Origin of the sequence: Pseudoalteromonas sp. OANN1 (assembly GCF_024124685.1) — a bacterium.
GTDB lineage: Bacteria > Pseudomonadota > Gammaproteobacteria > Enterobacterales > Alteromonadaceae > Pseudoalteromonas > Pseudoalteromonas piscicida.
Genome location: NZ_JAMXSE010000022.1, coordinates 57672 through 102054 on the forward strand (window position 1 = coordinate 57672; position 44383 = coordinate 102054).

General features: G+C 43.1%; 33 protein-coding genes (1 of these 33 running past the window's edge). 13 read left to right on the top strand and 20 right to left on the bottom strand.

From position 1 onward, the window contains the following. Positions 1 to 1781: the 5' portion of an NADPH-dependent 2,4-dienoyl-CoA reductase gene (locus NH462_RS17180; protein ID WP_253106818.1), read on the bottom strand. Its footprint begins 181 nt before the window's first position; the window shows 1781 of its 1962 coding nt (coding positions 1–1781); the start codon lies at positions 1779 to 1781; the stop codon falls past the left edge of the window. 212 nt (positions 1782 to 1993) lie between these two features. On the opposite strand from NH462_RS17180, the gene sppA reads away from it, so the two are divergent. Together sppA and ansA are read left to right on the top strand one after the other, a co-directional pair. Further along, a complete protein-coding gene (gene sppA, locus NH462_RS17185; RefSeq protein WP_253106819.1) occupies positions 1994 to 3874 on the top strand; it encodes a signal peptide peptidase SppA in 1881 nt (626 codons plus the stop codon). A gap of 71 nt (positions 3875 to 3945) precedes the next feature. Next, positions 3946 to 4956, top strand: coding sequence for an asparaginase (gene ansA / locus NH462_RS17190; protein WP_010376991.1), 1011 nt, complete (start codon positions 3946 to 3948; stop codon positions 4954 to 4956). An 89-nt stretch (positions 4957 to 5045) separates the two neighbouring features. On the opposite strand, the gene gndA is transcribed toward ansA, so the two are convergent. Beyond that, the gene (gene gndA, locus NH462_RS17195; RefSeq protein ID WP_010376989.1) at positions 5046 to 6419 is read right to left on the bottom strand and encodes an NADP-dependent phosphogluconate dehydrogenase; all 1374 of its coding nucleotides are present in this window, start codon (positions 6417 to 6419) and stop codon (positions 5046 to 5048) included. 442 nt (positions 6420 to 6861) lie between these two features. Between gndA and pyk the strand changes: the two genes are divergently transcribed. Beyond that, the gene (gene pyk / locus NH462_RS17200) at positions 6862 to 8295 is read left to right on the top strand and encodes a pyruvate kinase (RefSeq protein ID WP_010376985.1); all 1434 of its coding nucleotides are present in this window, start codon (positions 6862 to 6864) and stop codon (positions 8293 to 8295) included. Positions 8296 to 8426: 131 nt separating this feature from the next. On the opposite strand, the gene NH462_RS17205 is transcribed toward pyk, so the two are convergent. The 6 genes from NH462_RS17205 to NH462_RS17230 all read right to left on the bottom strand — a co-directional run bounded on the left by NH462_RS17205 (position 8427) and on the right by NH462_RS17230 (position 15257). Beyond that, on the bottom strand, positions 8427 to 9251 hold the full coding sequence (locus tag NH462_RS17205) for a LytTR family DNA-binding domain-containing protein (RefSeq protein WP_010376983.1): 825 nt from the start codon (positions 9249 to 9251) through the stop codon (positions 8427 to 8429). Further along, the gene (locus NH462_RS17210) at positions 9251 to 10321 is read right to left on the bottom strand and encodes a histidine kinase (protein WP_010376981.1); all 1071 of its coding nucleotides are present in this window, start codon (positions 10319 to 10321) and stop codon (positions 9251 to 9253) included. The genes NH462_RS17205 and NH462_RS17210 overlap by 1 nt, the downstream gene beginning before the upstream one ends. Before the next feature lie 173 nt (positions 10322 to 10494). Then, the gene (locus tag NH462_RS17215) at positions 10495 to 12051 is read right to left on the bottom strand and encodes a SulP family inorganic anion transporter (RefSeq protein WP_010376980.1); all 1557 of its coding nucleotides are present in this window, start codon (positions 12049 to 12051) and stop codon (positions 10495 to 10497) included. A gap of 204 nt (positions 12052 to 12255) precedes the next feature. Beyond that, entirely contained in the window at positions 12256 to 12714 is a 459-nt protein-coding gene (locus NH462_RS17220) for an Lrp/AsnC family transcriptional regulator (protein ID WP_010376979.1), read from the bottom strand. Between the two features lie 111 nt (positions 12715 to 12825). Beyond that, positions 12826 to 13467, bottom strand: coding sequence for an MBL fold metallo-hydrolase (locus tag NH462_RS17225; RefSeq protein WP_253106821.1), 642 nt, complete (start codon positions 13465 to 13467; stop codon positions 12826 to 12828). Positions 13468 to 13469: 2 nt separating this feature from the next. After that, positions 13470 to 15257 (bottom strand): M14 family metallopeptidase, encoded by a 1788-nt coding sequence (locus tag NH462_RS17230; protein WP_253106836.1) that lies wholly within the window; start codon positions 15255 to 15257, stop codon positions 13470 to 13472. 126 nt (positions 15258 to 15383) lie between these two features. On the opposite strand from NH462_RS17230, the gene NH462_RS17235 reads away from it, so the two are divergent. Next, positions 15384 to 16217 carry an SDR family oxidoreductase gene (locus NH462_RS17235; RefSeq protein WP_253106822.1) on the top strand — a complete coding sequence of 278 codons (834 nt, stop codon included), beginning with the start codon at positions 15384 to 15386 and terminating at the stop codon, positions 16215 to 16217. A 95-nt stretch (positions 16218 to 16312) separates the two neighbouring features. Here the strand turns inward: NH462_RS17235 and rplT are convergent, their stop codons facing one another. The 4 genes from rplT to thrS all read right to left on the bottom strand — a co-directional run bounded on the left by rplT (position 16313) and on the right by thrS (position 19600). Continuing rightward, complete coding sequence (gene rplT, locus NH462_RS17240) at positions 16313 to 16672, bottom strand: 50S ribosomal protein L20 (RefSeq protein WP_010376973.1); 360 nt, start codon at positions 16670 to 16672, stop codon at positions 16313 to 16315. Positions 16673 to 16687: 15 nt separating this feature from the next. Further along, positions 16688 to 16888 carry a 50S ribosomal protein L35 gene (gene rpmI, locus NH462_RS17245; RefSeq protein WP_010604868.1) on the bottom strand — a complete coding sequence of 67 codons (201 nt, stop codon included), beginning with the start codon at positions 16886 to 16888 and terminating at the stop codon, positions 16688 to 16690. A 181-nt stretch (positions 16889 to 17069) separates the two neighbouring features. Further along, positions 17070 to 17633, bottom strand: a complete 564-nt coding sequence (infC, locus tag NH462_RS17250; protein ID WP_017217300.1) for a translation initiation factor IF-3 — start codon at positions 17631 to 17633, stop codon at positions 17070 to 17072. Positions 17634 to 17689: 56 nt separating this feature from the next. After that, on the bottom strand, positions 17690 to 19600 hold the full coding sequence (thrS, locus tag NH462_RS17255) for a threonine--tRNA ligase (protein WP_017217299.1): 1911 nt from the start codon (positions 19598 to 19600) through the stop codon (positions 17690 to 17692). 229 nt (positions 19601 to 19829) lie between these two features. Here thrS and NH462_RS17260 point away from each other — a divergent pair, with 229 nt between their 5' ends. The 4 genes from NH462_RS17260 to NH462_RS17275 all read left to right on the top strand — a co-directional run bounded on the left by NH462_RS17260 (position 19830) and on the right by NH462_RS17275 (position 24603). After that, entirely contained in the window at positions 19830 to 20822 is a 993-nt protein-coding gene (locus NH462_RS17260) for an endonuclease/exonuclease/phosphatase family protein (protein ID WP_010604870.1), read from the top strand. A 34-nt stretch (positions 20823 to 20856) separates the two neighbouring features. After that, positions 20857 to 21303, top strand: a complete 447-nt coding sequence (locus NH462_RS17265) for a DUF3010 family protein (RefSeq protein WP_010376968.1) — start codon at positions 20857 to 20859, stop codon at positions 21301 to 21303. A gap of 178 nt (positions 21304 to 21481) precedes the next feature. Continuing rightward, positions 21482 to 22669, top strand: a complete 1188-nt coding sequence (locus tag NH462_RS17270) for a hypothetical protein (RefSeq protein ID WP_253106823.1) — start codon at positions 21482 to 21484, stop codon at positions 22667 to 22669. An 89-nt stretch (positions 22670 to 22758) separates the two neighbouring features. Continuing rightward, positions 22759 to 24603 carry an ABC transporter ATP-binding protein gene (locus tag NH462_RS17275; protein ID WP_253106824.1) on the top strand — a complete coding sequence of 615 codons (1845 nt, stop codon included), beginning with the start codon at positions 22759 to 22761 and terminating at the stop codon, positions 24601 to 24603. Here NH462_RS17275 and NH462_RS17280 read toward each other — a convergent pair. Next, complete coding sequence (locus tag NH462_RS17280; protein ID WP_039495771.1) at positions 24587 to 25189, bottom strand: TetR/AcrR family transcriptional regulator; 603 nt, start codon at positions 25187 to 25189, stop codon at positions 24587 to 24589. The two genes, NH462_RS17275 and NH462_RS17280, sit on opposite strands and share 17 nt — an antisense overlap. Positions 25190 to 25607: 418 nt before the next feature. Here NH462_RS17280 and NH462_RS17285 point away from each other — a divergent pair, with 418 nt between their 5' ends. From NH462_RS17285 to NH462_RS17305, 5 genes are all read left to right on the top strand, one after another. Next, positions 25608 to 26780 (top strand): efflux RND transporter periplasmic adaptor subunit, encoded by a 1173-nt coding sequence (locus NH462_RS17285; protein WP_039495769.1) that lies wholly within the window; start codon positions 25608 to 25610, stop codon positions 26778 to 26780. Between the two features lie 4 nt (positions 26781 to 26784). Continuing rightward, on the top strand, positions 26785 to 29958 hold the full coding sequence (locus tag NH462_RS17290; RefSeq protein WP_253106825.1) for a multidrug efflux RND transporter permease subunit: 3174 nt from the start codon (positions 26785 to 26787) through the stop codon (positions 29956 to 29958). Between the two features lie 229 nt (positions 29959 to 30187). Beyond that, a complete protein-coding gene (locus tag NH462_RS17295; protein ID WP_253106826.1) occupies positions 30188 to 31897 on the top strand; it encodes an AMP-binding protein in 1710 nt (569 codons plus the stop codon). Positions 31898 to 32131: 234 nt separating this feature from the next. Continuing rightward, positions 32132 to 34063, top strand: coding sequence for a S41 family peptidase (locus NH462_RS17300; protein ID WP_253106827.1), 1932 nt, complete (start codon positions 32132 to 32134; stop codon positions 34061 to 34063). Between the two features lie 218 nt (positions 34064 to 34281). Beyond that, positions 34282 to 35724 (top strand): catalase, encoded by a 1443-nt coding sequence (locus NH462_RS17305; RefSeq protein ID WP_253106828.1) that lies wholly within the window; start codon positions 34282 to 34284, stop codon positions 35722 to 35724. A gap of 57 nt (positions 35725 to 35781) precedes the next feature. On the opposite strand, the gene NH462_RS17310 is transcribed toward NH462_RS17305, so the two are convergent. The 7 genes from NH462_RS17310 to NH462_RS17340 all read right to left on the bottom strand — a co-directional run bounded on the left by NH462_RS17310 (position 35782) and on the right by NH462_RS17340 (position 44030). After that, positions 35782 to 36228 carry a hypothetical protein gene (locus tag NH462_RS17310; protein WP_253106829.1) on the bottom strand — a complete coding sequence of 149 codons (447 nt, stop codon included), beginning with the start codon at positions 36226 to 36228 and terminating at the stop codon, positions 35782 to 35784. Between the two features lie 488 nt (positions 36229 to 36716). Then, entirely contained in the window at positions 36717 to 38054 is a 1338-nt protein-coding gene (locus NH462_RS17315) for an ATP-binding protein (protein WP_253106831.1), read from the bottom strand. Next, the gene (locus NH462_RS17320; RefSeq protein ID WP_010376946.1) at positions 38051 to 39370 is read right to left on the bottom strand and encodes a sigma-54 dependent transcriptional regulator; all 1320 of its coding nucleotides are present in this window, start codon (positions 39368 to 39370) and stop codon (positions 38051 to 38053) included. Before NH462_RS17320 ends, NH462_RS17315 begins: the two co-directional genes overlap by 4 nt. A gap of 60 nt (positions 39371 to 39430) precedes the next feature. Then, on the bottom strand, positions 39431 to 40651 hold the full coding sequence (locus NH462_RS17325) for an FtsX-like permease family protein (protein ID WP_253106833.1): 1221 nt from the start codon (positions 40649 to 40651) through the stop codon (positions 39431 to 39433). Positions 40652 to 40653: 2 nt separating this feature from the next. Further along, a complete protein-coding gene (locus NH462_RS17330; RefSeq protein ID WP_017217286.1) occupies positions 40654 to 42015 on the bottom strand; it encodes an ABC transporter permease in 1362 nt (453 codons plus the stop codon). A 9-nt stretch (positions 42016 to 42024) separates the two neighbouring features. Further along, complete coding sequence (locus NH462_RS17335; protein ID WP_010376940.1) at positions 42025 to 42720, bottom strand: ABC transporter ATP-binding protein; 696 nt, start codon at positions 42718 to 42720, stop codon at positions 42025 to 42027. A gap of 41 nt (positions 42721 to 42761) precedes the next feature. After that, positions 42762 to 44030, bottom strand: coding sequence for an efflux RND transporter periplasmic adaptor subunit (locus tag NH462_RS17340; protein ID WP_253106835.1), 1269 nt, complete (start codon positions 44028 to 44030; stop codon positions 42762 to 42764). Between the last annotated feature and the right edge of the window lie 353 nt (positions 44031 to 44383).

Here is a 44383-nt window from a genome sequence, read left to right on the forward strand (position 1 = left end):
TCACCTGCTACTCTTACAGTCAAACCTTGATTATCAAAGCTGATATATTCGCATTCTGCAATTTGCTGAACATTGTGATGTTTTGCAACAGCTCTGTGGATCCAGCCAGTGGTCTTACCTAAGTCTTTACCAAAACGTCCTTCAGAGCGTTTTAACATATAAATAGGTCTTTGCTCTTGTGATGGTTGCGCTTCACATTCTATCCCCCACTGTGATTTAAAATCAGGAATAGTTTGTTCTCGCTCTTCAGTTAAAAACGCTACCATGTCAAAGCCAATACCACCTGCACCTAAAATAGCGATTTTATTGCCTAATTCTACTTCACCTTTAATAACTTCGTCATAGGCAAACACACGTTTCCCATCTGCACATTCTATTTTCGACATACGTGGGCTTACACCCGTTGCAAATACCACATCATCAAACGCGTTTGCCATTGTTTCTTCGTATGGTGTATTTAGACAAAGCTCAACACCTAAGCGATTTATTTCGCTAACATAGTATTTAAGCGTATGTTGGAAATCTTCTTTACCTGGTATTCGCATCGCTAAATTAAACTGACCACCAAGCTCACTACCTTTATCAATCAACTTAACTTGGTGGCCTTTTTTAGCGAGATAATAACTTACAGACAGTCCAGCTGGTCCTGCCCCAACAACGAGTACTTGTTTTTTCCTTTGGGCACTTTGAAGTGGATAATCCAATTCAAATCCCGCTTGTGGATTCACCAAACATGTTGCTCGTTTGCCTTTAAATACATGGTCTAAACAACCCTGATTACAACCGATGCAAATATTGATTTGCGCCGAGCGCTGCTCTTGATATTTGTTAAAGAATTCAGGATCAGCGAGTAACGGACGCGCCATAGAAATAAGATCGGCATCTCCTTTAGCTAAGATGTCATTAGCAAGATCTGGGGTGTTAATCCTATTTACTGCTACAACAGGTATATCAACGGCTTGTTTTAATCTATGTGACGCTTCACGATAGGCACCAGGAGGCACCATCGAAGCAATTGTTGGAACACGCGCTTCGTGCCAACCAATACCGGTGTTAAGAATATCCACACCTGCCGCGACCAACGCTTTGGCTTGAAGCACAACTTCTTCTGGTGTTGAGCCATTTGGGATTAAGTCCATGACCGACAGACGAAAAACGATTATGAACTTATCGCTCACTTTTGCTCTAACCGCTTTTACAATATCTGTTGCCAATCGCATTCTGTTTTCTAAGCTACCACCATACTCATCGGTGCGTTTATTGGTATGACCCGCCATAAACTCATTGATTAAATAACCCTCTGAGCCCATGATCTCCACACCATCGTAGCCTGCTTTTTCGGCCAATTTAGCTGAGTGAGCAAAGTCTTTAATCGTACCTTTGATTGCGCTTACGCTCATTGCTTTTGGTTTATATGGATTAATCGGTGCTTTTATCGCACTAGGTGCAGTGTTGAATGGATGATAAGCATAGCGCCCTGCATGTAGTAACTGTAGACAAATTTTGCCACCATGCTTATGTACTACATCAGTGTATGCTTTGTGTTTAATTACATCGTATAACGAGTTAAAAGAAGAAGAAATTGGTGTCAACTTACCGCGTAGGTTTGGACTGTAGCCACCGGTTACTATCAGACCCACTCCACCTTTTGCTCGTTCCTCATAAAACGCAGCCAGTCGCTTTCGGTTGTGCCACCCTTCTTCAAGCCCGGTATGCATTGATCCCATTACCAAGCGATTTCGCAAACTGGTATGTTTAAGTTGTAGTTCTTGTTCTAACATTTGCCGCCCCACAAAACTGGTCTTACCTGTGAACATTAACGTTTTTTTATTATTTGGCAAGTCTTAAGGAGAAAGAAATTAACGAATTTGGCAGCATTGGCGATATTTCAATCATGAAAATACTTCGTTACGTTTTTCTATTATTCATGAAACTCGCTCTGATATATGATAAATGTATAGAGTTGTATTGAAGTTAAGCATAAGGGATCATTTTGAAACTGATAGCGAATATTTTTAAAGGCATTTGGGCCACACTGAACTTTTCCAGGCGATTAATTTTAAATCTGCTGTTTTTATTCATTCTTATCGCCATCGTGATAAGTATTGTATCGGGTGAGGATCAGGTTAAGGTCGAAAATAAAAGCGTACTACGTTTAAACCTGAACGGTATCATAGTTGAGCAATTGACCTATGTTGACCCTGTTGAGGCGGCAATGAGTGATGCTTTTGGTGACTCAGAAGAGCCAAGCGAAATTTTATTAGATGATGTCATCGATGTTATCAATAAAGCAGCTCAAGATGACCGCATTACAGTGATGTATCTTGATTTACAGCGTCTTCATAGCGCCCATCTCGACAAATTACGAGATATTAAAGACGCGCTCGCGAATTTCAAAACGGCGGGCAAAAAAATCTATGCCCACGGCGCCTATTACACTCAAGCTCAATATTATCTCGCCTCAGTAGCCGATGAAATTTCTCTACATCCTTACGGTGGAGTTAATATCACCGGATTTGGCATGTATCCGCTGTATTTTAAAGAAGCCCTTGATAAGCTAAAAGTTACGCAGCATATTTTCCGCGTTGGTACATATAAGTCGGCCGTTGAGCCTTATATTCGCAGCGATATGTCACCTGAAGCAAAAGAGTCGAATCTTGGATGGATCACCCCGCTTTGGACACAATATAAAACAGAAGTAGCCGAGAACCGCGGTTTCGATGTGGCTAATTTTGATGAAACCTTCGCTGCATTAACAGACAAAATGGAAGCGGCACAAGGCGATTCCGCCAAATACGCTATCGACAACCAATGGGTCGATGCGTTAACGACCAATCAAGCTTTTGCACAGAAACTGATCGATGAAGTTGGTCTCGATGCAAAAGGAAAATCTTTTAAACAGGTCTCGTTCAATCAATATCTATCGACGTTGCCGCCTAAAGAGTTTGCAGAAAATCCATTTACCGAAAAAGTCGCAGTGGTTGTTGCTAAAGGTCAAATCTCTGATGGCAAGCGTAAAGCGGGTGCTATTGGTGGCGATTCAACAGCTGCACTACTTAAAAAGGCCCGCCTTAACGACAAAGTGAAAGCCGTTGTACTAAGAATTGACTCTGGCGGTGGTAGCATGTTTGCTTCTGAAACCATTCGTAATGAAGTTATTGCACTAAAAGCCGCTGGAAAACCCGTGATAGCATCAATGGGTTCAGTTGCAGCTTCTGGTGGTTATTGGATTGCAGCGTCAGCTAATGAAATTTGGGCATCACCAAGCACGATCACGGGTTCTATTGGTGTATTTGGCATGATCATGACCTTTGAAAATGCAGCAAACTCATTAGGCATATACTCTGATGGTGTTGCAACAACCGAATTAAAAGGCCAATCTCCATTCAGAGGGATAGATGGTGGCTATAAAAACCTTATCCAGATGGGGGTTGAAGATGCCTATGATAAGTTTATCTCTATGGTTGCAACCGAGCGAAACCTTGATAAGTCAGCGGTTAACGAAGTTGCGCAAGGACGTGTCTGGCTAGCAACTCAGGCGCTTGATTTTGGCCTAGTTGATAAGTTAGGTAACAAGAACGATGCCATTGAAGCGGCAGCAAGTCTTGCCAATTTAGAGATGTATGATGTTATCACTATTGAACAAACACTCACCGAGCAAGAAAAGCTGATGCAGCAATTATTCGGTGCATCTATGGTGCAAAGCGCCATTAGTGCCCTTGTACCTGAGCAATCGATATTCGCAAAAACTGCATTAAATACCCTAGACAGTGTTAGCAATACAATAGCACTACAAACTCAGATGTTAGGCCAGCTTAACGATCCTAACCATGTCTATACGCTTTGCTTAGTGTGTAACGTTTCACCTGAGTAAAATCGATTAAGCACTGCAATTGTGGTGCTGTAATTGTTATACTGAGCCCAGATTTTATTCTGGGCTTTTTTATGAAAAGAAAAAAAATATATATCGCCTATACCGGTGGTACCATTGGTATGAAGCAATCCAGTCGCGGTTACGTTCCGGTTGCAGGATATCTAACAGATACGGTAAAAAATAACGCTGAGTTTACTCGCGATGAAATGCCGCTTTTTGATATTCATGAATATTGCCCGTTAATTGATTCGTCAGATATGTCACCGCATCACTGGCAACTTATCGCGGATGACATTCAATCAAAATATCACGACTACGACGGCTTTGTGGTGCTACATGGCACAGATACAATGGCCTACACTGCCTCTGCACTATCCTTCATGTTTGAGAACTTAACAAAACCTGTGATAGTGACCGGCTCTCAAATTCCGTTGTCACAACTGCGCTCTGATGGTCAAGTAAATCTATTAAACGCGATGTATTTGGCTGCCAACTACCCTATCGCCGAAGTAAGTTTGTTTTTCAACAATAAACTTTACCGCGGTAATAGAGCAATCAAAGCTCATGCTGATGGCTTCGATGCATTCGCTTCTCCAAACCTTTCGCCGCTGGCACAAGCTGGGATCAATATTCAGCTGATCGAAGGGAAGCTAAGCCCTTACGTTGAGCAAAGCTTGCAAGTCACCAAGATTTCACCTCAACCTATCGCGGTAATGCATTTGTATCCAGGGATTTCAACTGAAATCCTTAAGAACCTAATGCGTGGCGAGATGAAAGCGTTAATCTTATTGAGCTTCGGTGTTGGTAACGCGCCACAAGACGAGCATTTTTTAACTGAGCTTAAAGCAATCAGCGACCGCGGAGTGGTGATTATCAACCTCACCCAATGTATTCAAGGAAAAGTGAATATGGGCGGCTACGCGACAGGAAATGCGTTATTAAACTGTGGTGTGATCAGTGGCTACGATATGACACTAGAAGCGTGCTTAACAAAGCTACACTATTTATTTAGCCAGCAGCTAGAGCTTGAAACGATCCGCCATTTGATGCAAGACAATCTGCGCGGTGAGCTAACTCGATAGCAGTAAAGCGAAAAAGTAACACAACAAAAAAGCCGTGGTATCGTTACCACGGCTTTTAAATCAGCTCGAAATGCTCCGAACGTCGATTATTATCTAACTTTTGCTTCGATATCGACAAGATCAGTAAGGTGACAAGTTTCACCACTGTGTGTCTTTATGCCGTGCTCACCAAAGTAATCACGCTGTGCTTGCACCAAGTGTCCGTTGCTTGGCGTGCTCAGTGTTGCAATATAAGTTTGCGTCGCAGCAAGCACTGGGAAAGACAAACCAGTCGCCACCGCTTTACCTGTAATACTACGTAGTGCAAGTGCAGGCTTCTCAAGTGAATCGATAAATTCAACACCTTCAGCGATATCGTCTAAGTAATCAGCTCGGATAATACAGCCCGCACGCCAGGTTTGTAGCGTTTTATTGAGATCCACTTTCCATTGGTGTGCACGAGACGCCCCCTTAATCAGTGCAAGACCTTGGCGGTAACATAGTAAACTGGCAAAATAGAATGCGTCTTTTAACTCGTCTAAATCAACCTCAATTGTTTGCGTTGATTTATTCGCATACGTCATTTCTTTCGCAGCTGGAGTATCAATAGTGTTGGTGAGATGGCGAGCTTGTACCGCAGCCACAAGCGAAGGTACGGCAATACCAAGCTCCAGTGCGTTTTGCGCCGTCCAAAGGCCAGTGCCCTTAGCTCCTACCTTATTGTCGATGAGGTCGACTAAAGACTCGCTCTGCTCTGTTTCTAGACTTAAAATGTGGCTAGAAATTGCAAGTAGATAACTATTTAATTTACCTTCAGACCAAGATTCAAAAATCTCAGCAACTTCTTTAGGAGAGCGACCGGTACCCAGACGAAGCAATTGATAAAGCTCCGCAATGAGCTGCATCAACGCATACTCAATACCGTTGTGCACCATTTTAACAAAGTGACCGCTGGCCGATTGCCCCACACGCGCGAAACATGACTCGTTGTTGTAGCTCGCAGCAACCTTTTCGAACCAAGGCTCGATACGCTCCCAACCACCTTCTGACCCACTTGCCATCATTGCAGGACCATGACGTGCACCTTCGGCACCGCCTGAAATTCCCATAGTGGCAAACTCAAATTTATTCTGATATTTCAATTTACGTGCGATACCATCTTTGTAATTACTGTTACCACAGTCAACGATGATATCGTCTTTTTCAACTCCAGCTTCAACCAAATCGCTACAAACTTTATCTACTAGTTCACCCGCTGGAACGAGTAATAAAATCGAGCGAGGAGTCTCTAATCTTCTGATCATATCACCGAGATCAGACACTATGTGTAAGCGCTCCGCCATACCTAACGACTGTGCGCAACTCAATAATTCCGCACCTACTTCGGGGTTCTTGTCGTAAGCGACTAAGGTCATCCCCTTCTCAATTAGATTTAGCGCGAGGTTTTTACCCATCACACCCAAACCAACTAATGCAACCTGCATTTAGTTTCCTCCTCGGTAACATCAAAACTTTATGCGTTCGTGTATGTGCATTATACCTGAGCGACCATGATTGACCAGCGAGACACACAATTCACTGATATCATATCGGTCCCCAAAATATGACAGCTAACACAATTCACTGTATAGCAATATAGTGACAGCAGCACGAATTCACCAATTTTGTGATAAATCTCAAATAGTCCTCTAAGCTGTAAGGTAAAATATTCGAGATTGACGGCCACTGACACCGGTGTCATAATGATGACATATAGATCATATAACTTAATTCGAGTGTTAAAAAGGGTTTTGCATAATTCTTTATGCTCTAATTAGTTAAATCGTGATTTTACAATGTGACATGTGTAAAAAAACAGCAATTTTGATTTACTTTTAACACATTCATAAGTTTTTGCTTACCTTGATAAGCTAACAGGAGAATCTGATGCTTAGACGCACAAAAATCGTCGCAACACTGGGGCCAGCGACGGATAGAGATAACAACTTAGAAAAAATCATTCGTGCCGGTACCAACGTAGTCAGACTAAACTTTTCACACGGTGTCGCTCAAGATCACAAAAATAGAGCCGAAGCCGTTCGCGAAATTGCTAAACGCTTGGGTGTAAATGTAGCGATCCTTGCAGATTTACAAGGTCCTAAAATCCGCGTTTCAACATTTAAAGAAGGCAAAGTGTTCCTAGAAGTGGGTGCAAAATTCACTCTCGACGCAAAAATGGAACCTGGCCAAGGTCACGTTGAAGCTGTGGGTATCGACTATAAAGAATTACCGAATGACGTAAAACAAGGTGATTTACTGTTATTGAACGATGGACTTATTCAGCTTGTTGTTGAAGAAGTACAAGGTCACTTGGTTCATACCAATGTTAAAGTTGGCGGCGTATTGTCGAATAATAAAGGGATCAACCGTTTAGGTGGCGGCTTAACAGCACCTGCATTTACTGACAAAGACAAAGAAGACTTGCTCACAGCAACAGAAATTGGTGTGGACTATATCGCGGTTTCGTTCCCTCGCAGTGGTGACGACATGCGTTACGTTAGAGGACTGGCGGAGAAAGCAGGTTCTAATGCACAATTACTTGCAAAAATTGAACGTGCAGAAGCGGTTGAAACCGTAGAAGCGATTGACGACATCGTACTGGCTTCTGATGCGGTGATGGTTGCCCGTGGTGATCTAGGTGTAGAAATTGGCGATGCAGCTCTTGTTGGTAAACAGAAGCAAATTATCAGCCGTGCTCGCTCACTAAACCGTACGGTGATCACTGCCACACAAATGATGGAGTCAATGATTGACAACCCAATGCCAACTCGTGCTGAAGTTATGGATGTCGCAAACGCAGTGCTTGATGGCACTGATGCGGTAATGCTTTCAGCGGAAACAGCTGCTGGTGATTACCCAGAACAAACGGTCGCGGCAATGGCACGTGTGTGTTTAGGTGCAGAATCCCAACCGCAGATCCATATCTCTAAACATCGTTTAGACAGCCGTTTTGCTGATACCTGTGAAACTATCGCTCTGTCGGCAATGTACGCTGCAAACCATTTAGACTCAGTAAAGGCAATTGTTGCACTAACTGAATCGGGTAATACCGCAAAATTGATGTCTCGTATCAGTTCTGGATTGCCTATTTACGCACTGTCTCGCCATCAATCAACACTTGGGCAGGCATCACTCTATCGTGGTGTATATCCGGTAAGATTTGACTCGACGCAATGCTCAGATGATTCAACTGTTCGTGAAGCGCTTGATACGCTAGTAGCTGCAGGCTCATTGGAAAAAGGCGACACAGTGATCATCACACACGGTGATAAGATGGAAACTATCGGCGCCAGTAACACGCTGAAAATCGTCACAGTGTAAAAGCGTTGAACTAGGTAGCCTTGCTGCCTAGTTCATCTTTCCTTAGAATACTCTAAAGTGTACAAGCACATAAAATACACTACGTCACCGTAGGCTAAACACGGTGCAAATCACTTTAGCTCGCTATCGTATCAGCTTGCGAGTGCGGCCTTTACTTTATCACGGTAACTACGGCTGACTTTAAGCTCTTGACCATTCTCAAGTACCAATAAATATTCGCCACTGCTTTGCGTGACCAGTTTACTGATCTGCTTAGTGTTAACAATTGCAGAGCGATGTACGCGTACAAATAACGTTGGATCTAACTCTTGTTCTAGATCTTTCATTGTTTTACGTAAAATATGAGTCTGACCATCGCTACAGTGTAAGCACATGTAGTCACCGGCTGCATCAATCCACTGAATTGACGATGTAGATACTCGAATGATTTCACCCTGCTCTTTTACCGCGAGCGACTCCGGGAATTTTTTATCTTCAATTGTATCTCCTGTTGCAAGTTTTTTAAGGATTTCTTCACAGTTATTACCAGTGATCCCTGCAACAAAGCTGGCTAGCTTTTTCTTATGCGCATTGTCTTGTTGTGTTTTTAAATAGCTTTGCACTTTCTCCACCGCCTGTTTTAATCTGTTGTCATCAACGGGTTTTAAGATGTAATCCAGCGCATGGATCTCAAATGCCTTTACAGCATATTGATCAAACGCAGTTACAAATACGATAGCAGGCAATGGTTTAACACTTTCACTCAACGCTCTCGCCACTTCAAAACCGTTCATGTTCGGCATTTGAATATCGAGAAAGACCAGATCTATGTCCTCAGATTTGCATAGATCGATTGCTTGTTGACCACTGCCACACAATTCTACAACTTCGATTTCAGAAAAATCTCTTAACCTTACCGCTAACCCTTTTCTCGCTAGCGGCTCGTCATCTACGATTAGTGTTCTAATTTTGCTCATTACTTCTTCGCCCTTTCATATGGAACGCGAATGTTTACCTTCAAACCAGTTGGCTCATTATCCGAGAGCACAAATGAATAATTATTTTCGTACAAGGTTTTTAAACGGTCTTTGGTATTCGCTAAACCCACTCCCTGTGCACTTTTCAGTTGCCCACCTTCCAATTCTGCGCCAGGACCATTGTCTCCTACTTCCAAGAGTAGTTCATTGGCAAACACCTGCGCTTTTATTTCAATTTTGCCGCCATGCTCCATATGGGCAATTGCGTATTTAATGCTATTTTCAATGAGTGGTTGTAGGATCAAGCTTGGTACTAGTGCCTGTTCAGCTTCTTCTGTCACATCAAGCTCAATAGATAAGCGCTCATCAAATCGCACCTTCTCAATTTCTAAGTACAGCTTTAATGCATGTAGTTCTTGCTCAAGCGGTACCTTTTTTATTGGATCTGTGTTCAATGTATGCCGCAAGAAATCACTGAGCCTTGAGACCATTTGATTCGCATCTTTGTTTTCTTCAACCAATATAAGCGTTGAAATTGCATTAAGCGTATTGAATAGAAAATGCGGATTCAATTGATATCTCAGCATTTTCAATTGCGCTTCATGGGCCATAGTATTGGCTTTCAAAGCTTTTTGACGCTCACTCTGTAGCAACTGGTAATACTTAATACCAAAGTACAGTCCACTCCAACAGAGTATGATATAGACAGAGTCTAGTCCCTGCTGTAAGTAATAAAACCACTCATCCGGTCGATATCCGTGGCGATATATTTCCCAATGATTAAACTTCTGAACGACCGCCCATAGTGTTCCAGTTACATATGACGCCGTAAACACAACGAATATCAGCACCAACGGTGTTGCATTCCAAATTTTACGATAGAGGTATCGTAGCGGTACGGTCATCAAGCAACCAGCATAGGCATTTAATGCGATGACAAACACATAAATATCACGCATTTCAAAGACTTTTGAGCCAATATAGTTAACTAGCGCGTAGCCCAGCCAACCGGCTATTTGTAATACCCAGAAAAATCTCTGCCTGTTATCAACCAGTGATTGCCACTTCAAAATGATTATACCTCTTCTATCTTAACTGGATTATATCTCAGCATGTCGTCTCTATTCACTGCTGGTGGTCTCAGTTTTTACACACCTTGCCGCAAATAAAAAAGGCACCTTAGTGCCTTTTTTTGAAATAAATTAACCAGTTAATTTATATTCATCTATTCAAACTGTCGCTCTTAAGCAAGCTTGTCAGATGCCACTTTATAAGTAGGATCTGCTTGGCCGTCTAGCTCAACGAGATCTTTAGCTTTACTTAGCAATACTTTACAGTCTTGGCTTAAGTGGCGAAGATGCAGCGTTTTACCAGCCTTTTTATAACGTTCAGCTAACGCATCTATCGCTTCAATTGCACTGTGGTCAGCAACACGGCTATGTTTAAATTCAACAATGATATCATCAGGGTCATTGTTAACATCAAACAGCTCAGCAAAGTTTTTCACCGACCCAAAAAACAGAGGTCCGTGTAATTCATATACCTTGGAGCCTTGCTCATCAATATAATTATTGGTGTAAATATGTTTCGCATGCTCCCACGCGAATACGAGTGCCGAAACAATGACACCAACGCAAACTGCGATGGCCAAATCCGTAATCACTGTAACCCCCGACACCAAGACGATTACAAATGCATCTGATTTAGGGATCTTTCTTATTAATCTAAAACTTGACCATTCAAAAGTCCCTAATACCACCATAAACATTACACCAACTAACGCCGCAAGCGGGATCATCTCGATAAGGCTTGCCGCAAACAGAATAAATACAAGTAGTAATAATGCCGCTGTGATACCTGACAAACGACTACGTCCACCAGAATTAATATTGATCATTGATTGCCCAATCATCGCACAGCCCCCCATCGCACCAAACACACCACAAGTAACGTTAGCCGCACCTTGACCGATACATTCGCGGTTACTGTGACCACGTGTTTCGGTGATTTCGTCGATTAACGTGAGCGTTAGTAGAGATTCAATCAAACCAATCGCTGCTAGGATAAGTGCGTATGGGAAGATGATTTTAAATGTTTCAAATGTCCATGGTACTTCGGGGATATGGAAAGCAGGAAAACCACCGGCTATCGTTGCATCTACGTTACCTGACATATCTTTCAGATAATCAAGCACATTACGAGCATCTAAATCTAAACCAATAACAATACCGGTTACCACTAAAATCGCCGCTAGACTCGAAGGCACAGCGGTTGTTAGCTTTGGTAAAAAGTGAATAATGGCCATAGTCAATGCTACCAAGCCAGCCATAATATATAGCGCCTCACCTTGCATCCACGTAAGATTACCCTGTTCGTCAAGTACTTTGAATTGTCCAAGCTGGGCGAGGAAGATAACGATAGCTAAGCCATTTACAAAGCCTAGCATTACAGGATGCGGTACCATACGTATAAACTTGCCGAGCTTAAATATACCCGCGAGTATTTGTAAAAGGCCCATGAGTAATACGGTTGCAAAGAGATACTCTACACCATGCTCAACAACGAGGCTCACCATTACTACGGCAAGAGCCCCTGTTGCACCCGAGATCATACCCGGCCTACCACCAAAGATTGAAGTCACAAGACCGACAATAAATGCTGCGTATAAACCGACTAATGGGTCCACTTGTGCAACAAAAGCGAAAGCCACAGCCTCAGGCACAAGTGCCAAAGCGACCGTAAGCCCAGACAGTACATCGTTTTTAGCAGAGCTAGGCGCTTTGCTGATAAGATTAAACATCAATATCCTCTGGTGTGAATTGACTATGAACACAAAGGCGGCGGATTTTAGCAAAAAGCAGCGCCTTTAACAAATAAGATACAAGCGTGTATCGCAAACTCGTTTGCAATACATAGCTCAATAAAGCAGTTTATATTGTAGTATAGAACAATGGTGAAAAGATGACGGGAAGCCCTACCCAACGAAGCAGGGCAACAAATTGTATTAAAGTGGTAAGGAAGTGCTGCGCTTAACGCAAGTCATTGTAACGTTTGAGTGTACTTCTTGGACGAATTCTAAATTAAGTAAGTTATCACGAACAAATTGCTCATAGCCTTCAATGCCTTTCGAAATGATACGCAGCATAAAGTCCATGGTACCTGCCATAGAGTAGCACTCTGTCACTTCGTCATAACTTAAGATCAATTTTTCAAACTCGGCAAGGTTGTTGCGGCCATGGTTTGAAAGCCTAACATGCGCATAAACCAACATATCAAATCCGAGTTTTTTCTCATCCAGCAATGCAACTTTGCCTTTGATATAACCGTCTTGCTCTAATTTAGCGATGCGACGCCAACAAGGTGACTGAGATAGTCCCACTTTATCAGCGATTTCAGCGGTAGAAAGACTTGCGTCTTGCTGTAACAATGCCAGTATCTGGCGATCTACTTGGTTCAATGACATATCTATTCTAGTTTAATTAGCACATCAGTCTATTAACCGATGCTGATTGTTATTCCCTGAAGCATAGCAAATTAAAAAATGCACATCACTACTATGCCACTTCCACTATATTTAACCAAATCGGCCACTCACAAAAGGATTTGTCGCCTTTTCGAAGCCAATTGAGGTATTTTCACCATGGCCCGAATGCACCACGACCTCATCAGGCAAAGTAAACAGTTTATCTTGTATAGACTGTTTTAGTTGAGCTGCATCGCCTTTTGGAAAGTCAGTACGACCAACAGACCCTTTAAACAACACATCTCCTACTAAAACCTGTTTTGAGTGTGGTTCATAAAATACCACGTGCCCTGGAGTATGCCCTGGACAATGTCTGACTTCGAGAGCTAAGTTTCCCACCTTAACCTTATCACCATCATTTAACCACTTTGATGGTAAAAAAGCAGCATGATTAGGAAAACCAAACATTTGTGATTGCATTGGCAAGGCTTCCAACCAAAATTGGTCGCCCTGATGAGGCCCAATAATCTCGATATTAAAATGTTCACTTAATTCTGTACTTGCCCCCACATGATCAAGGTGCGCATGGGTAAGCAAGATCATGCTTGGCACTAACCCCTGAGTGTCCAACTGCGCGATAATTTTTTCCGCTTCACCACCTGGATCTACAATTGCAGTGGCTTGTGTTTCTGGACACACGATAACACGACAATTTTGCATAAACGGGGTAACTGGAATTGTGAACACTTGCATGGTTAGTTCGCTCCAAACGACATCAAAACAGGATATTTAAGATACGCATTATCATAAAACGGAGTTCTTGCATAAAGCCACTCCATCCTCGCTTTTGGATCGTTTGCAAATTGCTTGTCTTCACGTATTTTTTTATCGAAGGCTAGCGCCATTGCTGGATTTTGTTTTAGCATTTTTCGCGCAAAAGGTTCAAGTGCATAATTTTCAACATATTCTGTACGTTGGAAAATAGTATTGAACTCCCCCCAAGCAAAAAATGAGTCTGGCGCCTCTGGATGTAGCAAGTGAGTCACCAGCTCTCCAGATTTTTGTGCCGTTGCTACTTTATACCACCCACTGAGATCGACCTTATCTGAGAGCTCCTTAATGTCAAAAGTCGCATTTACTCTAAAGCGCCCTTCAAAAGGAGCCGTATCGAACTTGTAGTCTTTTACTGTAGCTTGGCTTACTTTTTCCACTACCGTTCCATCCGGCAGTGTAGAAACGGTTATTCCATGCAGTTTTAATTTTTCGATCACTTCCGGATATGCAGGTGGAATGTAAAACTGCTCAGGTACATTCACCGTTGTTTTTACTTCCTTCTGCCAATAAATTGGCAGCTTCTCATAGTTTTGTGGCTCGCCTAAGTACTTAGCTTCCAAATGACCAGACAATGCACTTTCAAACTGCTTGTATTGGATGCCTTTAAATTGAATAAAGTCAGGCTCTTTTGCATAGCTGCGTTCAACAACCAATTGTTTAGGTGTGAATTCAGCCTCTTTTTGAACCGCTTCTCGTAATACCTGAATATTGCTTGAAAGGCCACTGATAACGCCATCCATAAACACATAGGTGCCCAGTACACGCTGCTTATAGGGTTTCAATGAGTGATTCTCTACAAGTATGGTAGGCAGCCCCTTTAAATCTCCCCAACCATTTGAAAATCTTGGCGTTGCCACCCAACCAGCTAGCCCTTTTTTAAAATCTCGTTTATCCATCACAAATACAAGCGGACCTGGAATATGCCCTTGAGCGGCAAGCGCTGCATTAATTTGTGGCGAAATCTGATTTTCTAACACCTCAGCTATTGCCGGTGACTCACTTGCAAAAGTTGGGTTAAAACCATAAGTGACATCGTATTGGTAGTCTGCGCCATCCGTTACATGAACATCGATGTACAGATCCGGATTATATTCATTAATCACCTGCATGACCGCCTTAACTCCTGGCGTATCCAATTTAGTGTAATCACGATTCAGATTTAAGTTATTGGCATTGGTTCTAAAGCCCATAACAGTCGGGCCGCGTTGATTTATACGGTTAAACTCGCTGCGCCTTTCATGCCCATCGACGTTGAGAATAGGGATAAAGAGTAAATTCACTTTCGTCAAGATATCACGGCGCTTACCGGTTGCAACATCGCGAAGCAACATAAACATGGCATCTTTGCCGTCAATTTCTCCGGCATGAATACCAGCTTGTACTAAAATGGTTGGCTTACCATTATTAATAACATTTGACTTGTCACCGCCCTGCTCCGTTGCAACAATCATCTTAATCGCGCGATTACTATTGCTAAATCCGATCGTCTCTAGCTTAAATTGGGTCGGATTAGCAGCCACTAGGCGGTCAACAAATGCCATCGTATCGGCGTAATTAGGAGAATCTATCGCACCACTTAGTTCAAAATCAGTCGTTAATGGGCCTTGTTGTTGTAATAGTTGTTCACTTTTGCCCTGCCACTCTATCAAAGGTGGTAAATGACCGCTCATACCTAGCATTGCAGTAAGCATAATAATGCTGGAACTCATCATATTTATCTATTCCTCTGCTTTTATCTGCCAATTATATCAATATTTTAGATATCAGCTTACAATGTGCGGTGATTCAACAAAAATTTGCAGTTAATCGCAGATAACCATAACTTTAGGGATCAAATGAGCGTACAAAAATCAATTTTAATCACAGGTTGTTCTAGCGGGATTGGTTATTACTGCGCTGTGCAATTGTCAAAAGCAGGATATCAAGTTATTGCTTCGGTTAGAAATGCAAAAGACTTGAATAAATTTGAAGGCACAGACATTCAATGTATTTTGCTCGACTTAGCGTGCGAGCAAAGTATAAATGATGGCTTTAACCAAGCTTTGACAATCGCAAATGGTCAGCTAGACGCGTTGTTCAATAACGGTGCCTACGGCCAACCTGGTGCGGTAGAAGACTTGCCTACAGAGGTGTTACGGCAACAATTTGAAGTTAATTTTTTTGGCTGGCATACGCTCACCTGTCTCGCAGTTGAGCAAATGCGTAAGCAAGGCGCAGGCCGCATTATTCATAACTCATCCGTACTTGGATTAGTCGCTCTGCCATATCGTGGCGCTTATAACGCGAGTAAATTTGCACTTGAAGGACTTACCGACACCCTACGTATGGAGCTTTCAGGTAGCAATATTCAAGTTAGCCTAATAGAGCCAGGTCCAATCGTGTCTAAATTTAGAGAGAACGCGAAACACGCCTTTTTAGCGAATATCGATCACGAAAATAGTGTACATCACAATGCATATCAGGCGCAGCTTAACCGCTTAGGCTCAGAAGAAGCACCACAAAAATTTACCTTAGGACCAGAAGCTGTTTATAAAGCGTTGCAACACGCACTGAGTGCGAAGACTGCAAAGCCGAGATATTACGTTACGTTTCCAACCTATTTGATGGGATACTTAAAACGAATATTGAGCAGTAAGATGCTGGATAAAATCTTAATAAAAAACCGCTAACGCTTGCGTTGATAACGAGTATAAAACTAAAAAAGGAGCCTAAGGCTCCTTTTCAATACCAGGTTTAGTCCTAAGACTAATTCTAGTTCCGCTTATTAAGCAGCTAGACCGTCTTTTGCTTTAGCAACTAGTGCTGCGAAAGCTACTTGGTCGTATACTGCGATATCAGCTAGGATCTTACGATCGATTTCAATCGATGACTTTTTAAGGCCATTGATGAAACGGCTGTAAGAAAGACCATTTTGACGTGCAGCTGCGTTGATACGAGCAATCCATAGTTGACGGAAAGTACGTTTCTTAGCACGACGGTCACGGTAAGCATATTGACCAGCTTTAGTTACCGCTTGGAAAGCTACGCGGTAAACGCGTGAACGCGCTCCATAGTAACCTTTAGCTTGCTTTAATACTTTTTTGTGACGTGCACGTGCAACTACGCCGCGTTTAACTCTTGCCATTTCTGATATCCTCTATTAAGCGAATGGTAACATACGATCGATTAGGCCTAGGTCATTCTTATGAACCATAGACTTAGCACGAAGGTGTAATTTACGCTTTGAAGATTTCTTAGTCAGAATGTGACGAAGATGCGACTGTTTACGCTTGTAACCGCCAGAAGCAGTCTTTTTGAAGCGCTTAGCAGCACCTCTGTGTGATTTTAGCTTATAAGCCATTTGCAATAACTCCGAATGATATTGCTTTAACACAATGTAAGTAGGCGGAGATAAACTCACTTGTAGGCCTAGCTTACTACCTAAAACCGGTGAAGGATCAATACCTTACTTTAAAACCGGATAACGCAGGTGGCGTTAGCACTTGAGACCTGCGTTAAATTCGATGCGTATTATGCCGAGATTAAGACTTTTTAGCAATAGGCGCCATCATCATTATCATCTGACGACCTTCTACTTTTTTCGGGAAAGACTCAACTGATGCGATATCTTCCAATTCAGTCTTGATACGTTCTAGTAGATCAATACCAATCTCTTGGTGCGCCATTTCACGACCACGGAAGCGAATTGTGACTTTAGCTTTATCGCCCCCCTCAAGAAACTTGCGAAGGCTACGTAGCTTGACTTGGTAATCACCAACATCTGTACCAGGACGGAATTTAACTTCCTTAACCTGAATTTGCTTTTGCTTTTTCTTTTGTTCTTTTTGGATTTTTGCTTTTTCAAAAAGGAACTTACCGTAGTCCATCACTTTACAAACCGGTGGCTCAGCATTTGGACTGATCTCAACTAGATCTAGACCTGCTTCGTCCGCCATGTTTTGTGCGTCTCTTGTTGAGACAATGCCAGCTTGCTCGCCTTCAGCGTCAATTAAGCGAACCTCTTTCGCTGTAATCTCTTCGTTAATACGATTTTTCTGAGCGTTATTTTGCCCTTTTTTGCCGCCTCTAATGGTACGTTCCTCCAAAAAATTCAAAAGTAAATGCGTGCACCAGAAAAAGTAAAGTACACGCAAGTTTATATTTATAGTCGATTTTTAATCTCTTCGCTAACTTTAACGATGAAATCATCAATCGATAATTTACCTAAATCTTCACCAGTACGGGTTCTTACTGCAACTTCTTGTTGCTCGACTTCTTTGTCACCCACCACTAGTAAATAAGGTATACGTTTTAAAGTATGCTCGCGGATTTTAAAACCAATCTTCTCATTTCTCAAGTCGGCACAAGCTCTTATTCCAAGTTTATTCAACTTTTGTACAACTTCGTGGACATAATCCGCTTGTTTATCCGTGATATTCATGATCACAACTTGTTTCGGCGCAAGCCAAGTTGGGAACTGACCAGCATATTCTTCCGTTAGAATTCCAATAAAGCGCTCTAGTGAACCCAGAATTGCGCGGTGGATCATAACTGGTGTTTTACGCTCGTTACTTTCCGCAACATAAGTTGCACCTAAACGACCTGGTAGTGCGAAGTCTAATTGCACTGTACCACATTGCCACGCACGCTCTAAACAATCATACAGCGTGAATTCGATCTTAGGACCATAAAACGCCCCTTCACCCGGCAGATATTCAAACTCGATGTTGTTAACTTTTAACGCTTCAGCCAATGCAGCTTCCGCTTTGTCCCACATTTCGTCTTCACCAATGCGCTTTTCTGGACGAGTCGAAAGTTTTACAACAATCTTTTCAAAGCCAAATGTCGAGTAAGTGTCATATACCATTTTGATACAGGCAGATACTTCATCCATGATTTGCTCTTCTGTACAGAAGATATGCGCATCATCTTGAGTAAAGCCACGAACGCGCATCAAGCCATGTAGTGCGCCTGATGGTTCATTACGGTGACAACAGCCAAACTCAGCCATACGTAATGGTAAATCACGGTATGACTTTAGACCTTGGTTAAAGATCTGCACGTGACCTGGGCAGTTCATCGGCTTAATAGCATACTCACGTTTCTCTGACTCAGTCGTGAACATAGCATCTGAGTACTTGTCCCAGTGACCTGATTTTTCCCACAAGCCACGGTCCATCATCAACGGACCTTTTACTTCTTCGTACTGATATTCGCGTAGTTTTTCACGAACAAAATCTTCAAGCTCACGATAAATGCTCCAGCCATCATTATGCCAGAATACCATGCCTGGCGCTTCTTCTTGCCAATGCCACAGGTCGAGTGCTTTACCAATTTTACGGTGATCACGCTTTTCAGCTTCTTCTAAACGCTTAAGATACGCCTTTAGCTGCTTCTTGTCAGCCCAAGCTGTACCATAAATACGCTGTAACATCTTGTTTTCTGAATTGCCGCGCCAATATGCGCCCGCCACTTTCATAATCTTGAAGTGGTGACAGAACTTCATATTTGGTACGTGCGGACCACGACACATATCAACATATTCTTCGTGGTGATATAAACCTGGACGGTCATCTTTCGCGATATTCTCGTCTAGGATTTCCATCTTATAGGTTTCACCGCGTGCTGCAAATGCATCGCGCGCTTCTTGCCAGCTCACCTTTTTCTTTACTACGTCGTAGTCGGTTTTTGCCAACTCCAACATGCGCTTTTCAATCGCTTCAAGGTCTTCTTGAGTAAGCGAATGCTCTAGGTCAACATCGTAATAGAAACCGTTGTCGATGGTAGGACCAATCGCCATCTTAGCTTCTGGGAATAATTGTTTTACAGCGTGACCAATCAAGTGCGCACACGAGTGACGAATAATCTCAAGACCGTCGTCGTCTTTTGCGGTGATGATTTCAAGCGCTGAGTCATTTTCGATGAGGTCACAAGCATCAACACGAACGCCATTTACACGGCCAGCAATCGTTGCTTTTGCAAGGCCAGGACCGATGTCTTGAGCGACTTCTAGAGTAGTGACAGGGTTTTCAAAAATACGCTGACTGCCGTCAGGAAGAGTAATAACTGGCATGATAAATCCTATTTACAGTGGTGACACCTACGATGCATCACATGTATTTAATTAATTTTAAAGTGTGCCTATCAACGCTTTTACGAATAAGCATTGTCTTGCGCGAATTATCGCGGCTCATCCGAGGACTTTCGAATAAGAATCACTATTCTCGCGTGTTACTTGGCTAAGTGCAAGCCTAGAGCTAAAATTAATCTATTAATTTACAAAAACTATTTTGGGATTATTCGTGGCCAAAAAGCGCTATCGGTTTGCAACCTTTAATCTACTAAATTTTGCAGCGCCGCCTTATTCGTTTTATCAACTTCATGAGCACTATAATGAAACACAGTGGCAAACCAAAACTCAGTTTATTACGGGACTCATTCAGCATATAAATCCCGATGTCATTGTATTTCAAGAAGTCTTCTCACCCGATAGCTTACAGATGCTGTGCGAAGACTTGGGTCTTGTTCACTTTGCCACAGTCGATGCGCCTAGTCCTGATCACGTATACCCATCGGTATTGTTTAAACCCGTGGTCGCTATTGCATCAAAACTACCATTTAAATCCTTTGCGCCGTTAGAGCCCTGCCCCGAGTTACTTGAATACCTTAATAATCAACATCAATTTAAATTCAATCGCACCCCAATAAAATGTAAGTTCGACATTCCAGGCTTCGGGTTACTCGCGTGTTATGCCGTGCACTTTAAGTCTCAACGCGTGCATTCAATGGCCCACATGCTGGGAGATTCCAATCAAGACGACCCGCTACTTACATTACTTCACGAAACCGTAGGTACGATGCAGTCACAGATCTCACGTTCACTCGAAGCTTCTATCATTTATTACGATGCATTAAAAACACAAAGAGAGAAACAGGCTGCAACGTTGGTGATGGGCGACTTTAATGATGCATTGGACAGCCCAGCATTATCTTTTATGACGCAAGCCTTTCCACCCGTCCTTGCTAGTAATGGCTTTGACAGTGTCGGGTTGTTCGACAGTTTTCTTTACGCCGACAACAACCATAAAGAAAAGCCAGCCAGTCATTACTATCAAGGTGAAGGTAACGTACTTGATTACATTCTTTGTTCAAAAGAGTTCAATCCCAACCGAGAAACGCCCAGAGTGAAGTCGTTACATTACTACAGTTACGATGCTCACCTTGATCCGAAGCGTATGGACGAAGATATTTGCTATTCTGACCATGCAGCGATAGCAATAGAAATAACACTGTGAGATAATTCAATTTTTGCATAATCTGGACACGAAAATGAGAACACTTGGGGTTGAAATTTCAGGCAGCGAAGCTCTGCTTTGTATGCTAACGAAAGAAGATGATGTTTTTGATATCAGAGACATTCGTCAGCGCCGCTTTACGTTAAGTAACCAAGGGACAGAACTTGATGAAATGCGCAAGTTCCAATTCGACTTTGCAAAACTAGTAGAAGATTACGGCGTAGATTCTATCGCCATTCGTCAGCGCCCACACAAAGGTAAATTCGCAGGTAGTGCGGCTGGTTTTAAAATGGAAGCTGCAATCCAGTTAATTTCAGGTGTGGACGTGCAGTTACTATCTAGCACTGAAGTTAAAGAGCAATTAAAAAGAAACCCAATTCCTGTTGACTATGAAGACACTGGGTTGAAAAAGTTTCAAGAGCAAGCTTTCATCAATGCCTATGTTTATATTCTTCGTAAAACATACGGCAAAGAAGAATAATCATATCAAGGGCCAGCAGTTACTTAGCTACTGGCCTTTTTATTTGCTTCCACATTTATCTCCCCTGTAAATAATTCAAATATAAAATACTTATAAAAAATTTGCTTTTATTTGATTCAGCCCTCCTTACTTTTATGCTATTAATATAACCGTAATAAACCGCAAGGAGTGGATTTAGGTGTTACCTCAACAATATGGAAAAGCCGTTATTTTTTGCGCATGTTCGCTGATATCCGTACCAGCATTTGCAAATTCAAGCGCTAACCCTGCTTCTTTAATCTTTGGTGTTAACTCAGATAAGCGTGTGTTTGAAAACACACAGTCACTTGAAAGCCAAATTCCAGTCAAAGGGCATTTAGATAGTAGCTCAGCAAACATTCAATATGCAGCAACTTATCATTCTATTGTCGGCAATTATTTTGAAGCGGAAAAACTCACCTCTGGGGTGATCAATCCAGATATGTTGCTAAACGATTATCGGCTAGTTCCTGCGCTAGAAATCATAGAACAAAAGGCTGCTGACACGCGTATCACTATGGTAAACGAGGCGTATCATAATGCTAAACACCGAGCGCTAACGATTGCCCTATTGAAGCCTTTATATGAACAAGGCTATCGCTACCTTGCATTAGAAGCGCTCACTCCACAGGTAAGCGTTGAGCAGCAAATCAATAAACACGGCTATACAACATACGAGCATGGGATCTACACCATGGAAGCGACTTACGCGAGCTTGATATTTGAAGCCAAATCACTTGGCTACGAGATTATTAGTTACGATCACGATTCACAACAAGGTAGAGCCAAAGCCGCAGCTGAACACTTAAAAGAAAAGGTATTTGATAACAATCGTGATGCAAAACTACTCGTTCATCTAGGATTTTCTCAACTAGATGAGCAAAACCAACTGGCGAGTGAACTCAAACAAACATTGACAATTAATCCACTCACCGTTGATCAGGTTCGCTTATCTGAGGTTCAATCAGTGAGTGGCAATACTCCTTTGCTGCTTGCACGAGTAGCAAGCCAATCTCAGCACTACTCTTCAGATCCGCAACGATTTGATCTTTCTGTAACTTGGCCCAGAACCACGATAATCAATAATAGGCCAAGCTGGCTCTCCTCAACGTTTGATCTACAACAACAATCACTCGGTGTATGTAAAGAGGTTTTTCCATGCTATTTAGAACTGTCATTTTTTGTCGATGAAGGTAAAAAACTAGTCCCAATCGACAAAATTATAGTAGAAAAGCCACATGATCAGGTCTATTTAAAGCACTATTCTACGCCACTGACTTTGAGTAGTTATAATGCTGTCACTGGTGAGCTCATTACACAAAAACAACTCAACCAAAAACAGCTATAATTATTCGTGCAAATTGAGCACCAATCTGTGACTCGCGCATTTCATACTATCAAGGTAGACTAGCTTCTGAACAAATTTAGGGATCATCCATGTATCGAGTATTTGAACGCTTTACCAAGCCCTTTCCCGAGCAAGAAGTTGGTCAGCCACCACAAGGTTTGTTGGCTTTCTGTCGCTTCTACACTAAGGGAATGGAATTACCCTTGCTATTTATGTCGCTAAGTGCCGCGATCCTCGCAATTTTGGAAGTAACATTATTTGGCTTTATGGGTGATTTAGTTGACTGGCTCTCAACTTATACACCACAAACTCTGTTTGAAGCCAAGCAAACCGAGTTAATTCGAATGTCTGTGATCACGTTAGTGGCATTGCCACTGTTAGTCTTTTTTCACAGCGCCATTTTACATCAGAGTTTATTGGGTAATTACCCAATGGCTATTCGCTGGCAGGCACATCGCTACTTGCTAAAGCAGTCTATGACATTCTATCAAGACGAGTTTGCAGGACGTATTGCAACTAAAGTGATGCAAACCGCCCTAGCCGTGCGCGAATCAGTCATGAAACTACTCGATGTGCTGGTATATATTTTAGTGTACTTCACCGCAATGCTCGCGCTTGTTGCAAGCAGTGATATACGTTTGATGATCCCGCTGGTTATTTGGCTTGGCTGCTATATCTGTTTCCAATTTTATTTTGTTCCTAAGTTAAAACGTGTTTCTAGTGAGCAGGCTGACGCGCGCTCAGAAATGACAGGAAGAATAGTTGATAGCTACACCAATATTTCAACCGTAAAGCTTTTCTCTTATACCAAACGAGAAGAAGAATATGCTAGAGATAGCATGGATGTATTTATTCAACCTGTATATAAGCAAATGCGCTTAGCAACTAGCTTAAACGTTAGTATTCAGGCCTTAAATTATCTTTTGGTATTTTCCGTCGCGGCACTTTCCATCTATTTATGGTCTTTCAATGCGATAACCGCTGGTGCAATCGCAATTACAGTAGGCTTAGCCTTACGACTAAATGGTATGGCGCAGTGGATAATGTGGGAAATTAGCGGCCTATTCGAAAATATTGGTACAGTTGCAGACGGCATGAACACGCTCTCAAGACCGCTTGATATTGTTGACCAACAAACAGCGCCACAGTTAGATTTTAAAGCCGGAAAAATCGACTTTTGTAACACTACCTTCGCTTATAAACGTAAAGATACAGCGAGGCAACATAACGTCATCGACAACCTGAACCTGCATATCAAACCCGGCGAAAAAATTGGTGTGGTTGGCCGCTCAGGAGCAGGTAAATCGACCTTAGTGAACTTACTATTGAGATTCTACGATACTGACGGCGGCAGCATCGAAATTGATGGCCAAAATATTGCGAAAGTAAAACAGGAAAGCTTACGACGTCATATCGCCATGGTGACGCAAGATACTTCTTTGCTCCATCGCAGCGTGCGTGACAATATTCTTTATGGTCGCCCTGATGCATCAGAAGAAGAATTAATAGCCGCAACAAAAGAAGCGCAGGCTTATGATTTTATCCAAGACTTAGAAGACAGTCACGGTAATACTGGCTTTGACGCACAAGTAGGTGAACGCGGTGTGAAACTATCAGGTGGCCAACGCCAACGTATCGCCATTGCCCGTGTATTACTAAAAAATGCGCCAATTTTAATTTTAGACGAAGCCACTTCAGCCTTGGATTCTGAGGTTGAGCAAGCTATCCAAGAGAGCTTAGATGCACTGATGGAAGGTAAAACCGTTATTGCAATTGCCCATAGGTTATCCACGATTGCACAAATGGACAGATTAATCGTTATGGATGAAGGTCGGATAGTAGAAGAAGGAAGCCATCAATCCTTGCTAGCTTTAGGTGGTATTTACGCCAAACTGTGGTCGCATCAAACCGGTGGATTTATTGGGGTTGAGTAACGCCATTACAAAATAGCGAGACCGCCTTTTCAACTAATATATCAAGCTCTGCTTCTGGAAGCGGAGCTTGCCATTTTATTGCGCGTTCCCAATAGCCTAGCTTTTTCAGTGCGCCCCAAAAGTACGCTGCGGCAAAGTCCGCATCAAAACTACCAAGACACCCTGAATTCGCAGCATCTTCGAACCATTGGATCATCGCGGCTTCACAATGACTAAACTTTTCATTTAAATTCTGTGCTTGCTCAAAGCTACGCATCGATTCAATCATCACAATACGCGACAAACGCATATAATCCTCGTCATTCAACAAAGTCATTGCGCTTTTCGCAAGATGTTGCAGTTGCACTGAAAAGTCATAGTTTGGGATAAATTGTATCGCTGTTATCGGCTTAATTCGCTCAATTAACAGCTCAACAACGGCATCAAAGAGCTCGTCTTTGGTCGAGTAATGCTTGTATAACGTGCGCTTTGATACTTCCGCTGATTGACTGATCGACTCCATCGTCGTCGCCTGCAAGCCTTTTTGAGCGAACTCTTCTATCGCTGCACATAAAATTGACTGCTGTTTTGGTGAAAGTTGCGTCATTTACTTATTCTGTCTTTAATTAATAGTGGGAAAAGCGAGCCATTGATAGCTGCTACTCACATGGTCAGTTGTATACCGAGAATCACCTCTCTATACAGAGATAAGCCTTCTTCGTAATAAATCAACATTCCCTTTATTTTAATCAATAAAGTCGTTAATAAAAAGTACACATGATCGTATACCTAAATTGAAGAAAAGTACACGCAACCGTTTACCTTTTATTTCTTTAAGTATACACTACCGTTTACTTGTTTAATTGTCGAACAAATAGCCTTTACTTTGGTGTGGTTAAGGTATGAAATGAACTCACTTGACTGATTGCATCCAGTTGAGTGTGCGTTATTAAAGGCAAATTGCAAGGTAGTTCCCCGTCAAAGCCGGGGCAGCATAAAATGATAATATAGGAATTGGAGTGTTCATGTATCCAGCATCAATACGCAGTCGTGTTAAACACCTATCTTTTTTAATGCTCACGTTAGGCACTTTGTCAGCGTGTTCAGAAGCACCACAGCAAGGGGGCCATGCAATGCCACCTGCGCAAGTGAGTGTACAACAAGTTACTACTCAATCAGTGCCTTTCGATATCGAACTTCCGGCCACTCTCGCGGGTGATAAAGAAGTCGAAATTCGCTCTCGAGTTTCTGGGATCATCGAATCTCGCAACTTTGAGGAAGGTCAGTTTGTAAAAGCTGGTCATTCATTATTCACCATCGAGCTTAAACCTTTTGAATTAGCGGTAGAAAAAGCGCAGGCAGCACTTCAGGCAGCAAAAGCAAATGTTGATCAAACTAAGCGCGAGAGCGAAAGGCTTGAGCGTTTGAAGAACGAGCGTTCAGTATCAAAGCGCGACTTTGATAACTCAGTATCGGCTTACGATATTGCAGTTGCGAATTTAGAATCTGCAAAAGTCGCGTTGAGTGAAGCTAAGCTGGACCTTGAATACGCCAAAGTTGAAGCACCAGTTTCTGGTATTGTGGGTCGTGAGCTGATGTCAGAAGGCAGCTATGTTTCCGGTCCGAGTGTACTATTAACTGAACTTACCGACATCAGCACCATTCGTGCTCGCTTTGGCTTTTCAGAGCGTGAGCAGCTTACAATGCGCCAAGATGTAGAAAATGGCTCATTGTCATTACCGGAAAACAATGAATTTGATACTACGATTATTCTGCAAGATGGTTCACTGTACGGACAAGCTGGTAAAGTAAACTTTAGCGACGTCCGGGTAAACCGCTTTACGGGTACCAGTGAGTTACAAGCTCGTATTCCTAATGAAAATGGCGAGTTAAGACCGGGTCAGTTTGTGCGAGTTAAGCTATCTGGTGCGGTACGCAATAATGCCGTTGTACTTCCGCAAAGAGCGGTACTAGACAATGGTACGGGGAAATTTGTGTACATTGCTACCAAAAATGAACAAGGTGCAACCGTAGCCCTACCTGCGCCGGTCAAAGTTGGTGAATGGGTCAAGCTTAATAATGAAAATATGTGGGTTATTCGCGAAGGCTTAAAAGAAGGTCAACCTGTCATCGTTGAAGGTATGGCGAGGATCTTCTTCCCTGGTATGCCAGTATCTGTGAGCGAGCAAGGAGAATAATCTGATGTTCTCCAAATATTTCATAAACAGGCCTATTTTTGCCTTTGTTATCTCTATCGTGATAGTGCTTGCCGGGCTTGCTGCAATGCGTAGTTTGCCTGTCGCACAGTATCCCGAAATTGCACCACCTCAAGTTGAGGTGCGTGCAGTATATCCTGGTGCATCAGCGGATGTACTAGAACAAACCGTAGCAACTCCTATCGAAAACGCGATTACCGGTGTTGAAGGCATGATGTACATGACATCAACCAGTACCAACTCCGGTGTAACGACTATTGCAGTAACTTTTGAGATTGGAACGGATGTTGATCAAGCCGCGGTAGATGTTAACAACCGTGTTAAGCAAGTCGAGGCTCGTCTCCCTGAAGAAACTAGACGCCAAGGCGTGGTAGTTCAAAAGACATCTTCTAACTTCTTACAAGTACACGCATTCTATTCGCCAGATGGTACTCGAGAAAGTCTCTGGACATCTAACTACGTCACCATGAATATCCTTGACCGCGTCAAACGTATTCCTGGTACGACTAACGTGCAGATCTTCGGTGCTAAAGACTATGCCATGCGTATTTGGTTGCGCCCGGACATTATGAGTCAACTGCAAGTCACAGCAGACGATATAGCTGGAGCAATTAGAGAGCAAAACTCTCAGTATGCAGCGGGTAGTATCGGTGCAACACCGACTTCTCAAGACGCGCAATCGCTAGTTTATAGTGTCACCGCGAAAGGACGTTTATCGACGGCTGAAGAGTTCGAAAATATCATCGTTCGTGCAAACCCTGATGGCTCAACACTGCGCCTTAAGGATGTTGCTCGCGTAGAGCTTGGTTCTAAAGACTATAACTTCCAAGGTACTATTAACGGTAAGGAAGCGGTATTACTCGGTGTATTCTTGCAACCGGGCGCGAATGCGCTTGACGTGGCTAAAGCAGTAGAGGCTGAAATTGAACAGATCAAACCTCAGTTCCCTACAGGCCTCGCTCACGTTAACTCTTACGACACCACACGCTTTGTAGAAGTCTCAATTCGAGAGGTGTTAAAAACGCTTGGTGAAGCAATGATTTTGGTATTCTTAGTGGTTTACCTGTTCTTGCAAAACTGGCGCGCAACGCTAATTCCAACGCTTGCAGTTCCGGTCTCGTTACTTGGTACATTTGCAGGTCTGTATATGCTCGGTTACTCGATTAACACGCTAACGCTGTTCGGCATGGTGTTATCGATTGGTATCGTGGTAGATGACGCCATCGTGGTACTTGAGAATGTCGAGCGTATTATGCATGAGCAAGGCTTGCAGGCTAGAGAAGCCGCAGTTAAAGCGATGCAGGAAGTAAGCGGCCCCGTAGTCGCGATTGTATTGGTATTGTGTTCGGTGTTTGTACCTATCGCTTTCCTAGGTGGGTTAACAGGCGAACTATTCCGCCAATTTGCGATCACAATCTCTATCTCTGTAAGTTTATCCGGTGTGGTTGCACTGACGATGACACCTGCACTTTGTGTATTGCTGCTTAAGCACGAGCACAAACAAGATGCCAAGTTTTTCTTGTGGTTCAATGACTGGTTCCATCGTGTAACCGGACGCTATGTTGGCGCGGTTAGCTTTATGGTTCGCCGTGGTTTTGTAGGCCTAACATTGATGGTAGCGATGATTGGTGCGACAGTATTCCTGTGGCAAAAAACACCAAGCTCTTTGGTACCAGACGAAGACCAAGGTTACTACATGATTGCTGTGTTCTTGCCTGATGGATCTTCATTAGAGCGCACCGCTAAAGTGGCTGATGAAGTAATCGCTGCTGCGAAGTCAAACCCAGCTAACGAAAACGTCGTGGCGTTTACGGGGATGGACTTCATCGGTGGTGGCTTCAAAAATAGTGCGGCGACTATGTTCGTGACGCAAACACATTGGGATGAACGCGATGTGTCGGCGAAGGAACTTGTTGGTGAGCTATTTATGAAAACCGCGCATATTAACGAAGCATTAGTGCTGGCGTTTAACCCACCGCCAATTTTCGGCTTGGGTACAACAGGCGGATTTGAAGTCTTCTTGCAAAATAAAGGCGGCTCTGATCCCGCTAAATTGAAGCAAGGCATGCAGATGATCATGGCCGAGGCGCAGAAGAGCCCTATCCTTACAGGCATTCAAACGCTATGGCGTCCTGATGCTCCGCAGCTAAAGGTGCATATGGATCGTGAACAAGCGCGTGCCATGGGGGTTAATATCAATTCTGCGTTTAACGCACTTGCAGCCAATTTAGGTAATTACTACGTCAACGACTTCAATAAGTTTGGTCGTGCATGGCAGGTGATTATGTCCGCAGAAGCCGAGTTTAGAATGACACCGGAAGATGTTGGCCGCATTTATGTGAAAAACAATCGTGGCGAAATGGTACCAATTTCTGCATTTACGGATGTTGAGTATAGTCGCGGTCCGGAAACCATGAATCGTTACAATAACTTATCTGCAGTTAAGTTAATGGGCGAAGCAGCACCTGGATATAGCTCAGGTCAAGCTATCGCGGAGTTTGAGCGTATCGCCAACAAAGTGCTACCACCAGATATGACTTACGAGTGGACGGGTTCCGCGTTCCAAGAAAAGCAAAACTCTGGCACAACCGGTATTGCACTCGGTATGGCCGTGATCATGGTATTTTTGATCCTCGCAGCACTTTATGAGCGCTGGTCATTGCCATTCTCGGTTATGTTAGCGCTACCGTTTGGTACTTTTGGTGCGTTGGTCTCAATCTGGATTGCAGGGCTGACCAACGACGTTTACTTCCAAATCGGTTTGGTTACCCTACTTGGCCTCGCCAGTAAGAATGCCATTCTTATTGTCGAGTACGCGCTAATGAAGTATCAAGAAGGATGGAGTCCTGCAACCGCAGCCCTTGAAGCGGCAAGACTGCGTTTTAGACCTATTATCATGACTTCACTTGCTTTCATACTTGGTGTAGTTCCACTGGTGATGAGTTCCGGAGCTGGCGCAGGAGCAAGACACAGTGTGGGTACTGGCGTAATGGGTGGTATGCTCTCGGCTACCTTCCTCGCAGTATTCTTCTTGCCACTATTCTTCTATTGGCTAATGGCAAGAAGGATGTCAGAGAAGCGTTCTAAGCAAGAACTTTCAGATGAAATCGCGAGGCATCATAAAGATGAGCATGTCGATACAGATGAAGGATTAGCTTAATAACAATCCCTTAAGTTAAACCACAAAACGCCTGAACTTTCAGGCGTTTTTTTATATGTCTGATAAAGTTACAACCGCCTTTCCACTATCTTGCCATCACGCACTTTATCACTATCCATTAGTCGTAATTTCATGCTTTTCGTCCAATTGCACTTGATTTTGTCGACAATTAGGTTATCACTGATAAAGCATAATGATAAAAACTAGAGATCAACAGCAAGGACAAGATATGACAACAGAGAGCCAATTAATAAATGCAAGTACACTTACAAAGAGTTACTTCAAAGGCCCCCAAGTAGCACCGCTGACTCAACTCACCATAGGGCAATATCTAGAAGATATTGTCGACAATTACCCAGAAAGAGAAGCCATTGTTGTCTCTCATCAATCAGTTCGATTAAATTATCGTGAGTATCTGGCAAAAATAAATCAACTTGCTGCAAGTCTTTTAGCTGTAGGCATACAACCTGGGGATAGAGTTGGGATTTGGTCTCCAAACAATCTTGAATGGAGTCTAGTGCAATTCGCAACCGCTAAAATTGGTGCAATTATGGTGTGCATTAACCCCGCCTATCGCCCAAGTGAGCTTGAATACGTGCTAAACAACGTTGAGTGTAAGATGTTAGTTATGGCGAAGTCTTTTAAACATAGCCATTACGTCGACATGATAAGAGAGCTGGCACCAGAATCCTATGACTGTATGTTTGGCGAATTATCTTCACAGCGCCTTCCCTCACTCAAACAGATTGTGCTTATCGACGAGGATATTGAACCAGGTCTAATGAATTTCAGCACCTTGTTATCTAAAGCTAATGATGCGCACTATCTTGAGGCAAATGCGATTGCAGCCAACCTCAGTGCCTGTGATGCTATCAATATTCAATTTACTTCAGGTACTACTGGCAACCCAAAAGGCGCCACCCTCACCCACAGTAATATCCTCAATAATGGATTGCTCGTCGCCAATGCCATGAAGCTCACAGAGCAAGATAAGCTTTGTATTCCTGTGCCGCTTTATCATTGTTTTGGCATGGTGCTCGGTAATCTCGTTTGTATCAGTAAAGGGGCGTGCGCTGTATTCCCTAACGATAGCTTTGATCCACTTATCACTTTACAAGTTGTTGAACGAGAAAAATGCACCGGGCTTCATGGTGTACCGACAATGTTTATCGCACAATTAGAACACTCAGACTTTACGCAGTTTGATTTATCTTCGCTGCGCACTGGGGTGATGGCAGGTTCCACCTGCCCAGAAAAGGTCATGCGCCAAGTACAAACCCAAATGCATATGACCAATGTACTCATTGGTTACGGGCAAACCGAGTGCAGCCCAATCAACAATATTACCGAGATCGATTCGCCTGTAGAAAAACGCGTGCAGACTGTTGGTCGCGCGATGCCACATACCGAGGTCAAAATTATTGACGAGCTAGGACATATTGCCCCAATTGGTACGCCTGGTGAAGTATGTGCCAGAGGATATTGCGTAATGAAAGGCTATTGGCAAGACCCAGAAAAAACGGCGGCGACCATAGATGACGACGGCTGGCTACACTCTGGTGATTTAGGGGTAATGGACGACGAAGGTTTCGTTAGCATCGTCGGCCGCATAAAAGACATGATCATTCGCGGTGGCGAGAATATTTACCCCAGAGAAATTGAGGAGGTGCTTTATCATCATGATGATATTCAGGATGCCGCTGTATTTGGGATCAAAGACGAAAAATATGGTGAGGAAGTATGTGTTTGGGTGCAACTTAAGCCCGGACACTATATTTCGGAAGAAGATATTCGTGTATTTTTAAAAGATAAACTCGCCTATTTCAAAGTACCAAAATACATCAAATTGGTTGACGCCTATCCGATGACGGTAACGGGTAAGCTACAAAAGTTTAAAATGAGAGATCAAATGGAGCAAGAGTTACATCAAACAGCGTAATTTGCGTTCGACATCTTTGTTGCCACGCAAATGGGTGTTGCGTGGCAAATCAAATAGCCCTTTAACGCACAATCCTACCAATGATCTCTTTAGTTAGCCTGCAACGAGTAAGAAGTTCGGTTTAATCAACACACATAAAAGCAATAAATTATTATCATTTTGTTTAATACCTATCGACTTTTGTACCCAAAAGATATAAAACAGTTTTATTTCCATATACAGGACAATAACAATATGTTTAAATTATCAACAGTTGCCAGTCTTCTGGCATTAAGCTTTACAACGGGTGCAATGGCACAAATATCCTATCTTGAGGACACACGCGACCAAATTAGTATTCAAGATTATAGTTATGAACAAAAAGCGCTTGTAGCTGAGCAAGCGAAACTATTGCTTGACGGTTTATACGTCAATAAATACGCAAAAAACCTGTACTACGGACTTTCTCCGGCCGGACACTTAGACCCAGTAGTTGCAGTAGACGACTTAATCAATAACATGGGAAATCTAAGTTCTTCTCAATTTCATCAGCAGCTGCAAAAGATCTTCTTATCTCAGCGAGATTTTCATTTGGACTATAACTACCCGGCACCAATGAAAAACTTTGTTTCTTTTGTGCCAGTTCATTTTGCACAAACCGTTAATGCAGATGGCAGCAAGGAAGTACGCGTAAACCGTATCTGGCAAAACTACACCGTACTTGCACCAGATACATCAACGGTTTCTTTAGGCGATAAAGTCATTGCATACAACGGCCAAGCAGTAACGGATGTGGTAAACAACACACTATTCCAAGGCGGTGGGGCTAATCCAGATGGCGGGTTTGTTGGTGCATTAAATAACTTGACTATCAAATCACATAATAAACAGATGCCGCCACAAAATGACGCGCTAACGCTTACTTTGGAATCTTACGAAACGGGCGAAATATATAGTGTTAACTTGCCTTGGTTGGTTTACAACGGAAATCCGACTACACAAGCGAATACAGAGGATAATGCAGCGCAGTTTACACAAAGTATTAACTATGAATTTGCTACATTTAAAGAGCTAGAAGCGGCAGCACAAGATAGTGCTTTTGCCCTAGCAGCGAATGCCACTGCTGAGCCGACGGTAACATGGAATAAAGTACAAGTAGACGGCGAGTCAGTCGGCTATATTAAGATTGCCTCTTTTTCACCTAAAAATGGAACTAACACTGCCCTTGTTGCCATCATAGATATCTTAGATAACCAGCTAAGTGACACGAAAGCACTTATTATTGATGTTAGAAGCAACCCTGGTGGTAATATTCTATATAACGACTATTTACTACAACTGTTTACACCAAAACGTGTTACTCCGTCTCATGTACGTTTTATCAACACACCTGAGAACCACCATATTCTAAATAATTCGCTGTTCGGTACTTACCTAAGTGATAATTGGCACCAAGTATTAGCTGACGTACAAGGCACCAATGAACAATACTCTGCTGCAACCTCATTCATGACAAAAGATGCAGCAAACCAGATTGGTCAGGCATATTATGGTAACGTGGGGGTTTGGGCAAACGCTAACACCTACTCTGCAGGTGATATGTTCACATGTGGTATGCAAGATAACGGTATTGCAACCGTATTTGGACAGCACGAACGTACAGGTGCAGGTGGCGCAAACGTAATTGAGCATGGTTTATTTGTACAGTACGTGGGTGCACCATATCAAGCGCTACCTTATGATCAAAGTATGCGGGTGTCGTGGCGTCAGTCGGTACGTCAAGGTCATCACATCAATGCGCTCATTGAGGACTACGGCTGTGTTGCCAATGAAGTTGTCAGTTATAACGTTGAAGACATATTCGATGGTGATACTCAAGATTTCAATACGATCGCTCGTAAGTTACTCGCAAAACCCACAGCGCGAGCAACAGTAGCATTTAATTCAGATAGATTTGCGTCGGTTGCTGAGACTAACGGCGTGTATAATTTTGATGTAACCAATACAGAGTACGTAGACGTGTACATTGATGGTACTAAAGTAAAACGTATATCTGCATTTGCGTATGGTACCCAAGCTAAAACGATTAGCTACACATTACCAAGTAACGTAACGACAGGTACAGTGCAGTTTGTTGGGTTAGATAGTGGTAAAACACGTCTATGGAATTCAACGAGGTTTTTCTAAAGCTTTAGCTACGATTAATTTCTAAATATGCAGCGGATAAAACCGCTGCATTTCAACCGCCTACATATTTCATGTAGCGCTTACATCACTCTGAAAACTTTGCTCAGTAAAACTCACACTCCCGCCGACAATATTTATAACAACCTGTTTTTATTGCACTTTTATTTTGGTTCATTTATTGCTGTTAATTTCTAAATTTTATATGAAGGAAACGAGCAATGACGAAGTGTCCATTAACGACCACCGCAGGTAATCCAATCGCCGATAATCAAAATAGTTTGACCGCAGGCCCTCGAGGCCCCTTATTGGTTGAAGATTACCAGTTAATCGAAAAACTGGCGCATCAAAATAGAGAGCGTATACCAGAGCGAACCGTTCATGCTAAGGGATGGGGTGCGTTTGGAACATTTACGGTAACAAACGACATAAGCCGATATACCAAGGCAAAGCTATTTGCTGAGGTTGGTAAGCAAACCGACATTCTGATGCGCTTTTCAACGGTAGCCGGAGAAAAAGGAGCTGCCGATGCGGAGCGTGACGTTAGAGGTTTCTCGATAAAGTTTTACACTGAAGAAGGAAATTGGGATTTAGTTGGTAATAATACCCCCGTATTTTTTGTCCGTGATCCGTATAAATTCCCTGATTTTATTCACACCCAAAAGCGCCACCCAAAAACCAACTTGCGTTCCAACACCGCGCAATGGGATTTTTGGTCACTGTCGCCAGAAAGCCTGCATCAAGTATTAATTTTAATGTCTGACCGTGGCTTGCCAACAGATGTGAGACACATGAACGGTTATGGCTCTCACACCTTTAGTTTGATTAACGACGAAAACCAAAGAGTTTGGGTGAAGTTTCATATGAAAACCCAACAAGGCCACCAGCATCATACCGATGAAGAGTCAAAATCAGTAATTGGCGAAAGCAGAGAGAGCTTTCAAGAGGACTTGCTTGAAGCCATAGAGCGCGGAAATTATCCGAAATGGGATATGAAAATTCAGGTGATGACTGAAGCGCAAGCAAAACAGTTCCAACACAATCCATTTGATTTAACCAAAGTCTGGCCGCATGGCGACTTTCCACTCATCGATGTTGGCACACTCGAATTAAATCGCGTACCAGACAATTATTTTGCAGAGATAGAACAAGCCGCATTTAGTCCGTCTAACGTGGTATCTGGCATTGGATTTTCTCCGGATAAAATGTTGCAAGCACGCATTTTCTCCTATGCAGATGCTCACCGCTACCGACTCGGTACGCATTATGAGGCATTACCTGTTAATCGCCCAAAATGCCCTGTGCATCATTATCACAAAGACGGTGCAATGCGATTCTTTAACAATGAACCCGGTGGTAACGAAGATGCTTACTACGAGCCTAACTCGATGGGAGGCCCAAAAGAGAATCCAGAGTATAAACGCCCTGCTCTTGAACTTGAGGGAATGGCGGATAGATACGACCACCGCAAAGACAATGATGATTTTTCACAGCCTCGTGCTCTATATTGCTTATTTGATGATGCCCAAAAGCAGCGCTTGTACGGCAACATAGCACGCGCGATGGCGGGTGTACCTGAACATATCATAGAACGCCAACTTGGGTTATTTAAATCTGTTCACGAAGAACTTGAAGCCGGCGTTAGAACGGCACTGAATAAATAAGATTAACTAACCAATCTGAACAAAAAGCTAGTACCTGAGTGCTAGCTTTTAAAGCTGCTAGATTTGTGACCATGCCTTTTTGGTTCCAAGCGCGTAAGCCCCTCCTATTACCAAACAAATTGAGGAACTCACCAGCCAAAACGTCATGCTGTTATCTGGGATCGTTGGCATGATAAAAACAAACCCAATTCCCCTTATTAAAAAGATTGCACTTATTACACACAGGGCGATTTTAAGCATAGGTATTTGTCGGATCCGTTTCGCCCCTGAAAACGCGTAGCATGACCAGAGCAGTAAAATCGTAGCGATAACTGCAGTGACAATGTGCGGATAAATAAGCCCCTGTTCGGCCATAGTAGCCATTTCCTCACCAGCACCAAAAAATCGATACCAAGGTGCACCAAAGATGATGCAGCCAATGTGTGCCACTGCAGCAATGGCTGTACACACACCCGCGAAGAGTAAAAAGTGGTTGGTCGTTTGAGTTTGCGCGTTCAAGTTCATTTCCCTATATTTTCAATTTGCTTGAGTATCGCTGCTCTGCCTTTGCCTGTCGATAGATATGCGCTCAACCAGTATTATTTGTGGGTCGTGATTTATTATCTGGGCAAGAAGGTTTCCACTGCCTGAAATACGGCATTAGAGCCAAAAAGATCGCGGGGTGAACCCGCTCCCACCCTACATACGTTTAGTAAAAAGTGAAGTCAATAAAATAAACCTGTGAAGCTTATTATTTGTAGGTCGTGATTTATCACGACAAAGAGATTTCCGCCGCCTGAAATACGGCATTAAAACCAAAAAGATCGCGGGGTGAACCCGCTCCTACCAGAAATTGAGCTTTTAGGACAATATTTGCTTTAGCAGCGCAGCTGACTGGTAGATTGTGATTTATCACGACAAAGAGATTTTCGCTGCTTAAGATACGCCATTAAAACCCAAATATCGCGGAGTGAATCCGCTCCCACCCGATATGGGTTGGTGCAATGACAACGCTATGCTTTAGGTGCAACGAGAGGCAGATCAAACTGCACCATTAGTCCGCCCTTTTCGCGATTAAATAGCTTAAGTTGTCCACCGTGGGCAATGGCAACTTCATTACAAATACTAAGTCCTATGCCTGTGCCACTGGGTTTAGTAGAAAAGAATGGCAGTACTGCGTTTGCTAGCTTTTCTTCTTCCATCCCTGCGCCTCTGTCAACAACTACAACGATTAGTCGTTGGTAGTCAACCAGCAGCTTCACACCTATTTCGCTCACCTCTGAGCCTGATTCGTGTGCATTCTTTATTAAGTTTATCATCACCTGCTCTACCTGTATGGGATCAAAAAAAGCGCGCTCCAAAGGAAGTGCTGCCAGCAAAGTAAAGTCATAAAGCTTACCAACGGTATCAAGTAAAGGCTGTAAGGGTTGCTCTGTAATATTAGGAGCCGGTAATCTCGCAAATTCGCTATATTTAGCCACAAATTCACTGAGGTTTTCCGTGCGGCGGTTAATCGTCGAGAGCATTTCGGGCAATAGTTGAATAAGGGCGTGGTTTTGCTCTTTGGCGCTGCGCTCTACAATTGTATTTGCCGAGTTGGTCAACGAAGAAATGGGCGCTAATGAATTATTAAGCTCATGACTTATCAGCCGAATGGCGTTTTTCCAAAGCCCCACTTCTTGACGGCTCATTTCGCTGGATAAGTTTTGACACATTAACAATACATGTGGCTGGTGGTTGAGCGTTATGCTCTGTCTTGAAAAGTAATAGCTTTGCTTTTCATCATTGGCTTGAAAAGTCACAAATCCGGATTCTTTTTGTAGCAAAATAGTTTGCAGCTTTGAGTCTGCATTTGCAATGGCATGATGAAGCACTAGGCCGCTTAACGACTTATTGTTATTGAGTAATTTCCCAGCTTTGTCGTTGGCATATACAACCTGATCAAACTGATTGAGTAATATAATCGACACCGGCGACACCTGCAAAATGGTATCGAGTAGTAACTCCCTTTGGCTGGTAGCGTGGCGCTGCTTTTTTAGTGTTGTCGATAAACGATTATATTCCAAAATTAAATCAGACATTTCTATGCTTTCAAAATGCGTAATTTGAACTGAGAAGTCTTGATCTTTAAAACTGCGGATCCCGTCCGTTAAGCAATCTATGATCCGCTGTTGGCGAGAGAAAAAGTAACTGATACCGACAACGCCTACTACCGCCGCAACAAGCAGCCCCACCGGAATTGACAGAGTAATTGGTATTGCAAATGAAGCTGCCAGCCATAGAATAGCCGCAAACACCAATAGTGATACAAATAGGCATGCAGACACCGCTGCTTGAAGGGATACCGTCATTTTAAACCAAACTTCTCCATTCTCCGGTATAGTGCTTGCCGACTTAACCCAAGCTTTCTTGCGGCTTTACTGACTACGCCATCAGCGCTGTCTAATGCGGCTTCGATATCTGCTTGTGTATATTCAAGCGGCTCTTCATGTTGTGGTGTTTGAATTGCTAAATGCTCACACTCAATTTCTTGCCCGGGGCTCAATAGCACAGCACGGCCTATGGTGTTTTCAAGCTCCCTAACGTTTCCAGGCCAAGTATGATGCTTTAACTGCTTCATTGCCGCGTTGCTTATCGTTTTATTGCTCGGTAAAAAATTCTCCACCAACACCGTAATATCTTCTTTGCGTTCAGATAATGGCGCTAGCTTCAGCTCAATCATGTTAATTCGGTAATACAAGTCTTCTCTAAAACTACCCGCGCGAATGGCCTCTGGTAAATTACTGTTGGTGGCACTGATCACCCTAACGCTCACCTTTTTGGTCACGTTACTGCCAACGCGCTCAAACTCACCGCTTTGTAAAACCCTCAGTAATTTTTGTTGCCCTGTCAAAGACAAGTTGCCGATTTCATCCAAAAACAAAGTGCCACCATCGGCGGCTTCAAAACGTCCAGCCCTCGATTTTTGTGCGCCTGTATAAGCACCACTTTCAACCCCAAATAACTCGGCCTCAATGAGGTCCGCCGGAATAGCCCCCGCATTCACTTTAATAAAGGGTTTATGTTTATAGCTGCTATTGGCTTGCACGATTTCTGCAATTTTCTCTTTACCAGCGCCGTTTGGTCCTGTGATCAGAATTGGCGCGTCGGAGTGCGCAACCTGCGTCGCCATTTCAAGCAAGCTCAACATGGCCGGATCGGCAACCACCACACCACACAGGTCGTATTGCGCTTTTAGCTTTTGTAATCTGACATTGCGCTGATTAGCAGCACTACTCACCTGCTCTTGCAATTCACGCATTTCGAGCAAATTTTTCACTGAGGTGACGAGTTTATGGTCTTTCCAAGGTTTGGCTAAGTAGTCTGCCGCACCATCTTTTATTAGCTCTACCGCCATTTCAAGGTTTGTCCAAGCCGTCAATAAAATGATTGGCAAATCAGGCTCTAAATCTCGAATGGCTTTATACAGGGCTTTACCTTCCGCACCGCTGGTGGTGTCTCGGGTAAAGTTCATATCTTGAATAACTAAGTCGAACTGTTTGCTACGAACCTTCTCTAGGCCCAGCTGCGGAGAGGTAACACCTTCACACGGAATATCATTGAGCAACAAAAGGACTTTAATGGCTTGAATTACATCCGGATTATCGTCAATTACCAATACACTCATGAACGCTTTTTATCCTAATTTGTAGATTTAGCCCCTTTCGGGGCTTTGTTGTTTTTATTCTTAACTGGATTTCGTTACTTGTGCCGGCGACACTTTCGCAGCTTCCTTGGCTGGCAGGTACACCGCCAATGTACTCACAAGCCAAGTAAAAATAGCTACCCCAACCAACAACGGGATCTCTACCACACTTTGCACGCGAACATTATTCATCAAAAAATAGTAAAGCAAAATCGAGAGGCCAAAGCCTAGCACTAAACCGATAAAGACTAAAATTGTATTTTCTTTAATTAAAGACCACATCACTTTGCCTTTAGATGCACCTAACGCACGAAGTACACCATGATCTTTCTTTCTTAGGCTAACAGAAAAACTGACAAGTGCGACAATACCAAGCGCGGTGACCACGCATGCTATGATGCTTATACCTGCCATGGTGAGTGCAAAGGTGCTACGGCCATCCCACAAACGTTTTTTTGCTCTGGCAACAAACTCTACTCGCTCAACCATTCGTCCGTTGGTGTGATAAAGTGCCGTTTCAACTTCTTCTAGCACTCGCTCAGACACGCCTTTTTCAACTCTGACTAAATAATTTGCCCGTTGACGGTTACCCCAAATGACTTCAGGTACAACCCCCGAATTGTAGGGTTGTTGATTGTATGTTGCGCCTTCTCCAAGCATTTTACCTTTATAAACACCAACTACTTGATGTGGAATGCGTTGTCTTGAAATATACACCGTCTGTCCAAGAGCAGAGTCATCACCAAATAAGGACGTGGCAAGGTCGTCACTTATCATAATAACGCCTGCATTTTTTGTTGCCTCATCACCTTTGATAAATTCGCTGGCATAAAATCTACGCCCCTCAACGAGTTCAAGCCCAAGTACATCTACCCCTTTTTGATCTAAGCCAAAGTAGCCGAACACGCTGTAGTCTGTTTCTGGTTGGGTATCTTTAAAAATAGTCCATCCAGGGCCTAAGCTGTTTAATACCAGCTCTCTACCAGCATAAGATGCGGCAACGACCCCAGGCACATTTTCAATCGCTTGAATATCCTTTTCTATAAGCGACTGCATGTCTACCGAGGTATCAAATACTCGCGTCGTTACATTGAGAATTTGTTGCTCTTCCAACTTTGAAGGAATTAGCCAGTTTTGCAGCGTTGCATAGCTAATAAACGCGGTATTGCTGACAATCATCACGGTGATCGCGATTTGTAGAATAATTAACAGTGCAATACTTTTTTGCTTTAAGATCAGTTTCAAAATATGTTTAATCGCCATACTTACCCCCTTAACTCTGTAGCTGGTGATACACGGCTACTACGATACACCGGATATAATCCAGATATCCCAACCGCCAAGAAAATACCTGTCGTCGTCCAAAGTGCCAGCTCACCATCGAACTGATAGATTTGACGAACTTGCTCGGCAAACGCCATATAATCCGTCTGATACATACGCAAATGGAACATCAACTCGAGTCCTGCAAATGCTAGTACAAAACCAAGCACGACAGAGGCAACTGTGAGCATCAAAATCTCTAAAAAGTGAATTTGCATTATGACCCCACGGTTTGCGCCGAGCGCTCGATAGAGGGAAATAAGCTTGCGATTAGCTTGGAATTTGGCGAGCAGAATGCCAACGGTATTCACTAAACAAATGCCAAATAGTAAATACGCAAACGTCAGGTAAATGGCTTCCCATGCCATAAAACGCTGGATCAAAATATAGAGCTCGCCCATGCTATAAAAGTCGGTAAGATTTTTATGTTGAAAGCGACCGACCGCTTGCTGATTTGCAATATAGCTATTCAACCACGTTTTTAATTCCGCGAGGTGTGCTGTTCCCATATCATTTTGGTATTGGAACCAAACCGTCAAATAACCACATTCAGCACTTTTCAGCATGTCGATATTGCCGCTACGCGGGTTAGTTTCGGTGTATAAATCGTCGGTTCTACACGATACTTGCCCTGTTCGTGGAAAGTTTTGCACATAGGCATAATTTAGCGGGATAAAAGCATCGTGATTGTAATTATTACTAAAGCTCAAATCTTGGAAACGACGTTTATAATTGCTTAAATCAACCACGCCCACGACTTGTATTTGTTCGCCTTGAACTTGAATAAACTGCCCGACAGAATTCGCCCCACCAAAAAGATGATCATTAGCATTTTTACTGATCACAGCGACCGCTTCACCACTTTGCTGGCTTTGTTCACTCCAAGAAGCTCCGTGAATAAACGGTGCATCTAGTACACTAAACATCTCTCTATCTGTGCCAGAAGCTTCTACACTAATAGGCCTAACTGAGTTATCCGCCAGCCCCACAATAAACTCTGTGGTGTAGTTAAATGATAGATGCTCGTATGGTATATCTGCTTGCTTAAGCGCCTCTGCATCTTGATATGTCCAGCGAGGAAATTGGTTGAAATCGACAACGTCTTGGTCGCCATCAAAAAAATTCAGGCCCGCGGTGTACAAGTAATCCCCCTTATGACCAATCACCTCACTACTGCTTTGTTTTACAATGGCTGACATCGTCAACATTAACGTGATCCCAACTGCAAGGTTGATCACCATCAATGCACTTAGCTTGGGTTTTTGCTTTAATCCCTGCCAAGCTAACAGTATTAGCTCTTTCATTGCTTGCTCCTACACTGCCAATTCGGTTAACTGAGATTTAGTGATGTCGGTTAACTCACCATCAAGAATTTGGATATTACGACCCGCTCTTCGAGCCAGCTCATTGTCATGGGTTACCATAATCAATGTGGTGCCCGCCTGATTCACTTCTTGTAATAAATCCATCACTTGCCTTGCCATTAAGCTGTCTAAATTACCCGTTGGTTCATCCGCTAAAAGGAAGCGCGGTTTCCCCGCCAGCGCTCTGGCAATAGCCACACGCTGCTGCTGCCCACCACTCAACTGTGCCGGATAGTGCTTCATTCGGCTTGCAAGCCCCACGAGTTCAAGCGCTTCTTCAATGCGCTTTTTACGCTCACTGGCTTTTATTCCCCTAAAAATAAGGGGAACTTCAACGTTGTCATATAAAGATAAGTCGCTGATAAGATTAAAGCCTTGGAAGATAAAGCCAATTTTTTCGTTTCGTAGTTGTGATAGCTTTTTATCGTTAAGATTGGCAACGTTTTCACCATCTAGAAAATAGTCACCGCGCTCAAAACGCTCTAACAAACCGGCAATGTTCAAAAAGGTCGTTTTGCCTGATCCTGACGGGCCTGTGACCGCAATAAACTCCCCTTCTTCAATGGTTAAATTGACATTGCTGAGTGCATGGGTCTCAATCATATCTGTGCGATAGATTTTGCTTACTTCATTCATTTTTAACATTGTCTATTCCTTCTCATTCTTATTCGGTACGCAAGATGAAGCTACTTCCCGAGTAACACTCGCGCTTTGTTATTGAACGGATCTAAACTTGAGATCACGATTTCTTGTCCTTCATTCAGGCCCTCGATAATCTCAACTTCAGAAATACTTTTTACACCGAGCTGAATGGGTGTTTGATCAGCCTGCTCACCGACAACCGCATAGGTAAAACGCCCAGCGCCGGTTTCAACAAATGCACCACGCCTTACTTTGAGCACGTCTTGCTTTTGCGACAGGATAATTCTTGTAGATACCTTTTGGTTTTGGCGAAGACCGCTTGGTTGTTCATCAAAACGTACTCGCGCACTGACACGGCCTGCTTCGATTTCAGGGGAAATAGCGACCAGCTTTGCGTGATATTGGTATTGATTGATAAATACTTCAGCGGCCATGCCGACACCTAGATTGTCGGCGTAAATTTCTGGTATTTGCGCTTCAACCTCAAGCTCAGAAAGGTCAACCAAGGAGATTAATGCCGCATCTCGCTGTACAAACTGCTTTTGCTGGACATGCACTGTACCAACAATACCTGACAACGGCGAAATAATGTTAAGAGCGGCTACCTGACGCTGCACTTCTTCTAAAATATGCTGTTGTCTGGTTAGGCTCAGCTCACTACTTTTTAGCTCAAACGCAAGTCGCTCTTGCTCAAGCTTTAGCGAATCGATGGCGTGACGCTCTTGTAGCTGCGCGCGCTTAAGTTCAACCATTGACTGTTCAAGCTCTAGTTTTGAGATAATTTGCTTTTCGATGCTTTGTTTTGAGCGTGCCATTTCCCGCTCTGCCGCTTCTAAGTCTACTTTCGCCATTTCCATGCGTTGTTCAGTATCGAGTAGCTGCTGTTTAATCGAGATCCTTTGGCGCTCAACTTCCGTTTGTAAACGTTCAAATGTCGCCTCTTCTTGTAGTAAACGGTTGGTTAGCTCTGGACTGTCGATATTAAGCAACGCTTGCCCCGCTTTGATGGCATCACCGGGTTTAACATTGAGTGTTACTGTGCCCGATGCGATGGCGTATAAGTCTGGATTATTCGCAGCGAGCGTACGCCCTTCAACGCGAATATCTTCGCTGATATCTCCTCTCACTACTGTGGCGAGACGTACTTGCTCGCGCGATACGGTCTGCTCTGCTGACAGAATCGTGTTAATGCTTGGCCAAGTACTGGTTAATCCAGCTAAGGTGATGCCAACGGCCAACAACGCAATCACCGGCTTTTTTATGGTTCGCTTTTTTGCGATTTGTTTGTCTTGCGCACTTGTATCTTTAATCATGCTACCTCCTTGCGGACAAGTGGGTGTCCGCGATTATCATGAGTAACTAATTACAAGTAGTGTGCCAGAATTTATACTACTGTTTTATATAGCATTTATTATATTTAACGGCTTTATTCAAGGGGATTGGACGGACACCGGACAGTTTGCGGACAATAGCTGAACGTAACTAAAACTGGCTGTTCGTGACTTACCGCAACATCAAATTTTAGTGGGAACCACAATTAAAAGATCGCGGGGTGAACCCGCTTATATGGACTCCTCCAATTGTACAAGCCACTTTTAGCATTATTAGTGTGATTGCGTGCTTATATCCGGGCTCTTGATGAGGTGCTACCTCGGCCTCTTTGATG

Bases quoted from the DNA above. Each gene is read 5' to 3' on its own strand.
- NH462_RS17315 (WP_253106831.1), bottom strand. From the start codon at position 38,054: ATGACGGTATCCCTTCAAGCAGCGGTGTCTGCATGCCTATTTGTATCA.
- ansA (WP_010376991.1), top strand. From the start codon at position 3,946: ATGAAAAGAAAAAAAATATATATCGCCTATACCGGTGGTACCATTGGT.
- NH462_RS17285 (WP_039495769.1), top strand. From the start codon at position 25,608: ATGTATCCAGCATCAATACGCAGTCGTGTTAAACACCTATCTTTTTTA.
- NH462_RS17320 (WP_010376946.1), bottom strand. From the start codon at position 39,370: ATGAGTGTATTGGTAATTGACGATAATCCGGATGTAATTCAAGCCATT.
- rpmI (WP_010604868.1), bottom strand. From the start codon at position 16,888: ATGGCTTATAAGCTAAAATCACACAGAGGTGCTGCTAAGCGCTTCAAA.
- NH462_RS17330 (WP_017217286.1), bottom strand. From the start codon at position 42,015: ATGAAAGAGCTAATACTGTTAGCTTGGCAGGGATTAAAGCAAAAACCC.
- thrS (WP_017217299.1), bottom strand. From the start codon at position 19,600: ATGCCAGTTATTACTCTTCCTGACGGCAGTCAGCGTATTTTTGAAAAC.
- NH462_RS17205 (WP_010376983.1), bottom strand. From the start codon at position 9,251: ATGAGCAAAATTAGAACACTAATCGTAGATGACGAGCCGCTAGCGAGA.
- NH462_RS17265 (WP_010376968.1), top strand. From the start codon at position 20,857: ATGAGAACACTTGGGGTTGAAATTTCAGGCAGCGAAGCTCTGCTTTGT.
- NH462_RS17300 (WP_253106827.1), top strand. From the start codon at position 32,132: ATGTTTAAATTATCAACAGTTGCCAGTCTTCTGGCATTAAGCTTTACA.
- NH462_RS17280 (WP_039495771.1), bottom strand. From the start codon at position 25,189: ATGACGCAACTTTCACCAAAACAGCAGTCAATTTTATGTGCAGCGATA.
- gndA (WP_010376989.1), bottom strand. From the start codon at position 6,419: ATGCAGGTTGCATTAGTTGGTTTGGGTGTGATGGGTAAAAACCTCGCG.
- NH462_RS17310 (WP_253106829.1), bottom strand. From the start codon at position 36,228: ATGAACTTGAACGCGCAAACTCAAACGACCAACCACTTTTTACTCTTC.
- NH462_RS17225 (WP_253106821.1), bottom strand. From the start codon at position 13,467: ATGCAAGTGTTCACAATTCCAGTTACCCCGTTTATGCAAAATTGTCGT.
- NH462_RS17335 (WP_010376940.1), bottom strand. From the start codon at position 42,720: ATGTTAAAAATGAATGAAGTAAGCAAAATCTATCGCACAGATATGATT.
- NH462_RS17340 (WP_253106835.1), bottom strand. From the start codon at position 44,030: ATGATTAAAGATACAAGTGCGCAAGACAAACAAATCGCAAAAAAGCGA.
- rplT (WP_010376973.1), bottom strand. From the start codon at position 16,672: ATGGCAAGAGTTAAACGCGGCGTAGTTGCACGTGCACGTCACAAAAAA.
- NH462_RS17275 (WP_253106824.1), top strand. From the start codon at position 22,759: ATGTATCGAGTATTTGAACGCTTTACCAAGCCCTTTCCCGAGCAAGAA.
- NH462_RS17290 (WP_253106825.1), top strand. From the start codon at position 26,785: ATGTTCTCCAAATATTTCATAAACAGGCCTATTTTTGCCTTTGTTATC.
- pyk (WP_010376985.1), top strand. From the start codon at position 6,862: ATGCTTAGACGCACAAAAATCGTCGCAACACTGGGGCCAGCGACGGAT.
- NH462_RS17215 (WP_010376980.1), bottom strand. From the start codon at position 12,051: ATGTTTAATCTTATCAGCAAAGCGCCTAGCTCTGCTAAAAACGATGTA.
- NH462_RS17220 (WP_010376979.1), bottom strand. From the start codon at position 12,714: ATGTCATTGAACCAAGTAGATCGCCAGATACTGGCATTGTTACAGCAA.
- NH462_RS17295 (WP_253106826.1), top strand. From the start codon at position 30,188: ATGACAACAGAGAGCCAATTAATAAATGCAAGTACACTTACAAAGAGT.
- NH462_RS17305 (WP_253106828.1), top strand. From the start codon at position 34,282: ATGACGAAGTGTCCATTAACGACCACCGCAGGTAATCCAATCGCCGAT.
- NH462_RS17230 (WP_253106836.1), bottom strand. From the start codon at position 15,257: ATGAGTTCCAGCATTATTATGCTTACTGCAATGCTAGGTATGAGCGGT.
- NH462_RS17325 (WP_253106833.1), bottom strand. From the start codon at position 40,651: ATGGCGATTAAACATATTTTGAAACTGATCTTAAAGCAAAAAAGTATT.
- NH462_RS17235 (WP_253106822.1), top strand. From the start codon at position 15,384: ATGAGCGTACAAAAATCAATTTTAATCACAGGTTGTTCTAGCGGGATT.